Origin of the sequence: Iodobacter sp. BJB302 (assembly GCF_002735645.1) — a bacterium.
Lineage (GTDB): Bacteria > Pseudomonadota > Gammaproteobacteria > Burkholderiales > Chitinibacteraceae > Iodobacter.
Window position 1 is genome coordinate 1 of sequence record NZ_PDZG01000030.1, and the last position, 54,117, is coordinate 54,117.

Annotated in this window: 37 protein-coding genes and 9 tRNA genes; 26 read left to right on the forward strand and 20 right to left on the reverse strand. The window is 50.0% G+C overall.

The window, feature by feature from the left end:
* Window positions 1-133: 133 nt before the first annotated feature.
* Together CSQ88_RS11130 and CSQ88_RS11135 are read left to right on the forward strand one after the other, a co-directional pair.
* The gene (locus CSQ88_RS11130) at window positions 134-1,576 is read left to right on the forward strand and encodes a bifunctional diguanylate cyclase/phosphodiesterase (protein WP_099398177.1); all 1,443 of its coding nucleotides are present in this window, start codon (window positions 134-136) and stop codon (window positions 1,574-1,576) included.
* 379 nt (window positions 1,577-1,955) lie between these two features.
* Window positions 1,956-3,011 carry an extracellular solute-binding protein gene (locus CSQ88_RS11135; protein ID WP_099398178.1) on the forward strand — a complete coding sequence of 352 codons (1,056 nt, stop codon included), beginning with the start codon at window positions 1,956-1,958 and terminating at the stop codon, window positions 3,009-3,011.
* 137 nt (window positions 3,012-3,148) lie between these two features.
* Here the strand turns inward: CSQ88_RS11135 and CSQ88_RS23375 are convergent, their stop codons facing one another.
* From CSQ88_RS23375 to rsgA, 3 genes are all read right to left on the reverse strand, one after another.
* Entirely contained in the window at window positions 3,149-3,274 is a 126-nt protein-coding gene (locus tag CSQ88_RS23375) for a hypothetical protein (protein WP_257212566.1), read from the reverse strand.
* A gap of 101 nt (window positions 3,275-3,375) precedes the next feature.
* Window positions 3,376-3,846 (reverse strand): DUF1097 domain-containing protein, encoded by a 471-nt coding sequence (locus tag CSQ88_RS11140; RefSeq protein ID WP_099398209.1) that lies wholly within the window; start codon window positions 3,844-3,846, stop codon window positions 3,376-3,378.
* Between the two features lie 253 nt (window positions 3,847-4,099).
* The gene (gene rsgA, locus CSQ88_RS11145) at window positions 4,100-5,161 is read right to left on the reverse strand and encodes a ribosome small subunit-dependent GTPase A (RefSeq protein WP_099398179.1); all 1,062 of its coding nucleotides are present in this window, start codon (window positions 5,159-5,161) and stop codon (window positions 4,100-4,102) included.
* Window positions 5,162-6,130: 969 nt separating this feature from the next.
* On the opposite strand from rsgA, the gene mgtE reads away from it, so the two are divergent.
* Window positions 6,131-7,507 carry a magnesium transporter gene (mgtE, locus tag CSQ88_RS11150; protein ID WP_099398180.1) on the forward strand — a complete coding sequence of 459 codons (1,377 nt, stop codon included), beginning with the start codon at window positions 6,131-6,133 and terminating at the stop codon, window positions 7,505-7,507.
* Between the two features lie 66 nt (window positions 7,508-7,573).
* Here the strand turns inward: mgtE and CSQ88_RS11155 are convergent, their stop codons facing one another.
* Window positions 7,574-8,596, reverse strand: a complete 1,023-nt coding sequence (locus tag CSQ88_RS11155; RefSeq protein WP_099398181.1) for a hypothetical protein — start codon at window positions 8,594-8,596, stop codon at window positions 7,574-7,576.
* 464 nt (window positions 8,597-9,060) lie between these two features.
* On the opposite strand from CSQ88_RS11155, the gene CSQ88_RS11160 reads away from it, so the two are divergent.
* Window positions 9,061-9,270: a hypothetical protein gene (locus tag CSQ88_RS11160; protein WP_099398182.1), complete on the forward strand. Its 210-nt coding sequence runs from the start codon at window positions 9,061-9,063 to the stop codon at window positions 9,268-9,270.
* Between the two features lie 39 nt (window positions 9,271-9,309).
* On the opposite strand, the gene sbcC is transcribed toward CSQ88_RS11160, so the two are convergent.
* From sbcC to CSQ88_RS11175, 3 genes are all read right to left on the reverse strand, one after another.
* Window positions 9,310-12,711 carry an exonuclease subunit SbcC gene (sbcC, locus tag CSQ88_RS11165; RefSeq protein ID WP_099398183.1) on the reverse strand — a complete coding sequence of 1,134 codons (3,402 nt, stop codon included), beginning with the start codon at window positions 12,709-12,711 and terminating at the stop codon, window positions 9,310-9,312.
* Window positions 12,708-14,012 carry an exonuclease subunit SbcD gene (gene sbcD, locus CSQ88_RS11170; protein ID WP_257212567.1) on the reverse strand — a complete coding sequence of 435 codons (1,305 nt, stop codon included), beginning with the start codon at window positions 14,010-14,012 and terminating at the stop codon, window positions 12,708-12,710. The genes sbcC and sbcD overlap by 4 nt, the downstream gene beginning before the upstream one ends.
* Before the next feature lie 381 nt (window positions 14,013-14,393).
* Window positions 14,394-14,738: a YkgJ family cysteine cluster protein gene (locus tag CSQ88_RS11175; RefSeq protein ID WP_099398185.1), complete on the reverse strand. Its 345-nt coding sequence runs from the start codon at window positions 14,736-14,738 to the stop codon at window positions 14,394-14,396.
* Window positions 14,739-14,827: 89 nt separating this feature from the next.
* On the opposite strand from CSQ88_RS11175, the gene CSQ88_RS11180 reads away from it, so the two are divergent.
* The 5 genes from CSQ88_RS11180 (at window position 14,828) to CSQ88_RS11200 (ending at window position 23,649) form a co-directional block, all read left to right on the forward strand.
* A complete protein-coding gene (locus tag CSQ88_RS11180; protein WP_143449468.1) occupies window positions 14,828-15,415 on the forward strand; it encodes a HutD family protein in 588 nt (195 codons plus the stop codon).
* Window positions 15,416-15,587: 172 nt separating this feature from the next.
* Window positions 15,588-18,362: a collagenase gene (locus CSQ88_RS11185; RefSeq protein WP_099398187.1), complete on the forward strand. Its 2,775-nt coding sequence runs from the start codon at window positions 15,588-15,590 to the stop codon at window positions 18,360-18,362.
* Between the two features lie 499 nt (window positions 18,363-18,861).
* The gene (locus CSQ88_RS11190) at window positions 18,862-20,178 is read left to right on the forward strand and encodes a sodium-dependent transporter (protein WP_180273631.1); all 1,317 of its coding nucleotides are present in this window, start codon (window positions 18,862-18,864) and stop codon (window positions 20,176-20,178) included.
* Between the two features lie 445 nt (window positions 20,179-20,623).
* The gene (locus tag CSQ88_RS11195) at window positions 20,624-21,940 is read left to right on the forward strand and encodes a sodium-dependent transporter (protein WP_099398188.1); all 1,317 of its coding nucleotides are present in this window, start codon (window positions 20,624-20,626) and stop codon (window positions 21,938-21,940) included.
* A gap of 395 nt (window positions 21,941-22,335) precedes the next feature.
* Window positions 22,336-23,649: a sodium-dependent transporter gene (locus CSQ88_RS11200; protein WP_099398189.1), complete on the forward strand. Its 1,314-nt coding sequence runs from the start codon at window positions 22,336-22,338 to the stop codon at window positions 23,647-23,649.
* Window positions 23,650-23,938: 289 nt separating this feature from the next.
* On the opposite strand, the gene CSQ88_RS11205 is transcribed toward CSQ88_RS11200, so the two are convergent.
* The 3 genes from CSQ88_RS11205 to lplT all read right to left on the reverse strand — a co-directional run bounded on the left by CSQ88_RS11205 (window position 23,939) and on the right by lplT (window position 29,463).
* A complete protein-coding gene (locus CSQ88_RS11205; RefSeq protein ID WP_099398190.1) occupies window positions 23,939-26,995 on the reverse strand; it encodes an efflux RND transporter permease subunit in 3,057 nt (1,018 codons plus the stop codon).
* Window positions 26,996-27,062: 67 nt separating this feature from the next.
* Window positions 27,063-28,178, reverse strand: coding sequence for an efflux RND transporter periplasmic adaptor subunit (locus CSQ88_RS11210; protein WP_099398191.1), 1,116 nt, complete (start codon window positions 28,176-28,178; stop codon window positions 27,063-27,065).
* Window positions 28,171-29,463, reverse strand: coding sequence for a lysophospholipid transporter LplT (lplT, locus tag CSQ88_RS11215; protein WP_099398192.1), 1,293 nt, complete (start codon window positions 29,461-29,463; stop codon window positions 28,171-28,173). Before lplT ends, CSQ88_RS11210 begins: the two co-directional genes overlap by 8 nt.
* A 299-nt stretch (window positions 29,464-29,762) precedes the next feature.
* Between lplT and alr the strand changes: the two genes are divergently transcribed.
* From alr to CSQ88_RS11270, 11 genes are all read left to right on the forward strand, one after another.
* A complete protein-coding gene (gene alr / locus CSQ88_RS11220) occupies window positions 29,763-30,836 on the forward strand; it encodes an alanine racemase (RefSeq protein WP_099398193.1) in 1,074 nt (357 codons plus the stop codon).
* 327 nt (window positions 30,837-31,163) lie between these two features.
* A complete protein-coding gene (locus CSQ88_RS11225) occupies window positions 31,164-32,390 on the forward strand; it encodes an aspartate kinase (RefSeq protein WP_099398194.1) in 1,227 nt (408 codons plus the stop codon).
* Between the two features lie 249 nt (window positions 32,391-32,639).
* Window positions 32,640-32,732, forward strand: a tRNA-Ser gene (locus tag CSQ88_RS11230).
* An 8-nt stretch (window positions 32,733-32,740) separates the two neighbouring features.
* Window positions 32,741-32,817 (forward strand) — tRNA-Arg (locus CSQ88_RS11235).
* Window positions 32,818-32,858: 41 nt separating this feature from the next.
* A tRNA-Glu gene (locus CSQ88_RS11240) sits at window positions 32,859-32,933 on the forward strand.
* A gap of 71 nt (window positions 32,934-33,004) precedes the next feature.
* Window positions 33,005-33,081 (forward strand) — tRNA-Arg (locus tag CSQ88_RS11245).
* 41 nt (window positions 33,082-33,122) lie between these two features.
* Window positions 33,123-33,197 (forward strand) — tRNA-Glu (locus CSQ88_RS11250).
* 71 nt (window positions 33,198-33,268) lie between these two features.
* Window positions 33,269-33,345 (forward strand) — tRNA-Arg (locus CSQ88_RS11255).
* A 50-nt stretch (window positions 33,346-33,395) separates the two neighbouring features.
* Window positions 33,396-33,470, forward strand: a tRNA-Glu gene (locus tag CSQ88_RS11260).
* Window positions 33,471-33,493: 23 nt separating this feature from the next.
* Window positions 33,494-33,570, forward strand: a tRNA-Arg gene (locus CSQ88_RS11265).
* Window positions 33,571-33,622: 52 nt separating this feature from the next.
* Window positions 33,623-33,697, forward strand: a tRNA-Glu gene (locus CSQ88_RS11270).
* A gap of 82 nt (window positions 33,698-33,779) precedes the next feature.
* Here the strand turns inward: CSQ88_RS11270 and CSQ88_RS11275 are convergent.
* Window positions 33,780-34,706 (reverse strand): LysR family transcriptional regulator, encoded by a 927-nt coding sequence (locus tag CSQ88_RS11275; protein ID WP_099398195.1) that lies wholly within the window; start codon window positions 34,704-34,706, stop codon window positions 33,780-33,782.
* A 91-nt stretch (window positions 34,707-34,797) separates the two neighbouring features.
* Here CSQ88_RS11275 and CSQ88_RS11280 point away from each other — a divergent pair, with 91 nt between their 5' ends.
* The gene (locus CSQ88_RS11280) at window positions 34,798-34,986 is read left to right on the forward strand and encodes a hypothetical protein (RefSeq protein WP_099398196.1); all 189 of its coding nucleotides are present in this window, start codon (window positions 34,798-34,800) and stop codon (window positions 34,984-34,986) included.
* A 254-nt stretch (window positions 34,987-35,240) separates the two neighbouring features.
* Window positions 35,241-41,753 carry a response regulator gene (locus CSQ88_RS11285; protein ID WP_099398197.1) on the forward strand — a complete coding sequence of 2,171 codons (6,513 nt, stop codon included), beginning with the start codon at window positions 35,241-35,243 and terminating at the stop codon, window positions 41,751-41,753.
* Between the two features lie 46 nt (window positions 41,754-41,799).
* Here the strand turns inward: CSQ88_RS11285 and accC are convergent, their stop codons facing one another.
* The 3 genes from accC to aroQ form a co-directional block, all read right to left on the reverse strand.
* Complete coding sequence (accC, locus tag CSQ88_RS11290) at window positions 41,800-43,176, reverse strand: acetyl-CoA carboxylase biotin carboxylase subunit (RefSeq protein WP_099398198.1); 1,377 nt, start codon at window positions 43,174-43,176, stop codon at window positions 41,800-41,802.
* Window positions 43,177-43,255: 79 nt separating this feature from the next.
* Window positions 43,256-43,717: an acetyl-CoA carboxylase biotin carboxyl carrier protein gene (accB, locus tag CSQ88_RS11295; RefSeq protein WP_099398199.1), complete on the reverse strand. Its 462-nt coding sequence runs from the start codon at window positions 43,715-43,717 to the stop codon at window positions 43,256-43,258.
* 47 nt (window positions 43,718-43,764) lie between these two features.
* Entirely contained in the window at window positions 43,765-44,220 is a 456-nt protein-coding gene (aroQ, locus tag CSQ88_RS11300; protein ID WP_099398200.1) for a type II 3-dehydroquinate dehydratase, read from the reverse strand.
* A gap of 205 nt (window positions 44,221-44,425) precedes the next feature.
* On the opposite strand from aroQ, the gene queA reads away from it, so the two are divergent.
* From queA to tgt, 3 genes are all read left to right on the forward strand, one after another.
* Complete coding sequence (gene queA / locus CSQ88_RS11305; protein WP_099398201.1) at window positions 44,426-45,454, forward strand: tRNA preQ1(34) S-adenosylmethionine ribosyltransferase-isomerase QueA; 1,029 nt, start codon at window positions 44,426-44,428, stop codon at window positions 45,452-45,454.
* Window positions 45,455-45,479: 25 nt separating this feature from the next.
* Complete coding sequence (locus CSQ88_RS11310) at window positions 45,480-46,325, forward strand: HDOD domain-containing protein (protein ID WP_099398202.1); 846 nt, start codon at window positions 45,480-45,482, stop codon at window positions 46,323-46,325.
* A 215-nt stretch (window positions 46,326-46,540) separates the two neighbouring features.
* Window positions 46,541-47,656 (forward strand): tRNA guanosine(34) transglycosylase Tgt, encoded by a 1,116-nt coding sequence (gene tgt / locus CSQ88_RS11315; protein ID WP_099398211.1) that lies wholly within the window; start codon window positions 46,541-46,543, stop codon window positions 47,654-47,656.
* 396 nt (window positions 47,657-48,052) lie between these two features.
* Here the strand turns inward: tgt and CSQ88_RS11320 are convergent, their stop codons facing one another.
* The 5 genes from CSQ88_RS11320 to CSQ88_RS11340 all read right to left on the reverse strand — a co-directional run bounded on the left by CSQ88_RS11320 (window position 48,053) and on the right by CSQ88_RS11340 (window position 53,000).
* Window positions 48,053-49,321, reverse strand: a complete 1,269-nt coding sequence (locus CSQ88_RS11320; protein ID WP_099398203.1) for a nitronate monooxygenase — start codon at window positions 49,319-49,321, stop codon at window positions 48,053-48,055.
* A 233-nt stretch (window positions 49,322-49,554) separates the two neighbouring features.
* On the reverse strand, window positions 49,555-50,271 hold the full coding sequence (gene rph, locus CSQ88_RS11325; RefSeq protein ID WP_099398204.1) for a ribonuclease PH: 717 nt from the start codon (window positions 50,269-50,271) through the stop codon (window positions 49,555-49,557).
* A gap of 181 nt (window positions 50,272-50,452) precedes the next feature.
* Window positions 50,453-51,130, reverse strand: a complete 678-nt coding sequence (locus CSQ88_RS11330; protein WP_099398205.1) for a heparan-alpha-glucosaminide N-acetyltransferase — start codon at window positions 51,128-51,130, stop codon at window positions 50,453-50,455.
* A complete protein-coding gene (locus CSQ88_RS11335; RefSeq protein ID WP_099398206.1) occupies window positions 51,130-52,035 on the reverse strand; it encodes a PP2C family serine/threonine-protein phosphatase in 906 nt (301 codons plus the stop codon). The genes CSQ88_RS11330 and CSQ88_RS11335 overlap by 1 nt, the downstream gene beginning before the upstream one ends.
* Window positions 52,032-53,000, reverse strand: a complete 969-nt coding sequence (locus tag CSQ88_RS11340; RefSeq protein WP_099398207.1) for a serine/threonine-protein kinase — start codon at window positions 52,998-53,000, stop codon at window positions 52,032-52,034. Before CSQ88_RS11340 ends, CSQ88_RS11335 begins: the two co-directional genes overlap by 4 nt.
* An 85-nt stretch (window positions 53,001-53,085) precedes the next feature.
* Here CSQ88_RS11340 and CSQ88_RS11345 point away from each other — a divergent pair, with 85 nt between their 5' ends.
* Window positions 53,086-53,952 carry a YicC/YloC family endoribonuclease gene (locus tag CSQ88_RS11345; RefSeq protein WP_099398208.1) on the forward strand — a complete coding sequence of 289 codons (867 nt, stop codon included), beginning with the start codon at window positions 53,086-53,088 and terminating at the stop codon, window positions 53,950-53,952.
* Window positions 53,953-54,025: 73 nt separating this feature from the next.
* Here CSQ88_RS11345 and CSQ88_RS11350 read toward each other — a convergent pair.
* Window positions 54,026-54,117, reverse strand: a 92-nt coding sequence (locus CSQ88_RS11350) for an IS3 family transposase (protein WP_143449393.1), incomplete at its 5' end; no start/stop codon positions are given.

Genomic DNA, 54,117 nt, shown 5'->3' on the forward strand with positions numbered 1-54,117 from the left:
AGTCAGATATTCGAATCGAATCTTCCAAATGTGCAGCTCTGCTCGCCATACTTCATGATTAATGAAAAAAAGAAATTATCTATCAATTATCCATCATTTGACTATAAAGTGAACAGCATTGGGGCAGAGCCTGATGTCGCGCTCGATGTTACGCGGATTATTCACGCTATTGCATATTTGCACCGTAAAAGATCAGCACGGAGAAGTACTGCAATTTGTGCAAACGTTCTCTGATATCTCGGCCATCCGGAAGGCCGAGCGGCAGCTGCTGCATCTGGCCTACCATGATCCGCTGACCGGCCTTGGTAATCGTTATCTGCTTGATCAGAATCTTGAAAGCGAATTAGCCAGAGCATTAAGCCATAAGCGGATTGTGGCGATTATGTTTATTGATCTGGATGGGTTTAAAGCGATTAATGATTCTTTAGGCCACCATATTGGTGATCGCGTTATTCAGGAAGCCGCAGGCCGGATTGTTCGCCAGATCCGCCGCCACGATGAGGCCGTCCGCCTTGGCGGGGACGAGTTTGTGGTGATGATTCCTGATGTGCTTTCTTCTGGCGAAGGCCTGCTGGTGGCTAATAAAATTTTAAGATCAATCTCTGCCCCCATGCAGATAGACGAACAAAAACTGGTGATTGGGGCCAGCATCGGCGTGGCGTTTTTTCCGCAGGATGGCCAGACACTGAGCGATTTACTCAGCGCTGCAGACAGCGCAATGTACGAGGCCAAACGGCAGGGCAAGGGCAGGGTCTGTGCTTATTCAAGCGATTTAGTCGAAAACGTTCGCACCCGGCTCAATTTAGAGCAGGGCATGCACGGCGCATTGCAAAGAAACGAATTCGTTCAGCCGGTCATTGATTTATATGAATCCCGTTTAATGGGGTTTGAAGCGCTGATTCGCTGGAATCACCCGGAATTTGGTTTACTTTTCCCGGATAAATTTATCAGCATTGCCGAAGACACAGGTTTAATTGAATCGATTGGCAGCTGGGTATTGGATCAGGCTGCTGCGCAGATAAAAAAATGGGCGCAGCCGGGGCGGGATGATTTATTTATGGCGGTTAATGTTTCGGCAAGGCAGTTTCGCGGCAACTATTTTTTAAATGAATTAAAAACAGTGATCCAGCGCCATAATATTTTGCCTGAACAAATAGAAATCACCGAATCAATGCTGCAGGATTTTCACAGTATCAGAAAAATGGTGCTGGGCATGCGTGAATTAGGGGTAAGTGTAGCAATTGAAGATTTCGGCAACGGCTATTCATCACTGGCCCTGCTTAAATATCTGCCTGTTAGCCGAATTAAAATTGACCGCTCTTTTGTTATTTCCCTGCCGGGTACTGCACGCGATGTGGGGCTGTTTTCGGCCATTATGCAAATGGCGAACAGCTTGGAGCTGAATGTAACTGCAGAAGGCGTAGAAACATTTGATCAGTCACAAATCTTACGCACCATGGGCTATCCGGCAGTGCAGGGGTATTTCTGGGGGCGGCCTAAGGCCGCTGAAGATTATGATGAAGCGTGGATTAAAAACAGCAGCGTAAGCGGTTACTTTTTGGCCGAAAATAAATAAGCTGATCCGCACTTTATATCGGCATGTTTTAAACGGCATGAATAAAGACGGGGCCCGGTATTTTATATTTAATATTTTCCTCCTTAAGCAAAAAACGGCATTGTGATTTTTTTTAAATAAAAGACAGATTCAGGCTGACTGTGCCATTTTTTTGTTTTTTAAGACGGGTATCTGCAATATTTATAAATGTTTATATATCACGACAGATGAAAATTCTTCGTGTAAAAAATGACAAATCACTTTATGATTGCTATTGCAATTTTCTTGAGTTCCTTAGTTTGGCACTTTATAATTAAATACAGGTTTTTTTATATATTTTCTTTTAATTTGCTGCTTGGGGACGGATTTTTTCGTAAATCCACCTGGATTGAGAGTCAAAATGAAACGCTTCTTTTTGCGTTCGGTGTTTGGGTTGCTGTGTGTCAGTGCATCATCTGCTGCGTGGGCTGCTGAAGTTTTGCGTGTTTTAGCATGGCCGGGCTATGCAGACGGTGACTGGGTAAGCGAGTTTGAAAAGCGCTTCGATGCACGCGTTGAAGTGACTTTTATCGATACAGACGAGGCGCTGTGGGACAAGCTGAGCAAAAACCGCGGGGAAAACTTTGATGTTTTTGCCGCCAATACGGCAGAAATGCAGCGCTATATTGATCAGGCCATTGCCGCTCCAATTAAATCAGCACGTATTCCGAATACTAAAAAACAATTACCCCGGTTCAGACGGGTGGAAAAAATACCCAGTATTAACCGGGATGGGTATCTATATGCTATTCCTTTTGTCTATTCTGAAATGGGCCTGATTTACGATAAAAAACAAATGAAGCAAGCGCCTGTTTCAATGAATGAATTATGGAATAAAAAATATCTTGGTAAAGTTGTTTTACATGATGGCAGTAATCATAATTTTAGTTTTACTGCCCTGACCATCGGAATTAAAGATCCGTTTAATTTAAATAAACAAGAAATGGCACGCTCGGTAAACAGGCTGCTGGAGCTGCGTGATCAGAAACCATTTTTTTACAACAGCCCGGAAGAAGGCACTCAGGCTTTTATAAAAAACAAAGCCGCCTTAATGTTTGCAAACTATGGCATGCAGCAGCTTAAATTATTGCGCGCTGCCGGGGCGGATGTGGGTTATATCGTGCCAAAAGAAGGCGCTCTGGCATGGCTGGATTGCTGGGCAATCAGTATTAAGGCAAAAAATAAACCGCTGGCAGAAAACTGGATTAATTTTATGCTGGATAAATCGGTGAGTAATGAATTAACACAGCGGCAAGGCCTGGCCAATACGCTGAGTAAATCTAATTTATCCGCACGCGATAAAATTATCTGGATTCAATCATCCGAAAATTTTGCTTTGCGATCGCAGTATTGGGATCGTATCCGTGCGGGCAATGCCAGAAATGGTAATAGCAGGCCAAAAAAGCCAACTGTATAAGCTGGGTTTTAATATAAATATTTGATTATATCTGCTTCAGAATACCTGTTCTGGCTGGCTTTATTTGCGTGGGGCAGATCAAGCATGGCGTCCGGCAGCGAACGCCTCGCGGATAGGTTTACAAAGGTTTTTCAAACTTATTTAGCGAGCAAAGGCAGGGCATCGCCAGCGTGTTTTTTAATCTGTTTAGCTGCTTTCTTTTCTTTGGCACTCAGCAGCGGTTGCTTCTTTGATTCTTTGAGGGTTTGCTTAGACTTACTCATGGCATGGCTCCTGTTGGGCACTGGCAAATGCACAGTACACATTCAGTATAGGCCGATGTAAGAGATATAAAAGCCAGAATTAAGGAAATATGTGCCTTGATTTAATCTTTATTTGAGTGGCGATCAAAGCGTGCTGCCAGCCACAAGCCACTGTTTTTCATGGCAAAACCAAAAATCAGCCCCATCAGTAGTGAGGCACTCACAAGTTGCCAGTTGCCATTTGCTGCAAAAGTGGCACATGCGCCAATAAATGTGCCTGGTATAAAACCCAGCCAGCGCTGTTTAGCCTGAATACACATCAGAAACGCCACCACGCCAGTCAGCAGATAGCCTGCAATCTCAAGGTGAGGCGCAATCGCGCTGCCCTGAATAATCACCATGGCCCAAAATACACCGCTGCAGCAGCTTAAGGCGCTGAGCAGCAGGCCGCGTACGCCGCCTTGCGGGCAGGCAAAATAAGCCGTGCAGCCTAAAAATCCTGTCCAGCTTAATAAGCCCAAAGAAACAGCCGCCCAGCCCCAAAGGCCGGAAAGCACGCCCGTGGTGATGGCAATCATGAGAAGAGGATTCATTGTTTTCAGCAAAAAAGGCCGCAGTGTAGCGGATTAAGCGGCTTTCTTTTTGATCAGGATCTAGTTTTTACGAGGCATTACGACAGGCGGCGCGGGCTGCCAGCTATTGGTTTAAGCAATGAGGTACGAAACGCCTAGCGCTTCGTACCTGCTGATTGCATGTGATTTTAAGTGAGCAGAGCGGCCTTTATCTGCCCGTCAGGCGCTAAAGACCATTGGGCTGTGGGTGGTGTGCCCAGCCGCCCGGTGAGGCTTAATCGATATGGCTTTTCCTTTTATTTCTGGCGCTTTTGCTGATGATTTTCCATTTGGCCAGCTGTGCTTGTTTTTGCAAGGGCGTCTGGCTTTCTCTGCTTTGCTCCCGCAGCAGTTTATGAAAGCTTTTTAGCCTGTCGCTGCTGATTTGCCCGCGCACAGCGCAGCCAGGCTCATCCTGATGCTGGCAATCCCTGAAGCGGCAAAGGGCGGCCTGCGCCGTAATATCGGCAAAAGCGGCGTGGATGCCTGCTTCATCGCTATCCAGGCTGATAGTGCGCAAGCCCGGCGTATCAATAATGCAAGCGCCATTGGGGCAAAGGTGCAGACTGCGCGAGGTGGTGGTGTGCCGCCCCCGGCTATCATCCATGCGCACTGCACCCGTGTCCTGTACCCGGGCGCTGATCAGGGTGTTGGTCAGTGTGCTTTTACCTGCGCCGGATGAGCCAAGCAGCACCACGGTCTGGCCTGCAGCCAGCCAGGGTAATAAAGCTTCTCTTGCTGAATCTCCCCGGCCATCCAGCGCTAGCAGGCCGATATGGGCGGGCAGGTGGGCACGGGCCAGAGCCATTTTTTCTGCCGCCTGTGGTGAGCAATCGGCCTTGCTGAGCACCAGCAGCGGGGTTACATCATTGGCGATGCAAAGGGTGAGATAGCGATCCAGGCGGCGCAAATTAAAATCGTGATCCAGCCCCATTACCAGCAGGGCCAGATCAATATTGGCGACCAAAGCTTGTTTTTGCCCTTCGGCATTACGGCGGCTGAGGCGATTTTTTGCCGGAAGAATGCTTTCTATCCATGCGTGATCCTGCTGGCTGAACAGCACCCAATCGCCCACGGCCAGCGTTTCAGCACGGCTTTGCAGCGCGTGATAAAGCGCAGGCCGCAGCTGTGCAGGCTGTTCAGATGCGCCATCGTGCAGCATAAAGCGATCACGCTGAATATTGCTGATTCGGGCCAGCTGCAGCGGGCTGTCTGGCTCTGATTGAATGAGGTGAAATGCTTGTAAAGCGTGCTGGTCGAAACCGATCGCACGCAATTTTTCTATAGAGGGGTACATGGTCTTATCCGAAAGACGAGTCAAAAAGCCTAGCGCAGCTCAGTGGCTGCCAGGCAAGAAGCCGGACCGGTCGGATAAAAGAGGCGGTTTATGCCTTGCTGATATATCCGACCGCAGTAGAAATAGGCGCAGATGTATTCATGGCTTGCCTCCGGTCAGTGAATGGAAATGGCAATTTAGGCTGGCTTGCCGCCAGGGTCAAGCAGGATGAGGAAGACTGTTGCAAAGATGTTGAAAGCATTTATGTCTGGGGCTTAACTTAATGATCCGTACTTTCGCTGAAAAATGAATCTATATCTTTACCCAAATTGCATTATCTGGTTTTCATAAGGCATTGATTTATTGAGTGAATAAATGCTGATCGGGTAGTTTTTGGGTTGAATATTCAGGTGATATTTACAATATGACGATCATTTAGCTCAGATACTGAAAGTGGTACTAATACGCCTACCGGCCAAAGTAAAAATAATGATAAAAAGCGCCCCGCAGGGATGATCTTAATGAGATTAATTTCTTTTTAGCGAGGGTCTGTTGACGTTTCATTCACGGCTGCGTTTGGCCCAGTTTTGGGGCTGAACAAGGAGAAAATTGTGACATGGTACGAGTACCATGAGCGATTTTTAACGCAGTGCAGCCCCAAAAATGGGCTAAACCCGAAGGGCTGAGCCGGAAAATGGCCATTCACTGCGTTATGCTCCTCGACAATAACCCGTTATTGCCTTCGTCGCATGCCTTGTGCCTGGCCGTTTTCCGGCTCAGCGCAATTGTGAATGAAACGTCAACAGACCCTAGCATCTGCCCTTTTTTAAATACAGGAAACCCGAAGCAAGATGGACCCAGAGCCCCCTAGTTGTTGTTTTGACTGGCTGTCACTTTTTAAAATTATTCCGGCATTGCGCGGAAGGCCTCCCCTCGTTTAAAAATTGAGTGGTGTCCTGAAGCGCGCTGCCGCTGAAGGATATCGACTCTATGAAGCACCATGAATTATCAAACGCCATTCAGGCTATGCTGCGCCAATACGATAGCCAGGCCTTTGCCAGGCTTGCCCGCAGCACCCCTCTGGCCGATATGGCCGATGTTTTAGAAGCTCACCCCATCGCGCAAATTGCGCAATTATTGCGTGCGCTTGATCCTGCCTCCCGCTGCGCTTTGTTTGCCCATTTTGCGGCCCCTGTACAAGACAAAATTCTCTCTGCTTTACCTGCAGATATCGTGGTTAATTTGTTTGAGCTGCTGGCTTCAGATAAACGCGCCGATATTTTTAACCGCTTAAATGCAGAAAAAAAAGAGCTGCTGCTGCCTGCGCTGGCCAAGGCAGAGCGCGACGATATTCTGAATCTGGCGTCTTTTCCTGAAGGCTCGGTGGGCTCTGCCACCACTTCTGAATATGCCACCATCACATCGCAGCAGACGGCAGAGCAGGCTTTGCTGTCCCTGCGCCAGGGCGCGCCGGATAAAGAAACCATTTATGTGGTGTATGTGGTGAATGAGGGCAGGCAGTTACTGGGTACGGTTTCCTTGCGGGAATTAGTGCTGGCAAGGCCAGAGATGCGGGTGGATGAAATGATGAAAACCAATTCGGTTTTTGCCCGTGCAGATTGGCCAGCCGCAGAGGCTGCCGAGCTGATCCGCCGCTATGATTTACTGGCAATACCCGTGCTGGATCAGGGCGAGCGCATGATCGGCATCATGACCGTTGATGATGCGATGGATATTGAAAAAGAGCAGGACGCAACGCGCTTGTCTCAGTTTGGCGGTACCGCATCGGGCGGCGGGGCGGATCTTAGCCTGCGTGATTCAAGCATCCGGCAATTATTTAAAGTGCGGGTGCTGTGGCTGATTATCCTTACCGGTTTTGGCATCATCACCAGTACCTTTGTATCGCAGCAGGCAGATTTAATCAGCGAAGTGATTATTCTGGCCGCGTTTTTGGCGCCCATTGTGGATATGGGCGGCAACACCGGCAGCCAGTCTGCCACCCTGGTGCTGCGCGCCATGGCTCTTGGTGAAGTGCGCCTCTGCTGGAAAGACGTCTGGTTTGTGATTAAGCGTGAAATTCCTGTGGCTTTGGCGATTGCCATTGTGATTGGTATTCTGGAAACCATACTGGCTTATTTCAGCAAGGACGCAATGAACTTTGACATCCTGATGGTGATTGGTCTGAGCATGATGGTTTGTACAGCTGCAGGCGGCATTATTGGTGCGCTGCTGCCTTTCGGTGCCCGCCTGATGCGTGCGGACCCGGCGACGCTGAGTGCGCCACTGATTACATCCATCATGGATTTACTGGGCGTCTTTATTTACTTTGGCTTTGCTTATGCTTTCCTCGGGCATCTGATCCAGTAATTTAGCCTGCAGTCATTGTTTTACAGGGGGCGCAATTGCGCCCTCTGTTGTTTTTAAAGAAATCATTCAGGCGGCTGGTTTGGTGGCCAGATCAATCTGGCGCACGCTGCCTGCCCCGCCATGCTCGCCAAGCCATACGCTGCTGGCGCGAATCTGGCCAAGTAGCTGCTCATTTTCTTTAATGCCATATTCCGTTTGCACACTGGCGGTGGCCATGGCACCTACGCCAGCTTGCGCCAGCGTTTGCACCCGTCCGGCAGGCTGATCACCGCTTTGCCAGAGTTTCAGATCTTTATAAGCCGCATCGCCTTCGTCTATCCAGCCATTGTGGTCCTCATCCAGCCTGGCCAAATCACTAAAGCCATTACCGCTTTGCGGGCCAAACAGCTCGCTGCCATTATCGGCAATGCCATTTTTGTTTTTGTCAAAGAACAGCAGGCCAGAGCTGGCGTCAGGCAGGCGCATGCTTTCTTTTTTACCATCATTATCTAAATCAAAATCCACACTTTGCTGACTGAGCTTCGTGGTGGCCGGCCCCATATCAATCACCAGCGGGTCTTTTAATGTAAGCCACTCTGCACCCAGTATTTTAGTGCTCTCGCTGCTTTGGGCATTTTGATAAGCAACGTCAAATTGCCGCGTGCTGCCATCTTGCAGGCAAACCTTGCCGCTGGCATTAAAGCTGCAGCTCTCACTGGTCTTTGTATGCTCAACAGCCAGCACTTGCAGGGTAATGGGTTGTGGTTTGGGCGTGGCCGGGCTGCCGGCACCGGGCGCCGCCGCCGTGGATTTGTCCGGGCAAGCGGCCACGGGCTGGCTGCTGCTGTGATTGCCAAACAGCATTTCCCATAAAGATTGAAAACGCTGAGCCTGGCTTTTATCCACCGCCTGCAAGGCTTCTTCCTGCTTAGCGTCTGCTTGCGGCAGAACGTGGGCAAGGGCGGATAATTCCTGCTTAAAAAACGCTGAAAACGGGGTTTGCGATGGATCTGCCGAAGCGGACCCTTCCGCCATTTGCAAGGATTTCCAGCTTTCGCTGCTGCTGGCCTGGTGGCTGGTGAGCTTTAAATCACTCTGCTCGATACGCATGATATTTCCCTTTAGTGAATGCAGAAGGAAAGATGCGATCAGCATGATTTATGCCAGAGGGGATGAGAGGTGGGCTATTAAGTCATTTAGCCATTTTGCTTAAGAGTGGGCATCCGCGCTATAGCAAAAAGATCATTTTAGTGCCTTCGGCACGTTGATTTTGGTGCGGGCGTCCCGCTGGGCCTTCCTTTCTTGCGCGGCCAAGAAACGAAGTCAAGCCGCAACCCCAAAAGCACGAAGGTCCCTCACTGCGGATAATCGGCTCGGCGAAAAAGGCTGCTCGGGAGCAAGCCCGCTACCCCTTTTCCGGCTCAGCCCCATCGCTGAGCGAGGAAAACCCCTCGCACGCAGAGGGTTGACTGCATTTTTGGGGCTGCACATCGTTAAAAATCGCTAATGGTACTCGTGCCATGTCGCAATTTTTGCCTTGTTCAGCCCCAAAACTGCAGCCAACGCAGCCGTGAATGAAACGTCAACAGACCCTAGGTGTTGCGATAAAAACAACTTTGCTTAGGTTGAAATTACTCAAAACCCAATTAACAGCTCTATTCAAAATGGTTCTCTCAGTGAAACTCCGTGGTTCAAGATTTGGGTTGTCGTTGCGTAACATCAGTGATGTAAAAGCAAACTGGTTCGCGCAAATGGGCTTTCACCCTGCCTACAAAACTGTTTAACTTGGCGCACGTTGACACAAACCCGTGCCCACTCTGCATTTACCCTCCTGAAAACGCGTACTGCTTATCCATCTGGCTGAGCCCCAGCCCTGCTGATTTATGGATTTTCAGCTGCACGGGGATGCGTTCTTTCAGGGCTTCTACGTGGCTGATGATGCCTATCATTTTGCCGCTGGCGTTGAGATGGTCGAGCGCGTCGAGGGCGATTTCCAGTGTTTCGCCGTCCAGCGTACCAAAGCCTTCGTCTAAAAACAGCGAGTCAATCGATGTTTTGTGGCTCACCAGATCAGACAGCGCCAGGGCCAGAGCCAGGCTGACTAAAAAGCTTTCGCCGCCCGATAATGTTTTTGTGTCTCGTGCCACATCGCCTTGCCATGTGTCGATAATCCCCAGCTCCAGCTCGCCTGTGCTTTTACGCATCAGTTGGTAGCGGCCATGCAGGCGCTCCAGCTGACGATTTGCAAGATGAATCAGATGATCCAGCGTTAAGCCCTGTGCAAATTTACGATACTTTGCACCATCGGCCGAGCCAATCAGGCTGTTGAGATGCTGCCAGTAATCGTAATCCACACTCATGGCTGCAATCTCTGCAAACAGGGCTGCCTGGCCGCTGCGCCTTGTATCGTCACCCAGCAATGCCCCGCGAATTTCGCCCTGGCGCTGCGCCAGCCGGCTGATTTCTGCGCTGAGGCTGGCCAGCTGCTCATCCAGCTCAGGGATTTCAAGCGTTGTTTTGGCCTCTGCCTGCAGCGGCGTTACGATTTGCTCCGCGCTGCTGAGCAAGGTGCTGGCGCTGATCAGTGCGGTATCGAGCTGCTGTTTGAGCGCGCTTAATGCATTGCGCTGATCGTCTTCAAGGCGTGCGGCCATAAATGCCGCTTCATCCGCAAAAGGGCTGGCAGCCAGCGCGGCCTGCCATGCACGGCTGGCGTGCTGCAGCTGCTCCTCATGCTCTTGCCTGCGCTTTTGCAGGGTGATTTCACGGCCTTTTTGCTGATTAATCTGCTCTTGCAGGCGGTTGATATGCGAGATGCACGCGGCTAAATCGGCTGCAGGCTGAGGTGAGGCGGGCAGGGGGGCCTGTGCTGCCGCGCCCGTATCCTGCCAGCATTTTTGCCAAGTGTTTTTTGCCTCTTCAGCGGCATTGACGGCCTGCTGCTGAACAATTAAATCTTGTGCCAGCTTTTGCAACTGTTGCTGCGCGGCTTGCCAGCCTTGCCATAGTGATTCTTGCGCCTGCAGCCATGTCTTGCTGTCAGCAGGAAGTTTCTGATCGGGCAGAGAGCACCGCAATGCTTCGGTTTCTGTGCTTATTTGTTCGGCCAGCCTGTTTTTTCTCTGGTTTAAATCTTGCAGATGGGCCTGTGCGTTTTCCAGCTTTTGCGTCAGCAGTTGCAAAGCTTGCTGGCTGTCGCTTAGTGCTTTTTCAGCGGCCAGCCTTACTTTTTGCGCTTCTTCCAGCTGCGCCTTCATTTGGGCCAGCTGGTTTAAAGTGGCGTCTGCATCCTGCACGGCTGCGGCGTTTTGCTGGCTGAGTGCGGCTAAATCAGGTGCGGGAGCAGCCAGCTTGCTGCAGAGCAGATGCCATTGCTGCAGCTGCTCTGCGGCTTGTATTGAGAAGTTGTTTTGTTGAGATTGAAGCGCGCCGATTTCTGCTTCCAGCCGGGTGAGATCAAGCTTGAGCGCCTGCCCCTCTTCAGTAAGCTTTTCCAGCTCTGCCTGTTTGGCCTCCATTGCTGCTGCGGTGGCAGAAACATTCAGCGCCTCGTAATCATGAATGGCCGGATGCTCATGAGACCCGCAGAGTGGGCACGCTTCTCCGGCTTGCAATTGCTGGCGGTAGGCTTCCAGCCCTTGAATGCGTTGTTCTTGTTCCAGTAGTTTTTTCTTATCGTTCAGCTGTTGTTTTAAATCGCTGAATGTCAGCCTGAGCGTTGCCAGCGCCTGCTCTTTCTGGCTTACCATGGTCTGCTTTTCGGCCAGCGTGGTGGCCAGCAGTGCAGATTGCTGCTGTGTTTTTTGGTTGCTGATTTCCAGCTCGGCCAGCTTAGCGATATCTGCGCCACGCGCAAGTAAGCTTTGTTTCTGCTCCCAAAAAGCAGCTTCGTCTTTGCCCGCAAGTAAAGCCTGCCATGCCGCTTGCGCGGTGTTTTCTGCCAGCCCGGCCGCCTGGCTTTCTGCTCGCTGGTTACTGACGCTTAGAGTGCTTGCCGCTTGTTGCTCAATCAGTGCCTGGATATTTTGCTGATTGATCTCTGCTTCCAGCTTGCTCATCCCGCTTGCCAGATTATTTAAGCTTAAAAATTGTGCCCGCCAGCCCACCAGTTGCTCACCCAGTTTTGCGTGCTCGGGGCGCTGGCTGCTGATTAATGCGCTTTGCGCGGCCTGGGTCTGGCTAAACCGGGCGCGGCTTTGCTGGCTTTGTTGCATCGCCAGTTGTTGCGCCTGCCAGAGTCTCGCCCGGTGTTCTTCAAGGGCGCTGTTTTGCTCTGCGCTCAGCTGCAGCAGCTCTTGCCCGGTATGGGCGAGTGCCTTTGTGGCCTGGCTTAGCGTGCTGTATGGCAATTGCAGTTTGGCCGCTGGCTCGCTTCGGGCAAGCTGATCCAGCTGCGGCTCTGCGCTGGTAAGTGCAGCAAGGGCTTCTTGCTGGCGGGATTGAGCCTCAGCATGCTGGCGATTGGCTTTACTTAGTGCTTCGCGCCACTGGCGGTTGATTTGCACCTGGCTTAGCTGACTTTGCAGCGCTTGCCCGCTATGGGCTAAGTCAGATGCTTCCTGGTGTAAGCCGCTGCGCTGCTCTTCGCTCAGCAGCTCTACACCCGATGCTTTGGCACGCAGCTGATCGAGCGCTTGCTTGCTGCTGCGGGTTTGCTCAAACACAGATTGCGAAATCTGGCCGTAAATATCGGTGCCGGTTAGCTCTTCTAAAAGCTCGGCGCGCTCGTTGGCGGCGGCATTTAAAAAGGCCGCAAAGCCACCCTGTGCCAGCAGCATGGATTTGGTAAAGCGGCCAAAATCAAGGCCGGTCAGGCCTTCTGTGAGTCTGAGCTTTTCATTAATCTTATCGCTGAGAATTTGCCCGTTGGCGTCTGCCAGCTCCACTCTGGGCGCTTGCAATGCGCCGCTGGCCAGATTACGCGCACGGCGCTGGCTCCAGAAAGCACGGTAGCGGCTGCCTTTCACTTCAAACTCGACTTCTGCAAGGCAATCGCTGGTGTGGCGGGTCATCAGTTCATTGCTGCTGGCCGAAATACTGCTCATGCGCGGCGTTTGGTGATAGAGCGCCAGGCAGATGGCGTCCAGCAGGGTGGTTTTACCCGCGCCGGTGGGGCCGGTAATGGCAAACAGGCCGTTATCTTTAAAGGGCGCGGCGGTGAAATCGATTTTCCACTCGCCTTTTAAAGAGTTCAGGTTTTTTAAACGCAGGCTAAGCAGCTTCATGCCTTGCCCTCCTGCAATAGGGTGACGGTTTGTGCATAGCGTTTTTCCAGCTGGATCAGGAGCGGCGCTTCGATTTCTTCGCTGGCGATACGCTGGGCAAATACATCGGCAGGGCTGAGCTCGGCCAGTGTTTCCTTGCTGTCTGCTTGCCAGGTGCTGGCCGCATTGCCGCGCTCTCTGCGGATGCGCAGCACTTCTATTTGCGTGTCTTTTGTCAGTACTTCTATGCGGCTTTGTAAGTCGCTAAGGTAATCATCGCTACTGACCAGCACTTCCAGCCAGATGGATTCGTTTTTTTCGAGAGCGCTGATGGCTAATTCCAGCTCAGCCAGATTGCCGCGCAGAGAGATCAGTTGCTGAGAGCGGGGAATGGTGAGCGGCTCAACCGCTTGCAGGCCCTCATTATTTAAGCTAACCAGCAGCACTTCTTTGACCTGCTTAGCTTCATCAAAGCTCAGTGGAATCGGCGAGCCGCAGTAGCGGATATGCTCAAAGCCGCCGACTTTTTGCGGGCGGTGAATATGCCCCAGCGCAATATAGTCAGCAGGTGGAAAGGCGCTGGTGGGGAAGGCTTCCAGCGCGCCAACATAAATCTCCCTCACCGATTCACTGGCGCTTGCGCCAACGGTGGTGAGATGGCCGGTGGCGATAATGGGCAGGGTGGTCAATCCAAGCTCGTTTCGCACATCCAGAGCACGCTGATACAGCGTTTGATAGTGCTGAAAAATACCTGCTTGCAGGCTGAGCTGCTTTTCATCGCTGCTTTGTCCCGCCACGCTTTGCTGCACATCGCGCGCGCGGATAAAGGGTATCGCACATAAAACCGCCCCGGCGCTGCCGTCTTTTTGCCTGAGCAGCAAAACCTGTTCGCCAGCATCGGCCGCCACGCCAGGGATCACACTGGTGTTTAGCTCAGCAAGCAGCGATTTGCTTTCGCCTAAGGTGGCTACCGAGTCATGATTCCCGCCCAAAATAATCAGCCTCGTGCCGGTTTTGCTGAGGGCCACAATAAAGTGGTTGTAAAGCTCGCGGGCATAGCTGGGCGGCGAGCCGGTATCGAAAATATCCCCGGCCACTAAAATAGCATCGGCATTGTGGGTAATCGCAGCGGCCAGCAGCCAGTCTAAAAAAGCCTGATGCTCAGCCTGGCGTGTCTTGCCCATAAAATGCTGGCCCAGATGCCAGTCCGAGGTGTGGATGATTTTCATAGGTGGGGAGTGGTCATTCAGGATGAGGGGATTATGAAGGCTGGCGGGAAGGGTGTCTTGCTTACAGGCACTAAAACCCAAGTCTTGAACCACGGAGGCCCCAGAGAGCACGGAGTTTCACGGAGGAAAACATGACTTGAGTTCAGTTATTTTTAGGTTTTGAATGTGTTAAAACCCTGTTATTAGAATTCGTATCACTGCTCATGGCACGGGGCTTAAATCACCCCTTGAAACACGCCAGCTCCGAACAAGCGGGGCGGGGGATCGCTTGGGAGCGAGGCAGCGAGCCAATCCCGCCTGCCGCCGACTCGATTGGACCGCAGAAGGAGCTTTCGTGCTTTGAGTTTGTGGCTTGGCTTCGTTTCTTGGCCGTTCAAGAAAGGAAGGCCCCTGCGGTGGCAACCGCTCCAAAATTAACGTGCCGAAGGCACTAAAAAGATGATCTCTGCGTAGCATCAGTTCTCTAATCTAACATCAGCAAAGTATTTCGGCAGCTTCTTTGGGCTGATCAATTATCGGGCTTAGATTATGCGCCCGCCTTGCCTTATTACATTGCTCATCCCCTGCCATGACTTCTTTACACGTACTTGAGCGCTGCTCATAGATGCTGCAGCTGACCTTCTCACCTACTTTTCCTGTTAATGCCACGCAGCGGCTGGGGTGCTGGTCTGTGCCGCGCATGGCAACATAAATAGAATGGATAGGGATGGTTAAGCGGGCTGGCACGCTGCCGCCCTGGGCCGCATCGCTTTCACCCCAATAGAATGAAACACGGAAATGGGTGCAGCATGCGCCACAGCTTTGGCAATGATCGCTCATGGTTGTATTTGAGTCTGCTGATCAGATGATAATGGTTGTCAGGTTTTAGACAGTGTATTGTGGATTAACTTAATTAGGTGAAATTTAAAATGCCCAAAATAATACAAAAAAAGAATTTACCCGTGCAAGCCTGGAAAAACGGCGGGGGAATGACGTCAGAGATTGTTATTTTTCCGAAAGACGCATCGCTGGATCATTTTGACTGGCGTATCAGCATGGCCACGATAGGGCTTGATGGTGGCTTTTCAGAATTTGCAGGCGTTGACCGCAGCCTGGCTATTGTGGCGGGGAAGGGGGTAAGCCTGCAATTTGGCAAGGGCGGGCCGCAGACTCTGATGCCCCAAGATCAGCCGCTGCGTTTTGCCGGCGAGGCTAAGGTGCATGCCCGCCTGCTGCAGGGCGAAGTGATTGATTTTAATGTGATGACAAGGCGCAGCAGCTATCGCCATTTATTGCGCCAGCAGGTTTTTAGCATGCCGGAAACCTGGGTTTTTGCGGGTGAAAGTGGCCTCTTATTTTTGGCCGGAGGTGAATCTGTTTTATGCCAGAAGGGCGGGCAGCAGTTTGTTTTAAAGGCGATGGATAGTTTGTTGTTAAGTGCAGACGATGCAGGTGAATGGCTTTTGGTGCCTTATGGGGAGGTGTGTCTCTTTTTTACTGATTTTAATAAAGTGTGATTAAGCGTTAAATCAATATCCCAATAAGCAATTGTGCTTACAATTATTTATGTATTTACTTTCTATTTAATTGAGGTTTTCTTTCTTTAATATTTAAATGTGTTTATTTAAATAAATCACAAGTACATAATGATGTTCTAATTTTGTAAGTATTACTAATTGGAGCTGATTTATGCGCATTAAAAAAGTAATAAATAAGCGAAGTACACAGGCTGCTGTATTGGCAATTGCTCTTGCCAGCATCATGGCCGCATGTGTAACAACGGGAGGCGAAAACACCGCAGAATCTGCCCCGCCACCCGCTGCCAGCCAGCAGGGGAAATCAGAGCATGCCCCTGTTCTGGGTGAGCAGCCCAGCCATCCGTTTGGCCTGCCGCCACAGGCCGGGGCAAAAGGAATGCCTGATCATCCACAGGTATCAGCCTTGCAAAAAGGCGTGGCGGCAGCGCCGCTTTATGCAGAATGCGATCAGCGATTATTTTCTTTATCGGGCGCGGCACTGGCCAGCTATGTGGCGACGGTAGAAGGGCGCTGTATTAACCGGCTTTTTGAGGCCGATGCGGCAACTTATCCGGTGATTTCGGCTGCAAATATGCAGGCGGTGGCAAAAGAAGCCCGCTTGCGCGCTCGCCAGTGGAATCCGGCCAAGCCCAATGGCCTTTGGCCTCTGGCCACATTTTTAAAAGCGGGTTATTTCACCCAGTACAGCCATGCCAGAGAAGTGGGCGAATACGGGCGCACAGTGGATCAGCCCGTTATGCAGGTGGTGAGCGCGCTGGCGGATAACCCGGCGATCTGGTTAAACCCTGCAGAGGATGAATCTCAATCCAGTGATGCATGGGAGCGCCAGAATGATGCGCGGCAAAGTGTCAGCGAAACCATGATTCTGGCCGATTCGGTGCGCCAGCCTGAATATGCATTGCCATTACTTAGCGCTTTTTTTGGCCGCTATCAGGGGCAGTTTAAGCAAAGCTATGCTCAATATGCTTTGCATCCTGTGCAAACCACTTTGTTTAATCTGCATGGCCAGAGTGGCTTTGATCAGAAAGCAGAATCAGGCCAGCTTGATGGTTTAGTTAAGTCTCTGGCGGCGATTGTGCGCCAGGGCAGCTCTGCTTTTGCAGATGAGCAGATGTTTTTAAATACACTGCGTGAAACTGGCCGCTTTATGCTTTACCCAAGAACCACGCCGCTTGCCGAGCCTGCTGTGGCGCAGCATCTGAATTCAGAGCGTTATTCAGCGGCATGGGCCGAGGCGGTTTATGCGCTGAAAAAAATCGCCAAAGTGCCTTGCGATCGTTACAACATTTGCAATGCCGAAGCCGAGCTGAAAGCCCGCTTATTTCCTAATCGCTGGGCATTTGATAATGGCAATCTGGTTTTTGAAACGCCGCTTAGCCGCAAGCAGGTAGAGCCGCTTTATTACGCTATGAAGCAGGTTGAGGCGCAGCTTAAGCGGGTAAGTGGCGTAAGCCAGCCGGTAAAAGATGATCCAAATGCACGTTTACGTATGGTGATTTACGGTACAAAAACCGATTATGGCCGCTATCAGGGCTTACTGAATGATTTATCTACCGATAACGGGGGTATTTATATTGAAAATGGCGCTACTTTTTATACCTTTGAGCGCACCAGCCAGGAAAGTACGCTGTCTTTAGAAGAGCTGGTCCGCCACGAATATGTGCATTATTTATCCGGCCGCTTTATTCAGCCAGGCATGTGGGGCTCCAGCGAATTCTTCCGCGACAGCCGCCGTATGCCTTGGTATGACGAAGGCTTTGCCGAGTTTATGGCGTGGAGCACCTCGCGTGAGGGCATTAAAGTACGTGGCCATGTAGTGGATGTGGTGGCGAATAACTGGCCGGCCAGCTTTCAGACCCCCGCGCAAATTATGCGTTCAAGCTATAGCGATGGCTGGGATTTCTACAGTCATTCGGCGCTGTGGTTCTACTTCTTGCATCGCAATGAGCCGGGCATTCTGGCCGATGTATTGCAGCAATTGCGTAACGATGATGTAAAAGGCTTTGATGCTCTGGTGAAACGCCTCGGCGCTGATACGGCTTTAAGTGCCCGCTTTAAAGAGTTTGTAGCGCAGCAAGTTGAATTGCAAAAGGCTGGCCAGCTGGGGGATACCTCCACCATCGAGGGCCAGGACTGGCTGGCGCAATCGGCATGGCAGTTAAGTGATGTGGCGCATATTCAATCTTTAATGGGCAAAGCGCTGCCGCTGGCCTGCCGCGTATGGGCAGAGGGCGCGGGCAGTGAGCTGCGCCGTTTTGAATGCACAGGACAAACCGCTATTCGTGCCAGTACGCTGACAGAAGCGCATCAGGAAAGCGATGTATTACTAAATAACGCACTGAAAAACCTGCAAGGCAGCGCCAATAATATGCTGGCGGTTAACTGCTTTGCCAGTGATTATCAGCTGGATGCGCATCGTGCCGCCCTGCGCTGCGAAGGCCCGCTGGCCAATGGCACGGGGCCCGTCCCGACGGCTGTGCCTGTTGAGCCGCCAACCCGCCCGACTGCAACGCCTGTGCCAACCAGCCCGCCAGTCCGCCCAACTGCGGTGCCAACACCTAAGCCGACCAGCCCGCCAACGCGGCCTACTGCAGTGCCAACTACGGTGCCCACCCTGCCGCCAGTTAATCCAAATAATCTGGCCTTATTACAAACGCGCTTTAGCAGTGCAGGGCGCTGCCTGCGGGTTACCCTGGCCGCTAATCAGCAGCTTGATCGCTTTGTGCTGCTGAATTCAGCCAAGCTGGGGCGGATTAATTTTGCTGAATATGGCAGCTTTACTTACCGCCGCGATGCCGATCAGGCCGGGCTGGCAGACAGCATTACCGTTCGCCTGCAGCGCGGTACGCAATTTAAAGATATTCGGGTGGTGCTGGATGCAAAACCTGTGAATCAAAGTGAAGAGGCCTGCTGGGCCGGGGCTTAAGCGTATTGGATGAAATCAGGGCAGCTGCTGCCCTGGTTTTATTTTTTATCGCAGGGCAGGCCTTGGCGGACCGGCGTTTATTCTGGGTCTTATTACCAGAAACAGTCTTGATGATTAGAAAACATCAAGGCTGTTTTTAGCCCTTTATATGGGCTTTTACTGGTTTTAACTGCTTGTAATAAAAGATTTTTTACTGCTTTTAAAATGGCCATTAAACAAGGGCTCTGAATAAGAGCATGGCCGTGCTTCAGCAAACCCATGACTTTTTTCTGGCTTGACAGCCCACCGCTGCACGGTCGAAGATGCGCTCACTATGATGAATCTGAACCGCGTTTATTCTTATTATTATCTGGCTTGCCCACTGGCAGCCCGATGGGTCGCGTTCATCTGAAACACACAGATTAAAGCATCCAAGGCCGCCAAATCAGGCGGCCTTTTTGCATTTATGGCCTGCCTGATTTGCTGGTTCCTGAGCTTAAAAAAAATTAAGGACCACATCATGACTACTCGCTCTAACTGGGGCTCTAAGCTGGGATTTATCCTTGCCGCGGCAGGCTCGGCCATTGGCCTTGGGGCTATTTGGAAATTCCCTTACGTGACGGCCATGAATGGCGGTGGCGTGTTTTTATTGCTGTTTTTATTCTTTAGCTTCACCCTGGGCCTAGCCCAAATGGTGGTGGAATTTACCCTGGGCCGTAGCGCGCAAACCGGCCCGGTAGGGATGTTTCGCAAGCTGGCGGGTAAATCCTGGCCGCTGATTGGCATGATGGGGATTTTCGCAGGCTTTGTGCTCTACAGCTTTTACAGCGTAGTGGGCGGCTGGACGCTGGCTTACCTTGCGCTGGCTATAGATGGCTCGGTGCTGACCACCGACACTAAGGTGCTAAAAGATACTTTCGAGCATTATGTATCCAATCCTTTCTGGCCGATTCTGACCCACGGCGCTTTTGTACTGGCAACGCTGGGCATTGTGATTGGCGGTATCGAAAAAGGGATTGAGCGCGCCAGCAAATTGCTGATGCCCGGTCTCTTTATCATCATGCTGATTTTGATTGCCCGCTCTTTGACGCTGCCAGGTGCATGGCAGGGCGTGGTGGCCTTCTTTGCGCCTGATTTCTCTAAACTGACTCCGGCCATGGTGGTGGATGCATTGGGGCTGGCGTTTTTCTCGCTGTCTTTAGGCACGGGCGGCATGATTGCTTACGGCTCTTATGTCAAACAAGAAACACCGGTATTGCACTCGGCAGCTTGGGTGGTGGGCCTGTCTTGTACCGTGGCGATCTTGGCCGGGCTGATGATTTTCCCTGCGCTGTTTGCCTTTAAGCTGGATCCAAGCGCAGGCCCGGGCCTGACCTTTATGACTATGCCGGTGGTGTTTGCCAGCCTGCCCTTCGGCCAAATCTTTGCCATCGCCTTCTTTGCCCTGCTTTCGGTGGCCGCGCTGACGTCATCTGTTTCTATGCTCGAGCTGATCGCTACGCTCTTTCTGGATGAATACAAACTGCCACGTCGCAAAGTGATTCTGGCTTTGTCTTTGGCAGTTTTCCTCTGCGGTATCCCCGCATCGCTGTCTTTTGGCCCATGGGCAGATGTGAAATTCTTTGGCAAAACCATTTTTGATCTGATGGATTACAGCGTCTCCAATGTGATGATGCCACTGGGCGGAATCGGCGTGGCCCTCTTCGCAGGCTGGCGCGTATGGCCACTATTGGAAGAACACTCCGGCTTGGCTGGCCTGCCCCTCTTCGGCCTGAAATGGAGCTGCCGCGTAGTCGCCCCTTTATCTATTGCAGTGATTTTGGTGAAGAATCTGTAAGTGATGCTAAAACCCAAATCTTGAACCAAGGAGAACACAGAGAACACGGAGTTTCACGGAGAAAAATCTTTTTGAGTTGAATATATATTTTGGGTTTAAGTATTGTCAATCTTAGCCCCAGTTGGGGACATTCCGGCTCATTGCAGGGAGCTTAAGAGTCCCCTTGAAACACGCCGGAGAGAGGAACAAGCGGGGCGGGGTTTCGGCCAGGGGCAGCGAGGCACGAGCGAGTCCCGCTCGCCGCCGACTCGATTGTCCGCAGCGCAGGGGCTTTCGTGTTTCGTGGGGTCGCCTTCTTTGCTTACTTTCTTGGCGAAGCAAGAAAGTAAGTCCCACGCGGGGGATTCCCGCACCTGAAACACTGTGCCGACGGCACTTAAAAAAGCCTTGTTTTAGATTTGCATAGAGCTCCCGGGCTCATTTATTAAAAAACGCAGGATGTTTTATGACAACACGTAATGCTTGGGGCTCGCGTTTGGGCTTTATTTTGGCGGCGGCTGGCTCGGCCATTGGGCTGGGGGCAATCTGGAAGTTTCCTTATGTCACGGCCATGAATGGTGGCGGGGCGTTTTTGCTGTTGTTTCTGATTTTTAGCTTTACCCTGGGCCTCGCGCTGATGATGGCCGAGATTGCCTTAGGCCGCTCGGCCGCCAACGGCGCGGTGGGCGCGTTTAAAAAAGTGGGTGGCAAGCACTGGGCGCTCCTGGGCCTTTTGGGAGTGATCGCAGGCTTTGTGCTGTTTTCATTTTATAGTGTGGTGGGCGGCTGGACTTTTGCCTACCTTGGCAAGGCCATTGATGGCAGCGTACTCAGTGCCGATCCAAAAGCATTAGAAGCGATGTTTGGCAGCTTTGTATCTGATCCGGTGAAACCCCTGATTACCCACGCGCTGTTTACGCTGGCCACTTTGGGCATTGTGCTGGGCGGCATCGAAAAAGGCATAGAGCGGGCAGGCAAGGTGCTTATGCCGGCGCTGTTTATTATTATGCTGATCCTGATGGTGCGCTCTTTAACGCTGCCGGGCGCATGGGCCGGAGTGGTGCAGTTTTTAGCGCCAGACTGGAGCCGCGTTAATCCGGCTATGGTGGTTGAAGCCTTGGGGCTGGCGTTTTTCTCGCTGTCTTTGGGCGTGGGGGCGATGGTGGCTTATGGCTCTTATATGCATTCCAGCGAAGAAATTCTTTCCGCATCGCTGTGGGTGGTGTTTCTGGCTGTGATGATTGCGCTCTTAGCAGGGCTGATGATTTTCCCTGCGGTGGCGGCTTTTGGCTTAAACCCGGCGGCAGGGCCAGGGCTCACCTTTATGACCATGCCGGTGGTGTTTATGCATCTGCCTTTGGGGCAATTGTTTGCCGTTGCTTTTTTTGCTTTGCTGGCCATGGCTGCTTTGTCTTCATCCGTGGCCATGCTGGAGCTGATTGCTATCTGGTTTATTGACGATCTGAAGCTGCCGCGCCGCCCTGTCTTGATTGGCATCGCGCTGGCGGTGTTCTTATGCGGTATTCCCGCTTCGTGGTCGTTTGGTATCTGGTCTGATGTGCGCATCTTTGGCAAAAGCATTTTTGATGCGATGGATTACTTTGTATCCAACCTGGCCATGCCTGTGGGCGGGATTGGCCTCGCATTACTCGCTGGCTGGAAAGCAGGCGACACGCTGGTGGATGAAGTCGGTTTGCAAGGCTGGAAACGGCAAGCATGGCTGATGACCTGCCGCTATCTTGCGCCTGTGCTGATTACCACGGTGCTGGTGAAAAATCTGTAAACACTTGCTGCAACGCAAAATTACTGCTTGACTATCAGGCAGCTTACAAGGCATTCTAAAAAGCATGAATACAAATATGATCAATTTCTTTGCAGGCTGGTGGCGCTTCTAATTTGAGCGGCACCGTTGATCTATGGGGCCGCCGAAAGGGCGGCCTTTGTTTTTTGCTCGCGCATTCGGTGGCAGATATACTTGGTAAATGGCTTTTGGCTTGGTTCAGATAACGTCCCACTACAAAATGTCGTCATTCCCGCGTGCTTTTGGCGGGAAACTAGCTATTCTGCTGGATCCCCGATAAAGACACTCGGGGATGACGCTTTTGTGTTGCTAGGTCCAACGGGAAATTATTTTGAGCCACATCCTTAGTGCTTATTTGCCGCTACTAGGAATAGCGCATGTCTCGTTCGCAATGGAGCTCTAAACTCGGCTTTATTCTTGCCTCCGCAGGGGCCACCGTCGGCTTAGGCTCAATCTGGAAATTCCCCTACGTTACCGCCATGAATGGTGGTGGTGCGTTTCTGTTGATCTTTGTACTGATCACTTTTACCCTGGGCATTGCGCTGATGCTGGCCGAAATCGCCATTGGCCGTGCTGCTGCATGTGGTGCTGTGGGCGCGTTTAAAAAGCTGGGCGGGAAGGGATGGTCGGCCGTTGGTTATATCGGTGTACTCTGCGGCTTAACGGTGTTTTCTTTCTATAGCGTGGTGGGCGGCTGGACCATCGGCTATTTGCTGCGTGCCATCGATGGCCGCGTCATGAGCAACGATCCCAAGGCCCTGGGCGCTTTATTCGGGCAGTATGTTTCCAGCCCGGTTGAACCGATTATCACCCACGCCCTGTTTGCCCTGCTTACCCTGATTGTGGTGATGTCCGGCATTCAAAAAGGCATAGAGCGGGCAGGCAAGATACTGATGCCTGCCTTATTTTTGCTGATGCTGGGTCTGATTGTCCGCTCTCTCACTTTGCCGGGAGCAGGGGCTGGCGTGCTGGCGTTTTTAGCGCCGGATTTCTCTAAAGTAAACTCAAAAATGCTGGTCGATGCGCTGGGCCTAGCGTTTTTCTCGCTATCAGTAGGCGCGGGCTGCATGCTGGCTTATGGCTCCTATCTTGGGCGTGATGTGAAGCTCACCAATGCCGCGATGTGGGTCACCGGTTTAACCACGATGACCTCCATCCTAGCTGGCCTGATGATTTTCCCGGCTATTACCGCCTTTGGCCTGGATGCCGCAGCAGGCCCGGGCCTTACCTATATGACCATGCCGGTGGTGTTTAACCATCTGCCATTTGGCCAATTTTTTGCCTCGGCTTTCTTTGCCCTGCTGCTGGTCGCGGCGCTTACCTCATCGGTGTCTTTGCTGGAGCTGGTGGCGGTGTACCCGATTGATGAATGGAATCTGCCACGCAAAGCCACCACCGGTGTGATTACTCTGCTGGTGTTTCTTGCAGGCGTGCCAGCCTCGCTCTCATTTGGTGTGCTGGGCGAATACAAATGGTTTGGCCGCAATGTGTTCGAGCTGATGGATTACAGCGCATCCAATATCCTGCTGCCGCTGGGTGGCATTGGCACAGCGCTATTTGCAGGCTGGAGAATCTGGCCCGTGATCGAAGCCGAGCTGGAGCTCAGTCCCGTTTTAAACTGCGGCATGAAGTGGATGTGCCGCATTGTTGCCCCAGCGCTGATTGCTCTGATTCTGGTTTACAACTTGTAAGGAGCGGGTTGCAGACTGATTAATCAAGTAAACGAACCCGTCATCCACTAGTGAATTTATCGGGGATCCAGTTCAGTGCATGATGGATCAATCTATGCAGGCTTTACGGTTTGGATAACCTTACCGTTTATCCCCGATCCAGTAGCACAAGCTTGTGAGTGCGCTGTGGATAAGTAGCGCAAGTACTTGATCTGTAGGTGGTTTTTTTTGCTGATTAAATTTTAAGCAAGCAAGCTTTCAGGTATGATCATAGATACTAAAAAGGCCAGCATCTTTGCTGGCCTTTCTCTTATTTGGCTTTCTGCCAGCGCTTTTGCAAACCATCAAAGCTTAAATACAGTGCTGGGGTGATATAGAGGGTAATCAGTTGCGACAGCACTAAGCCGCCGACCACCGCCACGCCCATGGGCTGGCGCAGCTCGGCCCCTGCACCGATACCGATGGCAATGGGCATGGCCCCCATAATGGCGGCCAGCGTCGTCATCATAATGGGGCGGAATCGTAATAAGCAGGCTTCACGAATCGCGTCCACAGGCGCTTTGCCTTCTTTGCGCTCAGCCTCCAGCGCAAAGTCGATCATCATAATGGCGTTTTTCTTGACGATACCAATCAGGAGCAAAATCCCGACCATGGCGATAAAGGTGAGCGGCAGGCCGACCAGATCCAGCGCAATCAGCGCCCCCACGGCTGCCGATGGAATGCCCGCCAGAATGGTCAGCGGGTGAATCCAGCTTTCATACAGCACGCCCAGAATCACATAAATCACCGCCACAGCCACTAAAATCAGCCAGAGCTGGGTGTTTTGCGATTGCTGGAATACGGCGGCATCCCCGGCAAAAGCACCAAATACTTTGGATGGCAGCTGGATTTCCTGCTTCAGGGCTTCGATCTTGGCTGCGGCTTCAGACAGCGTTTTACCTTCGGCCATATTAAACGACAGCGTTACCGCAGGCAGCTGGCCCTGGTGGTTGATGGCGTTATTAGTCATGATGCGCTCGACGCTGGAAAACGCCGAGATCGGCACCAGCACGCCATTATTGCTGCGGGCATAGAGCTTATTCATCGCCGATTCATCGCGCCGATAATCGTCTTGCAGCTGCATCAGTACCGAGTAACTATCTTGCGGCAGATAAATAGTGCTGATCTCCCGCTCACCAAATGCGCCATAGAGTGTTTCGCGCAGGTTTTGCATATCCACGCCCAGGGTTTGCGCCTTGTCGCGGTCGATATTTAAGCGGGCTTGCAGGCCGCGTTTTTCGGTGTCGGAGGTGACTTCGGTAAAGATGGGGTTTTGTCGCATGGCCCGCATCAGTTTTTCAGACCAGTCTCCTAGCTCGCCAGATTGCACGGCTTGCAGGGTGTACTGGTAACGGCTTTTTGAGCTGCGCGCGCCAATTTTCAAGTTTTGGGTCGGGTTAAAAAATACCGAGATACCGGTAATACCGCTGGTGTCTTTACGCAGACTGGCTACGGTTTTTTCCATCGAAGCGCGCTGACTGCGTGGCTTGAGGGTAATAAACATCCGGCCACGATTGCCACTGGATAAGCTGGAAACCACCACGTTTACATTGGGATTTTTTTGGATGCGCTCGGCTACTTCTGTATGTAATTTCAGCATGGCGGGGTAGGCAATATCCTGTGGGCCCTCAGAGCTGGCCTGAATCTGGCCGATATCTTCTTCGGGGAAAAAGCCCTTGGGCATGGATTGATACAGCCAGCCTGTGAGTACAAAGGTGGCGAGCGCAATGATCAGCATCAGTTTGCGGCGGCCCAAGCTCCAATCCAGCGTGCGCTGATACGCGCCAAGCACTTTTTGAAAGCCCCGCTCAAAAAAACGGCTCCATGCGGGCACATGGGCATCAGGCGCTTCGTGTTTAATATAACGCGCCGCCAGCATTGGGATCAGCGTCAGCGCCACCACGGCGGACACCATAATCGCTAAGGTGACGACGGCGGCAAACTCATGGAACAGCAGGCCAATGGTGCCTGGCATAAAGAAAATCGGGATAAACACGGCAATGAGGGACACCGAAATCGATACCACGGTAAAGCCGACTTCCTGCGCGCCCTGAATGGCGGCTTCCATCGGTTTCATGCCGTTTTCAACGTGGCGCATGATGTTTTCAAGCACCACAATCGCATCATCCACCACCAAACCAATGGCAATGGTCAGCCCCATCAGCGAGATATTGTCGAGGCTGTAACCCAGCCAGTGCATCAGTGCAAAGGTGGCAATCAGCGAGATGGGCAGCGATAAAGCGGGAATCAGCGTGGCTGCCGCCCGGCGTAAAAACAGCAAAATCACCCCCACCACCAGCAGCATGGTCAGCAGCATGGTGAGGTTGACATCGTGAATGGCTTCGCGCACCGATTGCGATCTGTCGTTTAAAACCTGCACATTTACAGAAGCGGGCATTTGCGATTTAAGCTGTGGCAGGGCGGCTTTAATCGCATCAACCACGGCCACGGTATTGGCGTCCGACTGGCGCATTACGGCCAGCACGATAGAGCGCTCGCCGTTAATCCAGCTGCCGCTTTTTACGTCTTGCACGCTGTCTTCTACCGTGGCGACGTCTGACAGGCGCACCGGTTGTTTATTCTTTTGGGCAACGATTAAGTTGGAAAAATCGGCAGCATTTTTAAGCTGCTCATTGGCTTGCAGTGCTAAAACCTGGCGCTTGCCATCAAGCTGGCCAACCGGGCTGTTGGCATTGGCGGATTTAAGCGCTGCGGATAACTCAGCCAGCGTCATATCTCTTGCGGCTAATAGCTCCGGGTTAACTTGCACCCGCACGGCAAAGCGTTTTTGCCCGTAAACCGTGACCTGTGCCACGCCATTCAGGGTGGATAGCGTGGGCGAAATCAGGTTGTCGCCGTAATCGTTCAGCTCGGCGAGGCTCATCGATGGCGAGTTAATCCCCACCATCAGCACCGGTGCATCCGCAGGGTTTACTTTGCGGTAGCTTGGCGGGCTGGTCATATCTTTGGGCAGGCTGCGCGATGCGCGGTAGAGCGCGGCTTGCACATCAACGGCGGCATCGTCGATATTGCGGTTGGCGTCAAATTCCAGCGTCAGCGATACCCGGCCCTGGGTGCTGCTCGAGGTAATGACGGAAAGGCCGGGAATGGTTGAAAATTGCTTTTCAAGCGGCGTCGCCACTGAGGTGGACATCGTTTCCGGGCTGGCACCAGGCAAGCTGCCAGACACCTCGATGGTGGGCATATTAAAAGAGGGCAGGGCAGAAATCGGCAGATTAAACCAAGCGACTACCCCGGCCACCACCACCGCCAGCCACAGAAGTGTCGTTGCGATGGGCTTATTAATGCTGAGTAAGGAGATATTCATTTGAGCATCTCCTTAGTGAATGAATAAAAGGTGGGGCTGGTTTGGCGCGTGCTTTTTATGTAGATATTCATTTTGCGGCACTGGCGGCAGTTTTGGGTGCGCTTGCGTCACGCTTTTTGGCTTCGCGAACTTTGCTGCCTTCACGCAGATTTTGCCCGCCTTCTTTCACTACTTTGATATTGCTGCCTATGCCGCTGACCACGGCGCGCTCGTTTTCAACTTGCAGCAATTCAACCGGAATCGATTTAACCGTCTGATCGGCCTGGATCGCAAAAACAAAGCGATGATCCGGGCCGGTTTGCACCGCCTGGGTCGGCAAGACCACGGCGTTTTTAAGCGTGCCAGCAGCCACCTGCACAGGTACAAAAGCGCCAGGCCAGAGCAGATTTTTTGGGTTAGAAAATTCTGCTTTTAAGGCAATCGTGCCCGAGCTTGAGTTAACGGCGTTATCGATAAAGCTCAGCTTGCCCTGCATTTTATTGCCATCAGCTAAGGTGGCACTGACTAAAATAGGCTGTGGTGCGTTTTGCAAAAGGCTTAAATCGCGCTCAGGCAGGCTGAAGGCCACGGTAATCGGGTCCAGCTTGCTGATGGTTACCAGCGGAATAGCAATACTCGGCTGCACATAGCTGCCGGTATGCACTTCCACCAGACCCGCACGGCCACTGAGCGGCGCTTTGATTTGCGAATAAGATAAATTGATTTTTGCCGCATCCACCGCCGCACGCTCTGCAGCCAGTGTGGCTTGCAGGGTTTCTAATTTACTTTGGGCATTGTCGAGGGCTGTTTTGGAGATAAAGCTTTGCAGTGCCAGCTCTTTAGAGCGGGTGTAATCCCGCTCTGCCGCAGCAAGCTGGGCCTGGCTTTGTGCCAGTTTAGCAATGGCTTGGCGCACATTGGCTTCCTCTGTCCTGGCGTCCAGGCTGAATAAGAGCTGGCCCGCGTGGATCTGATCGCCTTCTTTAAAATGTACTTTACTAATCAGGCCACTTGTTTGTGGGCGTACTTCCACCTGATCCAGCGGGCTGACATGGCCCTGGGCGCTTAAATTAAGCGCAATATCGGCAGTCTGCGTTGTGGTGGCCGTTACTTGCTGGGGAGGACGCTCAGTTTTTTCTTTTGCTGCTTCTTTGCCACAGCCCACAAGAATCAGGGCAATCAGGGTCAGGCTAAATTTAGTCATTCATAATTCCAGCACGAACACCGCGCCGGAATCGTACGGTGATCGCAATCATAGTCAGGGCCACCATCAGGCCAAAGCCGGTGATGATGGCGTACATAGGAGGAATTCCGCTGGCCTGGAATTGGTGGGCTACCGCTTTACTCACATTGTCGGTAATGGGATGGCTGAAGTACTTCACCATCATGGCGTGTATGCCCACCATCACCAGAATACCGATATTCTCATTAAAGTTTTGCACGGCAATTGAGTGCCCTGCACCCATTAGTGTATGCCCCCTGTGTTGCAACATTGCGTTCAATGGCACCACAAAGAAGCCGGACAGGCAGCCAACAATAAACATCAGAAACGCAGCCAGCCAGGTATTGTGAACAAACAGCATGCCGATCACCATAACGCCCATGGCGATACCAGCAGGTAATACACAAAATGCTTTTTTGAGCGGCACATAATGCCCGGCAAGAATGGCGCCTGCCGCAATGCCAAATGCAACAACAGCCACTAGCTGAGTCGCTTGCTCCATGGAAAAGTTCAACCAGATAATGGCCCAGTTCAATACTACCAGGCGCATGGTGGCCCCCGCCCCCCAAAAGAGTGTGGTTACACCCAGGGATAACTGGCCCTGAGGGTCTTTCCAAAGTTTGGCTACACAGCCCCAGAATTCTTTAATCAGCGCGACAGGCTGCAGCTGCAGCGGTTTGAGCTCTACATTTAATTTAGGGATGTAGCAGTTCAGCCATGATGCGGCGAGATAAAGCAAAATAATTGCAGCAATGGCAAAGGTCGCCGGGCTAAAGAAAGCCCCCAGTACGGTACTGTTTAGCCAGGGGGCAACGTGCGAGCCGGCCAGTAAGCCACCCAGGATGGTGCCAAAGATAATGGCGCTGACGGTTGCGCCTTCCAGCCAGCCATTTGCGGCAACCAGTTTTTCGTGTGGCAAGTATTCGGTAATGATGCCGTATTTGGCAGGGGAATAGGCTGCAGCGCCAAACCCCACAAGGGCGTAGGCCATAATCGGCGGGATACCCACAAGCATGCCAAGGCAGCCAGCCAGCTTGATGCCATTACAAATCATCATGGCCTTGCCCTTGTGCATGGAATCGGCAAAAGAGCCGGCAAAAGGGGCAAGCACAACATAAGACACTGTAAAGCACCAGAGCAGCATGGATAAATGCCATTCGGGTGAATGTTGCTCTTTTAGTAGCGCAAGGGCCGCAAAGAAGAGGGCGTTGTCAGCAAGCGCAGATAAAAATTGCGCGCCAAGAATAATGAAAAATCCACGATCCATCTTGGAACAGTACCCTTTTTTATAGTGTGGGGTTTATATCACGAAACGCAGGCATCCTGCCGGACTTAGGCTGCCGAAGCAAAAAATTGCATGACCGGGATCAGATTTTGCCGGATTTACAGCGTAAACAGCGAGGTATTGGTCAATAAACTGGTTAAATGCAGGCCGCTAAGGTGGTTTTTATATCTGCAAGGATTTAAGTACTGCGGCCTGTCATTGTTAAAGCATTGTCGCTTTTGCGTCTTACATGTAATCAACAAGGTTTATACTCTACGCTTTTCCTTTGCCATGGTTTTGTCATGACCCGCCCGATTCGTGCTGTGATTCATACGGCAGCACTTGCTTCTAATTATGCGCATGTAAAAGCATGTGCACCAAATAGTAAAGTTTTTGCCGTTGTTAAAGCGAATGCCTACGGCCATGGCATTGCAAATATGGCGGCTGCACTGCCCGGTGCAGATGCTTTTGCTACTTTAGAAATGCCTTCTGCGCTGACTTTAAGAGAGTTAGGGGTAAAGCAAGCCATCCTGTTATTAGAAGGTGTGTTTTCTGCCGCCGAGTTGCAGCTTTGCGCAAAGCACGATTTCTGGCTGTCTGTGCATGATGAGCGCGGCATAGGCTGGCTTGAAAAAACAGAGTTAAGTCGTCCTGTACATATTTTCTTAAAATTAAATACCGGCATGAACCGGCTTGGTTTTCCTGCCGAAAACGCGCCGGCTTTAGTTGAGCGCCTGCAACAATGCAGCAATGTGGCAAGTATTACCCTGATGGCACATTTTGCAACTGCTGATGATCCGGAGCAGGGTGTGGCCGCGCAATGCGCGCGTTTTGATGCGGCATGCAGCGGGCTGGGGCTGCCTGTTTCTCTTGCTAATTCGGCGGCCTTACTGGCTTATCCGGAAACACAGCGTCAGTGGGTCAGACCTGGCATTGTTTTATATGGTTCATCTCCTTTTAGCGGGAAAAGTGCCGCAGAGCTGGGTTTGCAGGCCGCCATGACTCTAAGCGCCGAAGTAATTGCTGTTCAGGAGCTGAAAGAAGGCGATACCGTCGGATATGGAGCCGGCTTTGTTGCGGCAAGGCCAATGCGAATAGGGATTGTGGCTTGCGGCTACGCCGATGGTTATCCGCGCCACGCACCTACGGGAACCCCTGCTTTGGTGGATGGCGCGCGCAGCCGGTTGATTGGCCGCGTATCAATGGATATGCTGGCTGTTGATTTAAGCGAATTACCTGGCTCTGGTGTGGGCAGCGAGGTTGAGCTATGGGGCAAAAACGTGTCTATTGATGATGTTGCCGCTGCGGCGGGCACCATCGGCTATGAGCTGATGTGTGCAGTTGCGGCCCGGGTGCCTGTATTTGTCGAGTTCTGACCCGGGCTTTAGTTATACCGCAATGAATAAAGGCGCAAACAAAGCTCATAAGTTAGCTTGAGTTTTGCGCTTTTTTTTCAATTCGATTTATTTCTTTTGAGTGTGTTTGCTTCTTTGTGTTGGTTTTTTGTTGTTCTGTGCACAGAAAGCTAGGCTCGGGGCGGAGTGTTTAAAACATATATTCATTGATTGTGATGTTTATGCCTAAACAGCATAACAATTCATGAATAAATAATGACTTAAACTGTTTTCTTGCTCGAAAAGATGGCCGGCTTTCATTACAATGATCTTTCCTTTTAAAACCTACCCAAGCAGCAGGTTTGATCCATGGCATTGATTGTCCAGAAATATGGCGGCACCTCGGTAGGTTCTACCGAGCGGATTAAAAACGTGGCTCGCCGCGTGGCTAAATTCAAAGCAGAAGGGCACGATATTGTCGTTGCTGTTTCTGCGATGTCCGGCGAAACCAATAAGCTGATCGCACTGGCTAAAGAAATTCAGGCCAACCCGGATCCTCGTGAATTGGATGTCATTGTCTCTACCGGTGAGCAGGTCACTATCGGCCTACTGGCTATGGCGCTGAAAGAAATCGGCGTTGATGCAGTAAGCTACACCGGTGGTCAGGTCAAGATCCTGACCGACAGCGCGCACACTAAGGCGCGCATCCAGCATATTGACGATGGCGGAATGCGCAGCGATTTGGCAGCTGGCAAGGTTGTGATTGTTGCTGGCTTCCAGGGCGTAGACGCACAGGGCAATATCACGACCTTAGGCCGTGGTGGCTCCGACACCACCGGTGTGGCGCTTGCCGCAGCACTAAAGGCTGACGAATGCCAGATCTACACTGATGTGGATGGCGTTTACACCACAGACCCGCGCGTAGTGCCAGAGGCACGCAAGCTTTCCACGATTACTTTTGAAGAAATGCTGGAAATGGCCAGCTTAGGCTCAAAGGTATTACAGACCCGATCGGTTGAATTTGCCGGTAAATACAATGTGAAGTTACGTGTCTTGTCTTCTTTTGAAGAAGAGGGCGATGGCACGCTGATTACCTTCGAGGAAGACAGTAAGATGGAAAAACCCGTTATTTCCGGCATTGCGTTTAACCGTGATGAAGCCCGTATCAATGTGATCGGCGTGCCAGATAAACCGGGCATTGCCTATCAAATCTTAGGGCCAGTAGCGGATGCCAATATCGACGTTGATATGATTATCCAAAACGTGGGCCAGGACGGCACAACTGATTTCTCCTTTACCGTGCCTAAAAATGATCTGGGCCGTGCGATTAAAGTATTAGAAGGCGCACAAAGCCAGATCAGCGCCCGCCAGATCAATGGCGACGATAAGATCTGTAAAGTATCTATCGTGGGCGTGGGCATGCGCTCGCATGTGGGCGTGGCGTCAACGATGTTCAGAACGCTGGCCGAAGAAGGGATCAATATTCAGATGATTTCTACTTCTGAGATTAAAATCTCAGTTGTGGTGGATGAAAAGTATCTTGAGCTTGCTGTGCGCGTGCTGCATAAGGCGTTTGGTCTGGATATGATTCAGTAAAATCAGCTCAAAATAAAGAATCTGACTCTGTTCCAAAACAATGTTTGCTATGTTTTTGACAGTGATATCTGATTTTTTAAAAAGGTGCAGAATTTTTTATTCTGCACCTTTTTGTTTTTTATCCTTACAAAACAAATCACTAGCTTTGGATTGATGTAGTGCTGTAAGAAAGTGCTCATAAAACTTAAATTATTTGCAGCTTAGCGGTTGACGCCCTTCCGGTGTTTGCGTAGTATTCGGGTCCTTGACGGAGAGTTGGCCGAGTGGTCGAAGGCACTCCCCTGCTAAGGGAGCATACGGGCAAAACCTGTATCGAGGGTTCGAATCCCTTGCTCTCCGCCAAGCATGTTGCGGCTGTAGCTCAGTTGGATAGAGTATCTGGCTACGAACCAGAGGGTCAGGAGTTCGAATCTCTTCAGCCGCACCATTTATCACTTACCTTTGTGGTGATATATAAGTTTTAAAGATGTTCCCATAGTTTAGCGGTTAGAACACTGCCCTTTCACGGCGGCGGCCGGGGTTCGATTCCCCGTGGGAACGCCAGAATTTGTAAGACGTAAGTTCGGAATATCAAGGCCGGCTAAGCCGGTTTTTTTATTTTTTGAACTTGCAGAGCGGCTGTAGCTCAGTTGGATAGAGTATCTGGCTACGAACCAGAGGGTCAGGAGTTCGAATCTCTTCAGCCGCACCATTTATCACTTACCTTTGTGGTGATATATAAGTTTTAAAGATGTTCCCATAGTTTAGCGGTTAGAACACTGCCCTTTCACGGCGGCGGCCGGGGTTCGATTCCCCGTGGGAACGCCAGAATTTGTAAGACGTAAGTTCGGAATATCAAGGCCGGCTAAGCCGGTTTTTTTATTTTTTGAACTTGCAGAGCGGCTGTAGCTCAGTTGGATAGAGTATCTGGCTACGAACCAGAGGGTCAGGAGTTCGAATCTCTTCAGCCGCACCAATAAATATAATGAATTGTCTGATTCAGAAATATTTAAACAGTTTCAAGATGTTCCCATAGTTTAGCGGTTAGAACACTGCCCTTTCACGGCGGCGGCCGGGGTTCGATTCCCCGTGGGAACGCCAGAATTTAGTATATATAGAAGTATGCGGCTGTAGCTCAGTTGGATAGAGTATCTGGCTACGAACCAGAGGGTCAGGAGTTCGAATCTCTTCAGCCGCACCATTAAATACGATGAGTCTTATTGATTCAAAAATATTTAGTATGTTTTAAAGATGTTCCCATAGTTTAGCGGTTAGAACACTGCCCTTTCACGGCGGCGGCCGGGGTTCGATTCCCCGTGGGAACGCCATGTATTGCTTGATGCATGCTGTATAAATCACCACTCCACCTCATCGGTTGAGTGGTTTTTTTACGCCTGAAATTTGTGCGGCTTATTGAATCGGCTTGCTCAAATTGTTTTGTAAGCAAGCCTGGATACGTGGCACAACAAATTGAATAAATGCCTCATATTTTTTGGGGAGTGGATGATGGTAGGGGTAGACCAGATAAAAGGGGTAGGGCGCTGGTTGCCAGCCTGGTAAAACCTCCTGCATTTCACCTTTGCTGACCAGCGGCTCTGCAATATAGGCAGGTAATAAAGCGACACCAAAGCCAGCAGCAACAGCGCTGGCTGTGCTGGCATAGCTATCAATAGAAAACTGGCTGCGCAGCTCAATTTGCTCAATTTTACCTTCGCATTCCAGCAGCCAGCTGCCTTCTTGCTCCTGATGTAATTCAAGTAAAACACGGTGCGATACTAAATCACACGGATGGTCCAGCCGTCCTGCCTGCGCAAGATAACTTGCTGAGGCGTATATCCTTTTTTGCGATAAGCCTAAATGCCTTGCCACCAGATTTTCATCCCCTACTGTTCTTGATCTGATGCAAAAATCAATGCCATCGGCGATGGGGTTTTTCAGCCTGTGATCGGTATCTAATTCCAGTCGTATGGCGGGATATTGCAAGCTGAATTCAACAAGGATTGGGGCCAGTATGGCTTGCCCGAAGGCTTGAGTGGCACTGATACGAAGAGCTCCCTCTACCGTAGCCTGCAGCCCTTCAATATCCCGGCGCGATTGCTGAAGCATTTCACGCAATGCCGCGGCATGCACTGCCAGCCTGATTCCCGCCTCTGTGAGCGATACGCGCCTTGTGGTTCTGAGTACAAGCAGGGTAGCCAGCTCAGCCTCCAGGCGTTTTACACTTTGGCTGATATGGCTTTTGGTGCAACCAAGCAAGTCAGCAGCGGCGGTAAAGCTGGCCGTGCGTGCCAGTGCATCGAAGGCGAGTAAGGCGTCAGGCGGGAGTATTGTTTTCATATGCAAACAGTGTGTCGTGTTTAGCTAGTTTATCGTAATTTAATTGCCAATTACTATGTCATTGTCAATTAATTAAAACGATGGTGCCAGAATGATTGCGATCTTACGTCAATTTTTTAATGCCCGTATTCAGCGGCCTGTGCAAATAACTGCTCAACTGAAACGAGTAATGACTGCGCTGGCTGGTTTTTGGTGGCGGGGTTTTTTGCCCTGCGGGATGGCATTAAGGGATGAGATTGAGGCATTAGAGCGGGTGCGGGATCGCTGGCGTTCCCGTTAGGCAAAGATTGGGCAATTCTGTCCATAAAATACAGTATTTATGCTGTCCGCCATACCGCGATGGTCTGATCAGGGTTAATACCTGGCTGCGCAGCAACTGCTCTGTGGGACACTCTGAGTAAATGAAGGTTTTGGGCAGTTCGCCCAGATGTTTCATAAAATGAAGAGGGTCTTTTAGTTTGCAAAAAGATTGTTCTAAAAGTTTACTTTTAGCGATTGTTGTTTGCTAACAGGGTGGAAAGCGCATTGGCTAAAATGAATTATTCCCTTTCGGACTTACTTCTTTTTTTGAATAAAGCTTTGCAATTAGCAGAGCAGCTTGCTGTTTGGCATGAAAAAAAAGGGGTGCATGGTGCTTTACGGCCTGAATATATCAGTTTTACAGATTCAGGCGTCAGTATCAGCCCTGCAGATCAGGAAGAGCTGGCATTAAGTCTGCGTTGTCTGCGTTATGCCTCACCAGAGCAGGCGGGACGTTTAGCGCAATTTGATAAGCGCAGTGATTTATATTCCCTGGGCGTTATTCTCTATGAGTGGATTACAGGGCGCCTTCCTTTTTCTGCTGATGATTTGCTTGATTTAGCGCATCAGCAAATGTCTTCATTACCTGTTGCTCCTGCTTCGCTACAGCCGCAATTGCCATTACAGATTTCTCATCTTATTTTAAAGCTCCTAGCGAAATCTCCTGAAGCAAGATATGCAACAGCCAGAGGCCTGGCTGCAGATCTTTCCTTATGTATTCAGCAATTAAAAGCCGCAGGCTATATTGCTTTATTCACATTGGGCGAAACAGACTTAGGATCACAATTTCTAATTCCGGATCATTTATATGGCCGGGAACAAGAAATTGAATATTTACAGCAGTTGTATTTAAGAGCGGCTCAGGGGCAAGCGATTATTTGCATGCTAGGCGGGTATTCGGGGGTAGGAAAATCTACTTTAGCACTTTCAATCCGGGATGAAGTCCAAAATAAGGGAGGGCGGCTTATTGTTGGTAAGTTTGATCAATTCAGACGTGATTCACCTTATTCAGCATTAATAGAAGCCTTTAAGTCACTGCTTCGTCAGGTATTAGCCAGTAAACAGGCAGAATTAGCACAATGGCGTGAGAAAATTGCAGACTCACTGGGGGAAAATGCACAAATTGTTATTGATGTTCTTCCAGATTTAGAAAAAATAATCGGGCCACAATCCGCCGCCCCTTTGCTAAGTGGCCTTGCGGCTCAGCGCCGTTTTAATGAGCTGTTTGCTCAGTTAGTTGCACTGTTTGCCAGCAGAGAGCACCCGCTGGCGATATTTTTAGATGATTTACAGTGGGCTGATTTTGCTTCGCTGGCCTTGATTCAGTCATTTGCTAAAAGCAGTATGGCTGCCCATGTACTGATTATTGCGGCATATCGTGATAATGAGGTCGATGCGAATCACCCATTAGTTAATATGCTGAATGAATTACTTAAAAGCAAGGCTTGTGTGGAAAAGCTGGCTTTACAGCCTCTGCATGCGGAGCATTTAAGTGAAATGATTCAGGATACCTGCCGCAATATTCAGAATGTGGCTGAGTTAAGCCATTTATTAATGAGTAAAACAGAAGGCAATCCATTTTATGCAAGACAGTTTCTTAAAAATATGCAGGCTAAAGGGCAGTTATTTTTTAATTTCACTGATAATACGTGGCACTGGCAATTAGACCAGGCCCGCCTGCAAGATGCTGCAGATAATGTAGTTGAATTAATGATGCAGCGTTTAAATCGTTTTTCACCTGAAACTCAAACTGTATTACAAACCGCTGCCTGTATCGGAAAACGTTTCGACTTAACTTTATTGGCAATTGTTGAAAACACAACAGAGACCTTAGCGCTTACATTACTGGCTCCTGCTTTACATGATGAGTTACTTCTTGCTGTTCATGACGGGGGCGGGCAAAAAATATTCCAGTTTGCCCATGATCGCATTCAGCAGGCGGCATATTCTCTAACTTTAGAACGCAATTTAAACAGCCTGCATTTAGAGATTGGCCGCCGCTTATTGCAGCAGATATCTGCAGAGGCAACTGAAGCACCTTTATTTGAAATTGTGGATCAGCTTAATCATGGTCTGGATAAAGTGAAATTGCCTCAGGAGCGAATTGCCTACGCTCAGCTTAATTTACGGGCGGGAATTAAAGCAAGAGAGGCAATGGCCTATCAGGCCGCCATGCGATATTTAGATACGGCTATTTCATTATTACCCGAAGATTCTTGGTCAGAATATTATCAGCTTAGCTTTGATATTTACTTAAATGCATCAGAGGCGTGCGATTTATGTAATCTGGATGAGCGCTTTGAGTTACTGGTTGAAACGTTATTATCCAGGGGGCTGAGCGCCTTAGATAAAGCCCAGGCACGGATCAGACAAAGTATTTATTACAGCCGTAAAGGCAGGATGGCCGAAAACCTTGAAGCCGGCCGGCTTGGTTTGATTTTATTTGGTATGAATATCCCTGAAATAAATGATCACTATGGGATGAATGAGCGTTTTAAAAGTGAAATGGTGATATTCAGAGATTATTTTTCAGGTAAAGAATTATCGGGCTTATATGATTTACCTTTTGCACATGATGCAGAAACAGATATTATTTTAAAACTTATTGCGTCAATTTCTGAATCTGCCATTTTTACAAATTATCCTTTGTTTTCGCTGATTTCTGTTCTGGGGGCTAACCGTTCGATTGTATTTGGTAATGCACTGCTTTCTCCTTTTTGTTATACCCTTTTGGGCATTACATTAATTGCACAATTCAAAAATTATCAGGATGCCCGTAATATTGCGGATGCAGGTTTAAAGTTAAGCCGTGAAAAGCTGTTTGATTTGTGGGGATATAACCGTGCATTTACTTATTACACATGGAATATTAATCATTGGACTTTACACGCTGAAACGACATTGCCCCTGCTGGATGAAAATTATAATCTGGCATTAAAAGCTCATGATTTAGTTTATGGTGCCTATGTATTAGTGGCCAGGCCATGGGGTCATTTTATATTAGGCCGCAGTATGCTCGATGTGATTTCCAGCAACCAGCAGCTGGGGCAGTATTGTTTAACTCATGATGTGGTTTTCCCTGTAACACTGGCTCAGCCCTTTGAAGCTTTAGCCCGGGTGTTACATGGGGAAAGCAGTTCATTGAGCGATTTAAATTGCGAGCATTTTGATGTACAGGCGTTTCGGCAAGCTTGGGGTAGCGTGCCTATTGTGATGGCAGGTTTGCATATTGCACAACTTTCCTTGCATATTTATTCACAGGAATATGATGCTGCTTTGTTATTGGCGGAGCAAATAGGCAAAGATTATCCATCTACCTATTTATTAAATTTAGTCTGGAAGTTTTCCCATGGTTTGGCGCTGTCTGCTTTAGCGAGAAAGAATGCAGGAAAAAAACGACAGGCTTATATTGATGCTCTGGAGGCCATCAGCGAATACTTTGAGCAAATTTCTAAAGAAGGAACGCCTGAAAATGTAGAGCATAAACTGGTTTTTTTACGCGCCGAGCAGGCGCGTCTGGATAACCGGACTGAGGATGCTGAGCTTTTATATTGGCACGCTATTCGCCTTGCACAGCAAAGAGGTTTTTTACTGGATGAGGGCTATTTTCATGAAATGCTTGGATTATGGCTGGAGGAAAGAGCCTGCGCTTTTGAGCCCATTCAGCAAATATTAACTCAGGCGGCAACCTGCTATCGGCAGTGTCATGCTTTAGCGCTGATGGGGCGGGTTGAGCTGCGATTAAAAGTCTTGCCAAGGCAGGAGCTGGAGCTTATTCAAAATGATGCGGATGCGCTGCATGCTTTGGACAGCCTAGATACGCTGGCTATTTTGCGGGCCGTTCAGGCGATTTCCAGTGAAGTAGGCGTGCAGCCATTATTGGGGCGCTTGCTGAAAATTATTATCGAAGCCGCAGGTGCTGATCGTGGTGCCATCGTGGTGCGTGATGGTGATCAGTTGCACATTGAGGCTATTCTTAATTTTGTGCAGCCCGTATTACCTGAGAGCTTATTGCGTTTTGTTTTTAATACAGGGCAAACCACTTTATTAAATGAGTTAACGCAGTTTTCTGAATTCAGGGGCGATATTTATTTTACTCAATACCGGCCTGCTTCTATTCTTTGCCGTGCACTGGGGCGCAGCAGTACCGGACGGCGTGTGCTGTATTTAGAGCACAGCACCATCAGTAATACTTTTTCTATGCAGCGCAGGCAGGTATTGGAGTGGTTGTCTGCGCAGGCTGCTATTTCAATTGAAAATGCGCAAATGTATCAGGAACTTGAATCGCTTGTGGCAAAGCGCACTGTAGAGCTGGAGCGCAATCGGAATGTATTGGAATCCATTTTAGAATTTTCTCCTGCCCTGGTTTCTTTAAAAGATTTAAATGGCCGCTATTTGCGGCACAACTTGCGTTTTGCTGAATTATTTAATCGGGCAGGTGAATCTCTGGTGGGAATGACCGATGAAGAAATTGCAGGGCCGGAAACAGCAAACCGGTTTTTAATTCAGGATAAGCGGGTTATTGCAGAAAATGCACCACAGCAGGTTGAAGAAGAAATCATGACCGCTGATGGATTGCATACCTTTTTAACGCATAAATTTCCCCTGCGGGATGCGGATGGCAGTGTTTATGCTGTTGGGGGAATTGCGATGGATATTACTGAATTAAAATTAGCACAAAAAACAGCAGAAGCCGCAACACAGGCAAAAAGTGCCTTTCTGGCCAATATGAGCCATGAAATCAGAACGCCAATGAATGCAGTGATTGGGATGGCCCATCTGGCATTGAAAACAGAATTAAATGAACGTCAGCGCGATTATGTGCAGAAAATACATTATGCGGGCCAGTCTTTACTGGGAATTATTAATGATATTTTAGATTTTTCTAAAATAGAAGAGGGCAAATTATCAATTGAAAAAATTGATTTTAATCTTGATCAGGTCTTTGCCAATATTGCGACTCTGACCTCAGGCAAAGCAGAAGATAAAGGTATTGAATATCTTTTTCAAGTGCATCCGAATGTGCCCCGATATTTAGCCGGGGACCCCCTGCGTCTGGGGCAGGTATTACTGAATATGGTAAGTAATGCAATTAAATTTACTGAAGAAGGTGAAGTGCATGTGATTTGTGAGTTAATCCGCTCTGATGCAAAGCAGGTGGTTTTGCGCTTTTCTGTACGGGACACGGGTATGGGCATGAGTGCAGAGCAGGTAAAAAAACTATTTTTACCTTTCAGCCAGGCGGATACCACCACCACGCGCAAATTTGGTGGCACAGGCTTGGGATTATCGATCTCCAAGCGTCTGGTTGAAATGATGGGCGGGGAAATTGAAGTGCAAAGCGTGCCCGAACGGGGCTCTGTTTTTGCGTTTAGCTGTGTTTTTGGCCATGAAACAGCACAGCAGCACAACACAACCCGCTTACCTCACCATTTAAATGGCATGCGTATTTTGGTGGTGGATGATAATTCGGTTGCCCGTGAGATTTTGCAGGAATCACTACAAAGCCTTACTTTTGTTGTGGATGCTGTGTCTTCCGGAGAAGATGCGCTGGTCAATTTGCACCGCGCTGATGCAAAGCAGCAGCCCTATGGGGTGGTCTTTACAGACTGGCATATGCCGGAAATGAATGGCCTTGAATTAGCCCGCAGAATTAATCTGGATAAAAGATTGTGTCATACGCCATCGCTTGTGCTGGTAACAGCCTATACAAGGGAAGATATTCGTGCAGAAGCACAGGCTGCACATGTGGATGGTTTTTTGTTTAAGCCAATTAATCAATCAATGGTTGTAGATACTTTATTAACCATTTTTGCGCCTGAATTATTGCGTGATATAGCTTCATTTACCCGGACCGATATTATTCCTCATTTGAAAGGCATGCGTGTTTTATTGGTAGAGGATAATTTAGTTAACCAGCAAATCGCATTAGAGCTAATGCGCTCTGCGGCTATTAAGGTTGATATTGCAAATAATGGCCATGAGGCCATTAAAAAAATTGTGGAGTTTGGCCCCAAGCACTATCACTGCGTATTAATGGATCTGCAAATGCCAAAAATGGATGGGCATGAAGCGACGGCTGTTATTCGCAGTGATGCGGTGTTTAATACCCTGCCTATTATTGCGATGACGGCCCATGCCATTAATGAAGAAAGAGCCCGTTGTTTAGCTGAAGGGATGAATGAACATATCACCAAGCCGATTGATCCGGCTTTATTATTTGAGCGTTTGCAATACTGGTATCAGCATCGTTTATCAGCCGATGGCAATACACGTATTTATATTGGCGATCACTTGCCTGAGGAACCGGCCATTAAAACACCTCCGGAGGAGCCAGAACCAGCTGAGGAGATCTTATCCGGATCGAAGGATTTATCTGAATTGGATAAGCTGAAATTATTATCGGGTGTGGCTGGTTTGGATATAGAGGATGGGCTGGCAAGGCTGGGTCATAATGCTGCATTGTATTGGCTGGTCATTCAGCAGCTGGCCATGACTGAGCAGGACAACCCGGAAAGAATTCGTGCTGCATTGGCACAGGGAGATTTTGAAAGTGCTTCCAGAGCGGCGCATTCTTTAAAAGGCGCTGCTGCAAATTTGTCGTTCAATGATATAACGCAATTTGCAGCCAAGGTTGAGTCTTTATTGCGCCAGGGTGAAAGAGGAGATATTTTATATCGGTATATCAATGAGCTTGATCAGTCCGTGCAGCTGCTGTGCCGTGCCATTGAGCAAATTGATCAGTAATTTATCTGCATATAAAAAAACACCGCATTGCTGCGGTGTTTTTGTTTTAAGGCTGCGCGAGTTTGCCTTCTAATTGCTTTCTGATTTCCGGCATTCTGTGCTCTAAATAATGAATGCTGGTGCTGCCTTTAATAAAGGCTTCATCTAATAAAAGTTGCTGGTGCAAAGGGATATTGGTGTTAATCCCTTGTACAACCATTTCAGATAATGCAATTCGCATTCTGGCCATCGCTTGTGCGCGATCATCACCATAGGTAATGATTTTACCAATCATCGAATCGTAATAGGATGGCACGGTATAACCCTGGTAAACGTGTGAATCCACGCGCACACCCGGGCCACCTGGGGTGTGGTAGGTGGTGATTTTACCCGGGCTGGGGATAAACTTAAGCGGATCTTCAGCATTAATCCGGCACTCAATGGCGTGGCCTTTGAGTTTCACGTCTTTTTGCGTGTAGCGCAGCGGTAAATTAGCCGCCACACGAATCTGCTCTTGCACAATATCGATGCCGGTAATCATTTCGGTAACCGGATGCTCAACCTGAACACGGGTATTCATTTCAATGAAATAGAATTCGCCGTTTTCAAATAAGAATTCGAATGTACCTGCACCTCGGTAATTAATTTTGCGGCAGGCGGCCGCACATCTTTCACCGATTTGTTTACGCTGCGCTTCGGTAATGCCCGGTGCAGGTGCTTCTTCAATGACTTTTTGGTGGCGGCGCTGCATGGAGCAATCGCGCTCGCCCAGATAAATGGCGTTGCCGTGCTGGTCGGCCAGAATCTGGATCTCGATATGGCGTGGGTTCTGCAGGTATTTTTCCATGTAAACCATGGCATTGCCAAAGAACTTTTCTGCTTCTGATTTGGTCAGCTCAACGGCCGCGACTAATTCTTCTTCAGTATTCACCACGCGCATGCCACGGCCACCGCCGCCGCCAGCTGCTTTAATAATGACCGGGTAGCCAACGGCTTTACCGATTTTCATTAATTCAGCAGGATCGTCCGGTAAAGCGCCATCAGAGCCGGGTACGCAAGGTACGCCTGCTTCTTTCATGGCGTCTTTGGCAGAAACCTTGTCGCCCATCAGGCGGATGGATTCCGGGCGCGGGCCAATAAAGGCAAAGCCGGATTCTTCAACGCGCTGGGCAAAGTCGGCGTTTTCACTTAAAAAACCGTAGCCAGGGTGAATGGCCTGCGCTTCTGTGACTTCAGCTGCGGCAATCAGCGCTGGCACATTCAGATAGCTTAATGTGGAGGAGGCCGGGCCAATACATACCGATTCATCGGCTAATTTGACATATTTTGCTTCGCGGTCGGCTTCAGAATGCACGACAACCGTTTTGATGCCCATTTCACGGCAGGCGCGCAAAATGCGCAGCGCAATTTCACCGCGATTTGCAATCAGGATTTTTTCAAACATGGGAAGCTCCGTGAGGAGTAAGGATGAAAGGGAAGCCAGGGGTTTTAACCCTGTTCTTCCCTTTTTAAGCCTTACCGAATCAGCCAATAATAAATAGTGGCTCACCGTATTCAACAGGGCGGCCATTTTCGACCAAGATCGATTTGATCACGCCTGCCTTGTCGGCTTCGATTTCATTCAGGAGTTTCATGGCTTCAATGATGCATAAAGTGTCGCCCACATTCACTTGCTGACCCACTTCAACAAAGTTTTTTGCTTCAGGAGAAGAGGCGCGGTAGAAAGTACCCACCATAGGGGACTTGGCAATAAAGCCTTCTGGTTGTGCTTCTACTTCTGCGGCAACAGCAACGGCAAGCGGTGCTGCTGCGGCAGCAGGAGCGGCTACAGGAGGCAGCTGGTATTGCATGGCTTGTGCATAAGCCGGGATATTCTGATTAACGCGGGTGATACGAACGCGTTCTTCACCTTCGGTTACTTCAAGCTCGGCGATGCCAGATTCTTCAACCAGATCAATCAGTTTCTTAAGTTTGCGCAAATCCATAGGGGTCTCCTCTCTGTATATGAGAATTTATTGGCGTTGATTAATTATCAGGGGGCCTTGGGAGTAAAACGGAGTGCGAAATCCAGCGCGCATTCATAGCCGAATGCGCCCAGGCCGCAGATAACGCCAACCGCGAGGTCGGAAAAATAGGAGTGGTGCCGGAATGATTCACGAGCATGAACATTGGACAGGTGAACTTCAACAAAAGGAATTTGCACCCCGGCCAGCGCATCACGAATAGCAATGCTGGTATGTGTAAACGCAGCGGGGTTAATGATGATAAAATCCGTGCCGTCCAAACGGGCGGCATGAATGCGATCGATTAGCTCGTATTCGCGATTCGATTGGAAAGCATCAACGCGGGCAGCACGCTGTTGTCCCAGTTCAATGAGCTTAGAATTGATTGTCTCTAGGGTATCAGCACCGTAGTGCTGCGGCTCTCTTGACCCTAGCAGGTTCAAATTTGGGCCATGTAGTACTAGGATATTGCGTGTGTTTTGCATCCGCTACTCACTTTTGTTGCCTGTCATTGGGCGAAGTTTGCCGCAGTATGTGCGAATTTGTCCAGAAAAAGTGGGTAATTTCGGCGATTTGCATTCTAAAACACTTGTTTGAAAGTCCGCCAAGCCAATCTACACGCGGGTTTTATCGTACAAGGTGATACACGCCTTGTAGTTTTGTTACATCTTAAAAAAGGCTTGTTTTTACATGCAAGTAGCTGACTTTGATTACCATTTGCCTGAATCTCTGATTGCTCAGTTCCCCCCTGAAGTACGTGGGGAAAGTCGTTTGTTACATATCAATGGCCTTACACGGCAAGATTCACATTTTCGCGAATTACCGCAATTTTTGCGCGCAGGTGATGTACTTATTTTTAATGATACCAAGGTGATTAAGGCCCGGGTGTTCGGTAAAAAAGAATCAGGCGGTGCGATTGAGGCTTTAATTGAACGCGTTTTAGATGAGCACAGCGCACTGGCTCATATCCGTTCATCTAAAGCACCCAAGCCAGGAGCAAGGCTTATTTTTGCAGATCGTTGGACCGCTACAATGACCGAGCGCAAAGATGATCTGTTTAAATTGCAGTTTGATGGCGAAGAAAGCGTATTAGATATCCTGGAGCAGGCGGGCCAGCTGCCTTTGCCACCCTATATCACTCATATCCCTGATGACGAAGATGCCAAGCGCTACCAGACTATCTATGCGCGGGATCCTGGTGCTGTAGCAGCACCTACGGCCGGGCTGCATTTTACTGAGGATTTGCTCGCGCAATTACAAGCGATGGGCGTTAAAACAGGCTACCTGACTTTACACGTGGGCGCAGGTACTTTTCAGCCGGTGCGGGTGGATAATATTGCCGAACATACAATGCACCATGAGCGTTATTCCATTCCGGCAGCAACAGTGGCCCTGATTCAGGACGCTAAGGCGCAGGGTGGCCGTGTGATTGCGGTAGGAACCACCAGCCTGCGTGCATTGGAAGCGGCGTCTCAGCACGGCTTACTGGCAGAACCGGAAGGAGATACTAATATCTTTATCACGCCGGGCTATCAGTTCCGCGTGGTGGATCGCCTGATCACTAATTTTCATTTACCCAAATCCACTTTATTGATGCTGGTAGCGGCGTTTGCAGGCTACGACACTATGCGTGCCGCTTATCAGCATGCGGTGGAGCAGGAATACAGATTTTTCAGCTATGGCGATGCGATGCTATTGGAGCCTGCTACTCTGAAGTAAGGCACACAAAGAGCAGGGGTTTACTGTGTTTAGTGAAATCAGTACTGAAGATGCAAAGGCCTTGATGCGTGGTATGGTCATCCCCCCACGCCCTGATATTTTGCTGGCTTTAGAAGACGCTCAGCATTCTGAAGCCCCCGATTTTGCCGAGATTGCCCGCTTAATAAGCGCGGATATGGTTTTATCAGGGGCGGTTATTAAAACAGTGAACTCTCCGTTCTTTAGCCTGAGCACCCGGGTTAATTCGGTGCAACAGGCATTGCAGCTGCTGGGCCTAAAAAACTTAGCCAATATTGTGCAGGGCCTTGTGCTGCGGCAGGTATTAAGCCCCGCATCGCTTGGGGATATGAGTGAATTCTGGGATTACTCTTCATCTGTTGCGATGGCTGCGGCTTATTTAGCAGAGGCGGTGCACGGCGTGTCCAGTGATGAAGCGTATACGCTGGGTTTGTTTCTTAACTGTGGCAAGCCGCTGATGGCCCTGCGATTCCCTGGCTACACGCTGCAGCATGCTGTGGATGATCATTGTACAAATAAGGCCTTAATCTTCCGGGAAGAGCAGCAGTATCGTGTCAGCCATAATGTGGTGGGCTATTTACTGGCCCGCGCATGGTATTTGCCTGTGGCAAGCAGCCTTGCTATTTTGCATCTGCATGATGGTGATATTTCAGAACGCGCTGTGCAATGGCCGCACGTCTGCGCCTTAATTGCACTGGCTCAGCTGGCTGAGCACATTGTGCAGCGCTCATTGCACCTGCCTGAGCAGGAGGGGTGGCCGCAGGCTGAAGTGCTGCTGCGGGGGCTGCTTGGCCTGAGCCAGGATGAGCTGGAAGACTTGCAGGATTCTGTGCAGCAAAAGCTGAATCACTGACAGGGCCCAAAAGGCGGGCCTGAGTGAACAGTGTGGCACAGCATTCCGGCAGACAGCACAGGCCTCTTATCTGCGCTTTTCAAATACTGAATAAGCACTCTTATTCACTGAATTCCCGCTATTTTCACACCGCAATGACATTGCTTTGCTGCTGGCTTGGCGGTAATCTTGCGGCCCGTGCCGGACTGTGTTTCCGGCGGCGTTTAGGAAAAATAATGTTGAAATTTGAATTAAAAGCCACCAGTGGCGGCGCGCGTCGCGGCACCATGACTTTAAATCACGGTGTAGTTGAAACGCCAGTATTTATGCCTGTGGGCACTTATGGCACGGTTAAAGCCATGACACCGCGTGATTTAAAAGAAATTGGCGCGCAAATTTGCCTCGGTAATACTTTCCATCTGTGGCTGCGCCCGGGTCTGGAAGTGGTTGAGCAATTTGGTGGCCTGCATGAATTTATGGGCTGGGATAAACCGATCCTGACTGACTCAGGCGGTTTTCAGGTATTTAGCCTGGGCGCGATGCGCAAAATCACCGAAGAAGGCGTGACTTTCCAAAGTCCGGTGAATGGCGATAAATTATTTTTAACGCCCGAAGAATCAATGAAAATTCAAACGGTGCTCAATTCTGACATCGTCATGATTTTTGACGAATGCACACCGTATCCTGCTGATCGCAAGCAAGCTGGCGATTCGATGCGGATGTCTTACCGCTGGGCCAAGCGCTCACGTGCTGAGTTTGATGCACAGCAAAACCCGAATGCGCTGTTTGGTATTGTGCAGGGCGGTATGTATGAAGACTTGCGGGATGAATCGATTGCCGGTCTGTTAGAGATTGGTTTTGATGGCATGGCCATTGGTGGTTTGTCGGTGGGCGAGCCTAAAGAAGATATGGAACGTATTCTGGCCCATACCGCACCAAAACTGTCGGTGAACAAGCCGCGCTATTTAATGGGCGTAGGCACGCCTGAAGACCTGGTGTATGGGGTGAGTCAGGGGATTGATATGTTCGATTGCGTGATGCCCACCCGCAACGCAAGGAATGGCATGTTGTTTACCCGCTTTGGCGATGTAAAAATCAAAAATGCCAAACATAAGCTCGATAAGCGTCCTTTAGACGAAACATGTACCTGCTACACCTGCAAGAACTTTAGCCGTGCATACCTGCATCATTTATTCCGCACCGGCGAGATTCTGGCGGCTCAGCTTAATACCATCCACAACCTGCATTATTATCAGGTGGTGATGGCAGAAATGCGTGCAGCCATTGAAGCGGATCAATTTACCAGCCATGTGGCGCAATTCCATGCGGATCGTGCGCGCGGCGTAGATTGATTGTTGCAAGCAAACTCACTCGTTGCGCTCACTCAAATCAAAGAAACCCCGCCCGCTTGTTCCTCGCTTCGGCGTGTTTCAAGGGGACTCAAAAAGCCCTGTGTTGAAAGCGTGGTCAATGCGTTTTTTTGCTATTTGCTAATCAAAAATTAATTTGGTTCGCGCATATGGGGGTAAGTCCCTTGCAGGGAGTCTGATATAAATCCCTATGCTGAGCTTTAAGCCATTCAAAACGGAATAAATAGCTCAGTTCAAAATGGTTTTCTCTGTGAAACTCCGTGTTCTCAGTGGCCTCCGTGGTTAAAGATTTGGGTTTGCTTGTGTAATTTCAGTTAGTTATGAGCATAAAAAAACGGCATAGCCTGCGCTATGCCGTTTTTTCGTGGGATAGCCGCTTTACTTGGCCAATTCCAGCGCTACCCTGGCGGGCAGGGCAATTTTATTGTCTGTGCTGTACTGATAGTCATGGAAAATATGCTCAGCCGACAGAATCTGGTAGCTGCCATCTTCATGCTTGTGGCTGGTGTCTTTCAGACGGTAGGTATAGTGCCCACAGGTCCAGCAGTCAAAATTGCGCATATGGGTGCAAAGGCAGGTTTTATCCATCACCTTGATGCGCTTTGCATCGGGCTCAATGGCGATCACGCGGTTATATGCTTCGATATAGCTGCAGTTTCCCTTGGCATCGAGCAGATAGCCGTAGGCTTCGCAGTTTGGACGAATGCCTGCGCCAATCGACGGGCTGTTTTTTAACATGCGCATCGGATAGCCCGTCGGGGAAATCTGATTCACTTCGATATTGTCTTCGCTGGCTTTAAAGTATTCCTGCTGAACATCGGCAGGCAGGCCGCATTCAGTTGATACCGTAAAACGGGTGGCAACTTGTACTGCTGCAGCACCGGCTTCTAGGAAAGACACCGCATCGGTGCCGGTGAAAATACCACCGGCCGGAATAATCGGGATATCCAGGTGCTCGTCGAGCATAAACTGGCGGATTTCGGCCACGATCGTGGCTAAATCGTACTCTGCCCAATCCATACCAAAGCCTAAGTGTCCGCCCGCCAGCGGGCCTTCAACCACGACGTAATCCGGCAGACGGTTGAGCTTAGCGTTTTTACGCAGAAATAACTGCAAGGCGCGCACGGAGGAAACAATAATCCCCAGCTTGGCGTCTCTGAAACGCGGGTGATCTTCGATCAGCCCCATCGATCCCAGATGCAAACCGGCCGCCAGCGTAATGCCATCAATACCCGCATCCAGTGCCGCTGTTAAACGCACCCGAAGTGTTTCTTTCGGGGCATTCATGGTGAGTTTTTCCATGCAGTTGATAAAGACCAGGCCATCACCACGCTTGGCTTCCATGGTTTTACCCACGTGCAGCTTGGTGGCTTCTTCTAAGCGGCCCAAATCAAACTGAACTTCGGATTTATCCGAGTTGGCTACATTGTGTTTGTACTGCTGAAGTTTTTCTTTTACTTGCTTGGTTTTGTAGCGACGATCAGTCACTGTGTTGATCATGGCATCTGAAATATGGCCAACGCCACCGAGGCGAGCTGCTTCAAGTGCCAGATCGGCAGTGGAAATATCGACACCCATACCGCCAATCATGATCGGTACGAGTTCTTTTTTACCGAAGCGAAGGCGGAAATCATCTACACGTTTCATCGTTTGTACTTTAACCAAGTAATCAAAAAGGGGCTAAACCTTATCGGCACCGTCTATTCTTTATCGTGATAATCACCACGAGGGTGGGGATTTTGCTGGTAAATTCAAATTAAAATGAGCATTTGAATTCGGGTAATTGTTGCTTTACCGCTATTTTCTGCGTTTTTTATCCCCACCGCCATACCGATTTAAGGAAAATATCTCGCCAATACTGGCTTGATTTTCTTTCTAAATCAGAGGGCTAATGCTTTTTCCTGCATGGTGATCAGGTCTTGAATCCCTTTTTCAGCTAAATTTAATAATGTATTCATTTCTTCACGACTAAATGCTTCACCTTCGGCTGTTCCTTGTACTTCTACAAATTTTCCGCTGCTGGTCATCACCACATTCATATCTGTTTCACAGTCTGAATCTTCCGGGTAATCCAGATCCAGCACGGCTGCACCTTTATAAATACCCACCGAAATCGCTGCTACGTGTTCACGAATCGGTGATGCGGTAAGCTTGCCTGCTGCAATCAGGCCGTTAATTGCATCGGTCAGGGCGACAAATGCGCCGGTAATGCTGGCGGTGCGGGTGCCGCCATCGGCCTGAATTACATCACAATCGATCACAATCTGGCGCTCGCCTAAGGCCGCCATATCAACCACAGAGCGTAATGAGCGGCCAATCAGGCGCTGAATTTCCTGTGTGCGGCCACTTTGCTTGCCCTGCGCCGCTTCACGGCGCATACGGCTGTTGGTAGAGCGCGGCAGCATGCCGTATTCTGCTGTGACCCAGCCTTGGCCCTTGCCTTTTAAAAAAGGCGGCACGTTTTCTTCGACTGAAGCCGTGCAGAGAACTTTGGTGTCGCCAAACTCGATCAGTACCGAGCCTTCGGCATGACGGGTGTATTGGCGGGTGATGCGAACGCTGCGAAGTTCATCGGGACGACGTGAGGAAGGGCGCATGGCGAGTCTCATTTAGATGTAAGTTTCAGTGATTATACCTTTGCCAGGGCATTTCTAATGCTTAGCAATGACTGACCCTGCAATAAGTCACACTGACACATTACCGTGATCATATGACTAATATGTGGCGAAGCGGGGCAGATAAACGTTTACTCTGCTGTTTTATATTGAAATTTGCAGTTTATTTTTTGAAAATCAGCCCGAGGATGGCAAAGAGGATGGGCTGGTGTAATAAATAAATGATCAGGCTGTGCCTGCCCATCCAGCGTATGGCGGCAAGATATCTGGTACTACCCATGCTCAGCCATCCACCAGGAATAAGCCGCTGTGCCGCAACACCCAGTAACACCACCCCAAACCAGGGCAGGAGCGGCACATAGTCCTCGGTCATGGGTTTGTAAGTCATCATGCCCAGCCAGGCGAGCGCCGGGTGATTAAACAGTGGTGCCTGAAAATAAGCCCCCAGTAAAATAAACAGCGGCCCCAGAAGCAAACTGGCTGAAGTTTTACCAACAAAAAACGGGGCAAGCAGGCCGGCTGCAAAAAAGAAGTGCAAAACGCCAAACCATATCACCGCATGAGGAAATATAAACCAGCTGCCCAGGGTAGCCGCTCCGGCACAGGCGAGGAGTCTGAGCTGGCGTTTGGGGCTGATCTTCTCTGTGGCAGATAAGCCAGCAACAGCGGCAAAAAGGGTCACAATCAGGGTTCTGAGTGCAACCCATTCAGGGTCGATATTGGTTTGGACGGCCAGTTTGCCAAAATAGGCCAGATCAAAGCAAAAATGAAAAAACACCATCAAAACAACGGCAATGCCCCTGAGCAAGTCGGGCAGGGGTTTACGGCTGGCTGCAGGCATTATTTAGAGTATTTCTGGATGGCCGCCTGAATCTCGGCGATCGCCGCTTCGATATCTTCATCCGTAATATCGGCGGCAATGGTGGATGGATCAATATGGGTGCTGATGGTATTGAGATCGAGTTTTTGTGTGGAAACAAAGGCATTTTCAGAAATAAACTGATCTTCAGCATCGTGCCAGTTAATCCCCAGCGCACTGATATTATCTGCCTGCTTGCCGCCATGTAATTCGGCCTGATCCATCAGCTGAGGAATCGAAAACAGCACAGGAAAAGAAGATAAAAAGTGCACCAGCTGGTTTTCTGTCACACCGCCCCACAGCCCGTCCGTGCACAGCAGCAGGGTATCGCTGTCGCAGAGCGCAATAATGCCGCCCAGCTCGATTTCTGGTTTGATGCTGCCACCAAGGCAGTTATAAATTTTATTGCGCTCTGGGTGAACCAAGGCTTCTTCAGCGGTGATCTTGCCATTATCCAGTAATTTTTGGACTTTAGAATGATCTTTGGTTTGCAGCAGGATTTCACCTTTGCGCAGCAAATACAGACGCGAATCGCCCACATGTGCCCAAAATAAAATGCCATCCTGAATCACACAGGCCACAACGGTGGTGCGGGGGATTTCCAGCAGATGATGCTTGCTGGCGTAATCAGAGATAGCGGCGTGGCATTTGAGTAATGCATCGTTTAAAAACTGATTGGGGCTTTTAAGGATGGGCTGCGCTTTTTTCTGAAACAGATCGGTCAGCAGCTCCACAGCAATTTGCGCGGCGATTTCGCCATGCAGATGACCGCCCATGCCGTCGGCTACAACGAGCAACAGCGCATCGCGGCTGTAGGAGTAGCCCAGACGATCCTGATTATATTGGCGGCCGCCCTGGCGGCTGTTTTGGTATACGGTAAATTTCATTCTGTTTCCAGCTGGCCTTTGTTTGAATATTCTGTCCACTTACGGCGCAAAATACTGACCAGGCCACTACGTTTAACAGGGGCAGAGCCCCGCTCTAAAAGTTGCTTCTGAAGCTGAGGTACGCTTTGTGGTCTGCTGCCTGGGTCTAAATTCAGGCAGGAAGAAATAAGCTCGATCAGCTCAGGTGAATAACGGTCTCCGTAGCGGTCGTGCAGCTTGACCACTTTATCGAGTTTTAATCGCTGATCAGCCGCTTGTGGTGCTGTGCCTGCGATACAGGCAAATAAGCTGGCGCCCACGCCATAGATATCGGTCCAGGGGCCGTGAGGATCTTTTTTATTATATTGCTCGGGGGCGGCAAAACCCGGTGTATACATCGGGGTGAGTTTGCTTTGCTCCGTGGCCAGAGTCTGGCGGGCTGAGCCAAAATCCAGCAACACCGGTGAGCCGTCTTTGCGGATATAAATATTGGCAGGCTTGATATCTAAATGCAGCAGCTTATTCAGATGTACTTCGCGCAGGCCATTGAGTAAATGATAAAACACATGGCGGATCAGGCCTTCATCCACGCCGCCTCTGCTGTGTTTCAGCTGGATTTCTTTTTGCAAAGTACGGCCACGCTCGTATTCCATCACCATATATACGGTATCGTTAGCGCGGAAGAAATTGCGAACCCGGATAATATTCGGGTGCTGAATATGGGCTAAAGTTTTACCTTCTTCAAAAAAACATTTTAAGCCGTGACGAAACAAGGCAATACTGTCTTCGCTGCGTGCCTGCACCAGTTCACCCTCTGTTCTGAGGGCTAAAGAATTGGGTAAATACTCCTTAATGGCGACTGGATAATCTTTTTCATCATGCGCCAGATACACAATGCTAAAGCCTCCTGCGGACAGCAGTTTAGCGATCGTGTAGTTCTGAAGCTGATAGCCGCGTGCGAGCGGTTGATTGCTTGGGGTTGCCATGCGTGTCTTTTCGTTATACTTGTGTATCTGTTAATTTTGATTTCAGCTTGATGGAATGTAAAGCAAATCCCATAAAGGAGCTCTAATGATTTTAAGTATGACTGGTTTTGCCTCAATTCAACGTGAATTGACAGGCGGCACCTTAAGTATCGAGCTGCGCTCGGTTAATCACCGTTTTTTAGACCTTACCCTCAGAACCCCGGAAGAAATCCGCCCGTTTGAAGGCGGGATTCGTGAGCGTGTATCTGCAAAACTGGCTCGTGGCAAAGTAGAGTGCCGGGTAAACTGGAACGCGCGTGCCGGTGGAGAAGCCGCTTTACAGCTGAATACAGAACTATTACAGCAGCTTTTAGCCGCCGCTGCCGTAGCAAAAAAAATTGCCCCTCTGGCTTCTGAGCTGCAGCTTGGCGAGCTTTTACGCTGGCCGGGTGTTTTATCTGCACAGGTTGCCGCACCAGAATCACTGGGCACGGCCTGTCTGGAAGTACTGGATGCAGCACTCCTTGATTTTAGCGCCAGCCGTGGCCGTGAAGGTGAAAAGCTCAAAGCGCATCTTTTAGAGCGCGTTGCCGGTATGCAAACCATTGTGAATGAAGTTACCCCGCTGATTCCTCAGCTGGCCGCTTCTTACGAAGCCCGCATGAAAGCGCGCTTTTTAGATGCACTGGGCACGATGGACGACGACAGAGTACGTCAGGAAATTGTGATCTTTGCGCAAAAAATTGATATCGACGAAGAACTTTCACGCTTGAATGCGCATTTCAGCGAAATTCGCCGTATTCTGGAAAAAGGCGGCTCCGTTGGCAAACGCCTCGATTTTCTGATGCAAGAGCTCAACCGTGAAGCCAATACCCTTGGATCCAAATCAGTCAGCGCCGAAACCAGCCGCGCATCGATTGAGCTTAAAGTATTGATTGAGCAGATGCGTGAGCAGATCCAGAATATTGAATAGTGCTGTGCCTCTGCCTGTAAAAAAAACAAAGCCCGGAGATGAACTGACCCCAATTAGTTGGACAGTATAAAAGCTAGGCGCTCAAGGGCTGGGTTCTGTATTGCACAGGACTCAGCCCTTTTAACTTCAGTTTGATTCGGTCGTGGTTATAGTAATGGATGTAAT

What these genes read in the sequence shown, in the direction of transcription:
- CSQ88_RS11130 (WP_099398177.1), top strand. Translation starts at nt 134, where the DNA reads ATGTCGCGCTCGATGTTACGCGGATTATTCACGCTATTGCATATTTGC.
- CSQ88_RS11135 (WP_099398178.1), top strand. Translation starts at nt 1,956, where the DNA reads ATGAAACGCTTCTTTTTGCGTTCGGTGTTTGGGTTGCTGTGTGTCAGT.
- CSQ88_RS23375 (WP_257212566.1), bottom strand. Translation starts at nt 3,274, where the DNA reads ATGAGTAAGTCTAAGCAAACCCTCAAAGAATCAAAGAAGCAACCGCTG.
- CSQ88_RS11140 (WP_099398209.1), bottom strand. Translation starts at nt 3,846, where the DNA reads ATGAATCCTCTTCTCATGATTGCCATCACCACGGGCGTGCTTTCCGGC.
- rsgA (WP_099398179.1), bottom strand. Translation starts at nt 5,161, where the DNA reads ATGTACCCCTCTATAGAAAAATTGCGTGCGATCGGTTTCGACCAGCAC.
- mgtE (WP_099398180.1), top strand. Translation starts at nt 6,131, where the DNA reads ATGAAGCACCATGAATTATCAAACGCCATTCAGGCTATGCTGCGCCAA.
- CSQ88_RS11155 (WP_099398181.1), bottom strand. Translation starts at nt 8,596, where the DNA reads ATGCGTATCGAGCAGAGTGATTTAAAGCTCACCAGCCACCAGGCCAGC.
- CSQ88_RS11160 (WP_099398182.1), top strand. Translation starts at nt 9,061, where the DNA reads ATGAAACGTCAACAGACCCTAGGTGTTGCGATAAAAACAACTTTGCTT.
- sbcC (WP_099398183.1), bottom strand. Translation starts at nt 12,711, where the DNA reads ATGAAGCTGCTTAGCCTGCGTTTAAAAAACCTGAACTCTTTAAAAGGC.
- CSQ88_RS11175 (WP_099398185.1), bottom strand. Translation starts at nt 14,738, where the DNA reads ATGAGCGATCATTGCCAAAGCTGTGGCGCATGCTGCACCCATTTCCGT.
- CSQ88_RS11180 (WP_143449468.1), top strand. Translation starts at nt 14,828, where the DNA reads ATGCCCAAAATAATACAAAAAAAGAATTTACCCGTGCAAGCCTGGAAA.
- CSQ88_RS11185 (WP_099398187.1), top strand. Translation starts at nt 15,588, where the DNA reads ATGCGCATTAAAAAAGTAATAAATAAGCGAAGTACACAGGCTGCTGTA.
- CSQ88_RS11190 (WP_180273631.1), top strand. Translation starts at nt 18,862, where the DNA reads ATGACTACTCGCTCTAACTGGGGCTCTAAGCTGGGATTTATCCTTGCC.
- CSQ88_RS11195 (WP_099398188.1), top strand. Translation starts at nt 20,624, where the DNA reads ATGACAACACGTAATGCTTGGGGCTCGCGTTTGGGCTTTATTTTGGCG.
- CSQ88_RS11200 (WP_099398189.1), top strand. Translation starts at nt 22,336, where the DNA reads ATGTCTCGTTCGCAATGGAGCTCTAAACTCGGCTTTATTCTTGCCTCC.
- CSQ88_RS11205 (WP_099398190.1), bottom strand. Translation starts at nt 26,995, where the DNA reads ATGAATATCTCCTTACTCAGCATTAATAAGCCCATCGCAACGACACTT.
- CSQ88_RS11210 (WP_099398191.1), bottom strand. Translation starts at nt 28,178, where the DNA reads ATGACTAAATTTAGCCTGACCCTGATTGCCCTGATTCTTGTGGGCTGT.
- lplT (WP_099398192.1), bottom strand. Translation starts at nt 29,463, where the DNA reads ATGGATCGTGGATTTTTCATTATTCTTGGCGCGCAATTTTTATCTGCG.
- alr (WP_099398193.1), top strand. Translation starts at nt 29,763, where the DNA reads ATGACCCGCCCGATTCGTGCTGTGATTCATACGGCAGCACTTGCTTCT.
- CSQ88_RS11225 (WP_099398194.1), top strand. Translation starts at nt 31,164, where the DNA reads ATGGCATTGATTGTCCAGAAATATGGCGGCACCTCGGTAGGTTCTACC.
- CSQ88_RS11275 (WP_099398195.1), bottom strand. Translation starts at nt 34,706, where the DNA reads ATGAAAACAATACTCCCGCCTGACGCCTTACTCGCCTTCGATGCACTG.
- CSQ88_RS11280 (WP_099398196.1), top strand. Translation starts at nt 34,798, where the DNA reads ATGATTGCGATCTTACGTCAATTTTTTAATGCCCGTATTCAGCGGCCT.
- CSQ88_RS11285 (WP_099398197.1), top strand. Translation starts at nt 35,241, where the DNA reads ATGAATTATTCCCTTTCGGACTTACTTCTTTTTTTGAATAAAGCTTTG.
- accC (WP_099398198.1), bottom strand. Translation starts at nt 43,176, where the DNA reads ATGTTTGAAAAAATCCTGATTGCAAATCGCGGTGAAATTGCGCTGCGC.
- accB (WP_099398199.1), bottom strand. Translation starts at nt 43,717, where the DNA reads ATGGATTTGCGCAAACTTAAGAAACTGATTGATCTGGTTGAAGAATCT.
- aroQ (WP_099398200.1), bottom strand. Translation starts at nt 44,220, where the DNA reads ATGCAAAACACACGCAATATCCTAGTACTACATGGCCCAAATTTGAAC.
- queA (WP_099398201.1), top strand. Translation starts at nt 44,426, where the DNA reads ATGCAAGTAGCTGACTTTGATTACCATTTGCCTGAATCTCTGATTGCT.
- tgt (WP_099398211.1), top strand. Translation starts at nt 46,541, where the DNA reads ATGTTGAAATTTGAATTAAAAGCCACCAGTGGCGGCGCGCGTCGCGGC.
- CSQ88_RS11320 (WP_099398203.1), bottom strand. Translation starts at nt 49,321, where the DNA reads ATGAAACGTGTAGATGATTTCCGCCTTCGCTTCGGTAAAAAAGAACTC.
- rph (WP_099398204.1), bottom strand. Translation starts at nt 50,271, where the DNA reads ATGCGCCCTTCCTCACGTCGTCCCGATGAACTTCGCAGCGTTCGCATC.
- CSQ88_RS11330 (WP_099398205.1), bottom strand. Translation starts at nt 51,130, where the DNA reads ATGCCTGCAGCCAGCCGTAAACCCCTGCCCGACTTGCTCAGGGGCATT.
- CSQ88_RS11335 (WP_099398206.1), bottom strand. Translation starts at nt 52,035, where the DNA reads ATGAAATTTACCGTATACCAAAACAGCCGCCAGGGCGGCCGCCAATAT.
- CSQ88_RS11340 (WP_099398207.1), bottom strand. Translation starts at nt 53,000, where the DNA reads ATGGCAACCCCAAGCAATCAACCGCTCGCACGCGGCTATCAGCTTCAG.
- CSQ88_RS11345 (WP_099398208.1), top strand. Translation starts at nt 53,086, where the DNA reads ATGATTTTAAGTATGACTGGTTTTGCCTCAATTCAACGTGAATTGACA.